At 49.4% G+C, this 57671-nt stretch carries 57 protein-coding genes, 1 pseudogene and 1 CRISPR repeat array (2 of these 59 only partly in view); of the genes and pseudogenes, 52 read left to right on the forward strand and 6 right to left on the reverse strand.

The window, feature by feature from the left end; genetic code table 11:
- From H8S75_RS02405 to H8S75_RS02540, 28 genes and pseudogenes are all read left to right on the forward strand, one after another.
- A protein-coding gene (locus tag H8S75_RS02405) for a homocysteine S-methyltransferase family protein (protein ID WP_187019046.1) crosses the window boundary here: on the forward strand, positions 1–848 show its final stretch. Its footprint begins 1603 nt before the window's first position; 848 of the gene's 2451 nt are visible here — the last part of the coding sequence; its start codon lies off the left edge, out of view; its stop codon occupies positions 846–848.
- A gap of 226 nt (positions 849–1074) precedes the next feature.
- Positions 1075–2601 (forward strand): annotated as a pseudogene (locus H8S75_RS33545) (AAA family ATPase); the annotation flags it as partial.
- A gap of 33 nt (positions 2602–2634) precedes the next feature.
- On the forward strand, positions 2635–4806 hold the full coding sequence (gene cas3, locus H8S75_RS33550; protein WP_243270170.1) for a CRISPR-associated helicase Cas3': 2172 nt from the start codon (positions 2635–2637) through the stop codon (positions 4804–4806).
- A 39-nt stretch (positions 4807–4845) separates the two neighbouring features.
- Positions 4846–5505 (forward strand): type I-C CRISPR-associated protein Cas5c, encoded by a 660-nt coding sequence (gene cas5c, locus H8S75_RS02415; protein WP_187019050.1) that lies wholly within the window; start codon positions 4846–4848, stop codon positions 5503–5505.
- The gene (gene cas8c, locus H8S75_RS02420) at positions 5502–7259 is read left to right on the forward strand and encodes a type I-C CRISPR-associated protein Cas8c/Csd1 (RefSeq protein ID WP_187019052.1); all 1758 of its coding nucleotides are present in this window, start codon (positions 5502–5504) and stop codon (positions 7257–7259) included. Before cas5c ends, cas8c begins: the two co-directional genes overlap by 4 nt.
- A gap of 1 nt (position 7260) precedes the next feature.
- Entirely contained in the window at positions 7261–8151 is an 891-nt protein-coding gene (gene cas7c / locus H8S75_RS02425; protein WP_187019053.1) for a type I-C CRISPR-associated protein Cas7/Csd2, read from the forward strand.
- Positions 8151–8819, forward strand: coding sequence for a CRISPR-associated protein Cas4 (gene cas4, locus H8S75_RS02430; protein ID WP_187019055.1), 669 nt, complete (start codon positions 8151–8153; stop codon positions 8817–8819). The genes cas7c and cas4 overlap by 1 nt, the downstream gene beginning before the upstream one ends.
- Positions 8816–9847: a type I-C CRISPR-associated endonuclease Cas1c gene (gene cas1c, locus H8S75_RS02435; protein ID WP_187019057.1), complete on the forward strand. Its 1032-nt coding sequence runs from the start codon at positions 8816–8818 to the stop codon at positions 9845–9847. The genes cas4 and cas1c overlap by 4 nt, the downstream gene beginning before the upstream one ends.
- A gap of 15 nt (positions 9848–9862) precedes the next feature.
- A complete protein-coding gene (gene cas2, locus H8S75_RS02440; RefSeq protein WP_187019059.1) occupies positions 9863–10153 on the forward strand; it encodes a CRISPR-associated endonuclease Cas2 in 291 nt (96 codons plus the stop codon).
- A gap of 174 nt (positions 10154–10327) precedes the next feature.
- Positions 10328–11768: a CRISPR direct-repeat array (repeat unit 33 nt; unit sequence GTCTCCGCTAGCGATAGCGGAGTGGATTGAAAT).
- 195 nt (positions 11769–11963) lie between these two features.
- Positions 11964–12587, forward strand: a complete 624-nt coding sequence (locus H8S75_RS02445) for an alpha/beta fold hydrolase (protein ID WP_187019061.1) — start codon at positions 11964–11966, stop codon at positions 12585–12587.
- A gap of 147 nt (positions 12588–12734) precedes the next feature.
- The gene (locus tag H8S75_RS33260; protein WP_349768849.1) at positions 12735–13046 is read left to right on the forward strand and encodes an AraC family transcriptional regulator; all 312 of its coding nucleotides are present in this window, start codon (positions 12735–12737) and stop codon (positions 13044–13046) included.
- Positions 13047–13406: 360 nt separating this feature from the next.
- A complete protein-coding gene (locus H8S75_RS02460) occupies positions 13407–13775 on the forward strand; it encodes a GyrI-like domain-containing protein (RefSeq protein WP_187019651.1) in 369 nt (122 codons plus the stop codon).
- 107 nt (positions 13776–13882) lie between these two features.
- Positions 13883–14281: a hypothetical protein gene (locus tag H8S75_RS02465; protein ID WP_243270152.1), complete on the forward strand. Its 399-nt coding sequence runs from the start codon at positions 13883–13885 to the stop codon at positions 14279–14281.
- 326 nt (positions 14282–14607) lie between these two features.
- Complete coding sequence (locus H8S75_RS02470; protein ID WP_187019064.1) at positions 14608–16002, forward strand: ABC transporter substrate-binding protein; 1395 nt, start codon at positions 14608–14610, stop codon at positions 16000–16002.
- Positions 16003–16064: 62 nt separating this feature from the next.
- Positions 16065–16946, forward strand: a complete 882-nt coding sequence (locus H8S75_RS02475; RefSeq protein ID WP_187019066.1) for a carbohydrate ABC transporter permease — start codon at positions 16065–16067, stop codon at positions 16944–16946.
- Positions 16943–17761: a carbohydrate ABC transporter permease gene (locus H8S75_RS02480; RefSeq protein WP_187019068.1), complete on the forward strand. Its 819-nt coding sequence runs from the start codon at positions 16943–16945 to the stop codon at positions 17759–17761. The genes H8S75_RS02475 and H8S75_RS02480 overlap by 4 nt, the downstream gene beginning before the upstream one ends.
- 4 nt (positions 17762–17765) lie before the next feature.
- Positions 17766–19817, forward strand: a complete 2052-nt coding sequence (locus H8S75_RS02485; protein WP_187019070.1) for a DUF4838 domain-containing protein — start codon at positions 17766–17768, stop codon at positions 19815–19817.
- 19 nt (positions 19818–19836) lie between these two features.
- Positions 19837–21633: a sensor histidine kinase gene (locus H8S75_RS02490; RefSeq protein ID WP_187019071.1), complete on the forward strand. Its 1797-nt coding sequence runs from the start codon at positions 19837–19839 to the stop codon at positions 21631–21633.
- The gene (locus H8S75_RS02495; RefSeq protein ID WP_187019073.1) at positions 21608–22351 is read left to right on the forward strand and encodes a response regulator transcription factor; all 744 of its coding nucleotides are present in this window, start codon (positions 21608–21610) and stop codon (positions 22349–22351) included. Before H8S75_RS02490 ends, H8S75_RS02495 begins: the two co-directional genes overlap by 26 nt.
- Positions 22352–22462: 111 nt before the next feature.
- Positions 22463–23557 (forward strand): tryptophan--tRNA ligase, encoded by a 1095-nt coding sequence (trpS, locus tag H8S75_RS02500; protein ID WP_187019075.1) that lies wholly within the window; start codon positions 22463–22465, stop codon positions 23555–23557.
- Between the two features lie 88 nt (positions 23558–23645).
- Positions 23646–23897, forward strand: coding sequence for an RDAC family protein (locus tag H8S75_RS02505; protein ID WP_187019077.1), 252 nt, complete (start codon positions 23646–23648; stop codon positions 23895–23897).
- A 12-nt stretch (positions 23898–23909) separates the two neighbouring features.
- Positions 23910–24779 carry a DMT family transporter gene (locus tag H8S75_RS02510; RefSeq protein ID WP_187019078.1) on the forward strand — a complete coding sequence of 290 codons (870 nt, stop codon included), beginning with the start codon at positions 23910–23912 and terminating at the stop codon, positions 24777–24779.
- A gap of 150 nt (positions 24780–24929) precedes the next feature.
- Positions 24930–25148, forward strand: coding sequence for a hypothetical protein (locus H8S75_RS32575; RefSeq protein WP_432764172.1), 219 nt, complete (start codon positions 24930–24932; stop codon positions 25146–25148).
- Positions 25149–25362: 214 nt separating this feature from the next.
- Complete coding sequence (gene ahpC, locus H8S75_RS02520; protein ID WP_187019080.1) at positions 25363–25926, forward strand: alkyl hydroperoxide reductase subunit C; 564 nt, start codon at positions 25363–25365, stop codon at positions 25924–25926.
- 1 nt (position 25927) lies between these two features.
- Positions 25928–27571, forward strand: a complete 1644-nt coding sequence (locus H8S75_RS02525) for an FAD-dependent oxidoreductase (RefSeq protein ID WP_187019082.1) — start codon at positions 25928–25930, stop codon at positions 27569–27571.
- Between the two features lie 30 nt (positions 27572–27601).
- On the forward strand, positions 27602–28897 hold the full coding sequence (gene eno, locus H8S75_RS02530; protein ID WP_002603423.1) for a phosphopyruvate hydratase: 1296 nt from the start codon (positions 27602–27604) through the stop codon (positions 28895–28897).
- A 225-nt stretch (positions 28898–29122) separates the two neighbouring features.
- Complete coding sequence (locus H8S75_RS02535) at positions 29123–29719, forward strand: 4'-phosphopantetheinyl transferase family protein (protein WP_187019083.1); 597 nt, start codon at positions 29123–29125, stop codon at positions 29717–29719.
- Positions 29716–30285 (forward strand): TetR/AcrR family transcriptional regulator, encoded by a 570-nt coding sequence (locus tag H8S75_RS02540; RefSeq protein WP_187019085.1) that lies wholly within the window; start codon positions 29716–29718, stop codon positions 30283–30285. Before H8S75_RS02535 ends, H8S75_RS02540 begins: the two co-directional genes overlap by 4 nt.
- A gap of 73 nt (positions 30286–30358) precedes the next feature.
- On the opposite strand, the gene H8S75_RS02545 is transcribed toward H8S75_RS02540, so the two are convergent.
- From H8S75_RS02545 to H8S75_RS02560, 4 genes are all read right to left on the reverse strand, one after another.
- Positions 30359–30619, reverse strand: coding sequence for an acyl carrier protein (locus H8S75_RS02545; protein ID WP_187019087.1), 261 nt, complete (start codon positions 30617–30619; stop codon positions 30359–30361).
- Positions 30620–30822: 203 nt separating this feature from the next.
- A complete protein-coding gene (locus H8S75_RS02550) occupies positions 30823–31746 on the reverse strand; it encodes a hypothetical protein (RefSeq protein WP_187019089.1) in 924 nt (307 codons plus the stop codon).
- A gap of 61 nt (positions 31747–31807) precedes the next feature.
- The gene (locus H8S75_RS02555; RefSeq protein ID WP_187019090.1) at positions 31808–32743 is read right to left on the reverse strand and encodes a DMT family transporter; all 936 of its coding nucleotides are present in this window, start codon (positions 32741–32743) and stop codon (positions 31808–31810) included.
- A gap of 4 nt (positions 32744–32747) precedes the next feature.
- Positions 32748–33602, reverse strand: a complete 855-nt coding sequence (locus H8S75_RS02560; RefSeq protein WP_187019092.1) for an AraC family transcriptional regulator — start codon at positions 33600–33602, stop codon at positions 32748–32750.
- Between the two features lie 199 nt (positions 33603–33801).
- Here H8S75_RS02560 and H8S75_RS02565 point away from each other — a divergent pair, with 199 nt between their 5' ends.
- The 12 genes from H8S75_RS02565 to H8S75_RS02620 all read left to right on the forward strand — a co-directional run bounded on the left by H8S75_RS02565 (position 33802) and on the right by H8S75_RS02620 (position 44886).
- Positions 33802–34971, forward strand: a complete 1170-nt coding sequence (locus tag H8S75_RS02565; RefSeq protein WP_187019093.1) for an SAM-dependent methyltransferase — start codon at positions 33802–33804, stop codon at positions 34969–34971.
- 310 nt (positions 34972–35281) lie between these two features.
- Entirely contained in the window at positions 35282–35491 is a 210-nt protein-coding gene (locus H8S75_RS02570; RefSeq protein WP_349768850.1) for a hypothetical protein, read from the forward strand.
- A 234-nt stretch (positions 35492–35725) separates the two neighbouring features.
- Positions 35726–36067: a thioredoxin family protein gene (locus H8S75_RS02575; RefSeq protein WP_243270154.1), complete on the forward strand. Its 342-nt coding sequence runs from the start codon at positions 35726–35728 to the stop codon at positions 36065–36067.
- Positions 36068–36174: 107 nt separating this feature from the next.
- Positions 36175–37728 (forward strand): metallophosphoesterase, encoded by a 1554-nt coding sequence (locus H8S75_RS02580; protein WP_187019095.1) that lies wholly within the window; start codon positions 36175–36177, stop codon positions 37726–37728.
- Between the two features lie 84 nt (positions 37729–37812).
- Positions 37813–38670: a MurR/RpiR family transcriptional regulator gene (locus H8S75_RS02585; protein ID WP_025530610.1), complete on the forward strand. Its 858-nt coding sequence runs from the start codon at positions 37813–37815 to the stop codon at positions 38668–38670.
- 39 nt (positions 38671–38709) lie between these two features.
- Positions 38710–39108 (forward strand): GNAT family N-acetyltransferase, encoded by a 399-nt coding sequence (locus H8S75_RS02590; RefSeq protein WP_187019097.1) that lies wholly within the window; start codon positions 38710–38712, stop codon positions 39106–39108.
- 285 nt (positions 39109–39393) lie between these two features.
- On the forward strand, positions 39394–39531 hold the full coding sequence (locus tag H8S75_RS02595) for a hypothetical protein (RefSeq protein ID WP_187019099.1): 138 nt from the start codon (positions 39394–39396) through the stop codon (positions 39529–39531).
- Between the two features lie 74 nt (positions 39532–39605).
- A complete protein-coding gene (gene pfkB, locus H8S75_RS02600; protein ID WP_187019100.1) occupies positions 39606–40511 on the forward strand; it encodes a 1-phosphofructokinase in 906 nt (301 codons plus the stop codon).
- A gap of 13 nt (positions 40512–40524) precedes the next feature.
- A complete protein-coding gene (locus H8S75_RS02605; RefSeq protein WP_187019102.1) occupies positions 40525–42480 on the forward strand; it encodes a PTS fructose transporter subunit IIABC in 1956 nt (651 codons plus the stop codon).
- Between the two features lie 159 nt (positions 42481–42639).
- Entirely contained in the window at positions 42640–42807 is a 168-nt protein-coding gene (locus H8S75_RS02610; RefSeq protein ID WP_187019104.1) for a hypothetical protein, read from the forward strand.
- Between the two features lie 21 nt (positions 42808–42828).
- Positions 42829–43962: a metallophosphoesterase gene (locus H8S75_RS02615; protein WP_187019106.1), complete on the forward strand. Its 1134-nt coding sequence runs from the start codon at positions 42829–42831 to the stop codon at positions 43960–43962.
- An 18-nt stretch (positions 43963–43980) separates the two neighbouring features.
- On the forward strand, positions 43981–44886 hold the full coding sequence (locus H8S75_RS02620; protein WP_187019107.1) for a nucleotidyltransferase domain-containing protein: 906 nt from the start codon (positions 43981–43983) through the stop codon (positions 44884–44886).
- Positions 44887–44990: 104 nt separating this feature from the next.
- Here the strand turns inward: H8S75_RS02620 and H8S75_RS02625 are convergent, their stop codons facing one another.
- Complete coding sequence (locus H8S75_RS02625; RefSeq protein WP_187019109.1) at positions 44991–45749, reverse strand: DUF305 domain-containing protein; 759 nt, start codon at positions 45747–45749, stop codon at positions 44991–44993.
- A 134-nt stretch (positions 45750–45883) separates the two neighbouring features.
- On the opposite strand from H8S75_RS02625, the gene H8S75_RS02630 reads away from it, so the two are divergent.
- From H8S75_RS02630 to H8S75_RS02660, 7 genes are all read left to right on the forward strand, one after another.
- On the forward strand, positions 45884–46756 hold the full coding sequence (locus H8S75_RS02630; protein ID WP_187019111.1) for an aminoglycoside 6-adenylyltransferase: 873 nt from the start codon (positions 45884–45886) through the stop codon (positions 46754–46756).
- Between the two features lie 60 nt (positions 46757–46816).
- Positions 46817–47533: a transposase gene (locus tag H8S75_RS02635; protein WP_243270155.1), complete on the forward strand. Its 717-nt coding sequence runs from the start codon at positions 46817–46819 to the stop codon at positions 47531–47533.
- Between the two features lie 38 nt (positions 47534–47571).
- Positions 47572–48567, forward strand: coding sequence for a Gfo/Idh/MocA family protein (locus H8S75_RS02640; RefSeq protein WP_187019112.1), 996 nt, complete (start codon positions 47572–47574; stop codon positions 48565–48567).
- A 24-nt stretch (positions 48568–48591) separates the two neighbouring features.
- Positions 48592–49284 carry an HAD family hydrolase gene (locus tag H8S75_RS02645; protein WP_187019114.1) on the forward strand — a complete coding sequence of 231 codons (693 nt, stop codon included), beginning with the start codon at positions 48592–48594 and terminating at the stop codon, positions 49282–49284.
- 236 nt (positions 49285–49520) lie between these two features.
- A complete protein-coding gene (locus tag H8S75_RS02650) occupies positions 49521–50543 on the forward strand; it encodes an LCP family protein (RefSeq protein WP_187019116.1) in 1023 nt (340 codons plus the stop codon).
- A gap of 174 nt (positions 50544–50717) precedes the next feature.
- Positions 50718–51317: a DUF3793 family protein gene (locus H8S75_RS02655; RefSeq protein ID WP_055657052.1), complete on the forward strand. Its 600-nt coding sequence runs from the start codon at positions 50718–50720 to the stop codon at positions 51315–51317.
- 3 nt (positions 51318–51320) lie between these two features.
- The gene (locus tag H8S75_RS02660) at positions 51321–51761 is read left to right on the forward strand and encodes a flavodoxin (protein WP_002603445.1); all 441 of its coding nucleotides are present in this window, start codon (positions 51321–51323) and stop codon (positions 51759–51761) included.
- Positions 51762–51849: 88 nt separating this feature from the next.
- Here H8S75_RS02660 and H8S75_RS02665 read toward each other — a convergent pair whose 3' ends face one another.
- On the reverse strand, positions 51850–53394 hold the full coding sequence (locus H8S75_RS02665) for an alpha-amylase family glycosyl hydrolase (protein ID WP_187019117.1): 1545 nt from the start codon (positions 53392–53394) through the stop codon (positions 51850–51852).
- A 164-nt stretch (positions 53395–53558) separates the two neighbouring features.
- Here H8S75_RS02665 and H8S75_RS02670 point away from each other — a divergent pair, with 164 nt between their 5' ends.
- The 5 genes in view from H8S75_RS02670 to H8S75_RS02690 are tightly spaced (at most 38 nt apart) and all read left to right on the forward strand, a layout consistent with a single transcriptional unit that may run on beyond the window.
- Positions 53559–54503 carry a helix-turn-helix transcriptional regulator gene (locus H8S75_RS02670; RefSeq protein WP_243007847.1) on the forward strand — a complete coding sequence of 315 codons (945 nt, stop codon included), beginning with the start codon at positions 53559–53561 and terminating at the stop codon, positions 54501–54503.
- Positions 54504–54541: 38 nt separating this feature from the next.
- Positions 54542–55591, forward strand: coding sequence for a metal ABC transporter substrate-binding protein (locus H8S75_RS02675; protein ID WP_002603448.1), 1050 nt, complete (start codon positions 54542–54544; stop codon positions 55589–55591).
- On the forward strand, positions 55592–56299 hold the full coding sequence (locus H8S75_RS02680; protein ID WP_187019119.1) for a metal ABC transporter ATP-binding protein: 708 nt from the start codon (positions 55592–55594) through the stop codon (positions 56297–56299). It begins immediately after the preceding gene.
- Positions 56299–57168 carry a metal ABC transporter permease gene (locus H8S75_RS02685; RefSeq protein WP_187019120.1) on the forward strand — a complete coding sequence of 290 codons (870 nt, stop codon included), beginning with the start codon at positions 56299–56301 and terminating at the stop codon, positions 57166–57168. The genes H8S75_RS02680 and H8S75_RS02685 overlap by 1 nt, the downstream gene beginning before the upstream one ends.
- 7 nt (positions 57169–57175) lie before the next feature.
- Positions 57176–57671 carry the start of a TrkH family potassium uptake protein gene (locus H8S75_RS02690; protein ID WP_055657067.1) on the forward strand. It continues 860 nt past the right edge of the window, so 496 of the gene's 1356 nt are visible here — the first part of the coding sequence; it begins with the start codon at positions 57176–57178; the stop codon falls past the right edge of the window.

Genomic DNA, 57671 nt, shown 5'->3' on the forward strand with positions numbered 1-57671 from the left:
AGAATGGGCTGAACGCGGCGATTATCAATCCTAATTCTGAGGCTATGATGCGCTCGTATTACAGCTTCCGGGTGCTGGCGGATTTAGATCCGCAGTGCAGTGAGTATATAAGCGTCTACAGCGGGCAGGTGGCGACGCTGGGGCAGACGGTACGTCAGGGCAGCGGAGCCGGGAAAATGGATGGGAGCGGCACTGCACTGACGGCCTCCCTTGCTGAGAGCATTGAGAGAGGCTTGAAGGAGAGCGCGCACCAGGCGGTTACGGAGCGTTTGAAGACGTCGGAGCCCCTTGTTATTATCAATGATGAGATGATTCCGGCTTTAGACCGTGTTGGAAAAGGATTTGAGAAGGGCACGGTGTTCCTTCCGCAGCTTTTGATGAGCGCGGAGGCGGCTAAGGCGGCTTTTGAAGTCATCAAGGAGCAGATGGCGAAGTCGGGGAAGGAACAGGAAAAGAAAGAGCGGATTATCCTGGCTACGGTGAAGGGGGATATCCATGATATTGGAAAGAATATCGTTAAGGTGCTTCTGGAGAATTATGGGTATGATGTGATTGATTTAGGCAAGGATGTGCCTCCAGAGCTGGTGGTGGAGACGGCGGTTGAAAAAGAGGTAAAGCTGGTGGGACTCAGCGCGCTTATGACGACTACGGTGCCGAGTATGGAAGAGACCATCAGACAGCTCCGAGTGGCGGCTCCCTGGACGAAGGTGATGGTGGGAGGCGCTGTGCTGACGGAGGAGTACGCGAGGACGATCGGGGCGGACCGGTATTGCAGGGATGCGATGGCGTCGGTGAATTATGCGGAGGAGTTGTTTGTGGGGATGGTTGAAGGAGTATTGGATTTATAAAAACAGTTATTTTACGATATTGAATTCAGATTGTAGAATGGGGCTGTCGCACAAGTGATTGATAAATCATAGGTGTGACAGCCTTTATTTGCAACCTTATTGCCCTCAAATAGTTTATTAAAATATTTTTGCTATTGTACAAGTTGACTTGTAAAATGAGGTATAGTAAACTGATATTGTGCAAAGTGACGACCGCTATATGGATGAGCCTAAGTGGAGGTGATTTATGCAAAAATATTATCACTTTTTAAATCGTAGCGATATTACAGATGGCTTTGAAGATGTAAAAAGAGGCTCTTTTTTTGTAGACAAATCTTTGATCATTAAAGAAGTAAATAAAAAAATTTCCACAAAAGAAAAGTTTATTTGCGTGAGCAGACCCAGACGATTTGGAAAAACTACGGTACTGGAGATGTTGGCCTCCTACTATACGAAAGGGAGCGATTCGGACTACTTATTCATGAATCTCAAAATCATGGAAAAGAAATCGTACAAGGAGCATCTAAATAACCATAATGTTTTCTATATTAATTTCGCTGATTATTTTGAACAAGGTACAGTATTGGAAGGAATTGAAAGGTTCACACAAGATATACTCGAGGATATAAAAAATACATATTCTGAAATTTTATGTAATAATGAGAATGTAGAAGCTATTTTTGATAAAATAAGGCAACTATATGGGGATAAATTTATATTTTTGATAGATGAATGGGATTGTGTATTTAGGTTTCATAAAGGAGAAAGAGCAGAACAAGTTTTGTTTTTAAGCTTTCTTAAACATTTTTTTAAAGATAAAAATTATATTGAATTGGTATATATGACCGGAATACTGCCAATTAAAAAATATAATACAGGTTCAGCACTTAATATGTTTAAAGAATATACGATGGTAATGCCAGGTATGACGGCTCCTTATTTTGGTTTTACATATCAGGAGATGGCTTTGCTGTGTGAAAATACAGATATGGACGAGAATGAATTGGCGGAATGGTATGGAGGCTATTTATTATCTGAAACAGAAAAAATGTATAATCCCTGTTCTGTGAAAGAGGCTTTGGAAAGTAAGAAATGCAACGATTATTGGAATAGTACGGGAGGTTATACAGAGTTAGAAGAATATATTACTATGGATTTTGATGGACTCATAGAATCTGTGACAAAATTATTTGCGGGAGAAAGTGAAACTATAGATATTCCGAGCTTTTTTAACGATTTGGATAGCTTCAGCAATAAGGAGGAGATATTTACAGCCCTTATTCATATGGGGTATTTGACTTATAGTAATGGAAAGGTGAGTATTCCCAATAAAGAAATTAGAATTGAATTTTTTAAAACTATAAAAAAAATGTCATGGGCTACAGTCCCTAAGCTTTTAAAGCAATCCAAAGATCTGTTATCTGCCGTTTTAAAGCAGAAAGAAGATAAAGTAGCATATATGTTGGAAGTTCTTCATGACGAAATGCAAGAATTTAAAGAGTATAATAATGAACATACGTTAAAATGTGTTATCCATTTAGCATTTTATGCTGCGCAAGATGAATATGAGTTGAATTTTGAAGGAAAAACTGGCAAAGGATATGCAGATTGCATTATGTATCCAAAGCGTTTAGGGTATCCTGGTATTATTATAGAATTAAAATATAATGGGAGTGTAGCTGAGGCTATTGATCAAATAAAAGAAAGAGATTATGTCAGTAATTTAAAAGGTAGGGTAGATAGCGTTTATTTAGTGGGAATTAACTATAAAAAGGACAAGAAAAAACATGAATGCAGGATTGAAATTATGAACTTCTCCAAAGATAAATATGAAGATGATTATTATGCCCATATAAGCCAAGACAAGACTCGCAAACAATCTGTCAATGCCCACTGCCATGGAACCGCCAAGCTTGCAGGCGATTTCGCCTCCGCCTTTAATTGCAGAGAATGGGGATTTGGCTGTGGCCTGATCCACGATATCGGAAAATATTCCGACAAGTTCCAAAAACGTCTTCAAGGTGGAAGTATCACGGACCATGCGACTGCAGGGGCACAGGAACTATATAAAAGAAAGAATATCTATGCGGCATATTGCATTTCCGGCCATCACTCGGGGTTGTTAAATGGCGGCACCCGTGCGGACTGTGCTGGAGAAGCTACCCTCATGGGACGGCTGAAGAAAGGTCTTGAAGATTACCATGCTTTTGAGAAAGAGATAGAGATTCCGGCGTTTCCGGTGCCTGCCTTGCAGCCTTTAGGAGAATTTGGCTTTACCGCTTCATTTTTTATCCGTATGCTGTTTTCGTGTCTGGTGGATGGGGATTATCTGGATACAGAAAGCTTCATGGCTGAAAATCCAGTACCACGTGGGACGTATGATACCATGGCGGATTTATTCCAGCGTGTACAGGATTCTATATCGCCCTGGCTGACCAATACCGACAGAAATACGGTTAATGGAAGACGAACAGAGATATTGAAGGCATGTTTGGAAACGGGAAAGGAGCCATCAGGACTTTTTCAGTTAACCGTACCTACCGGCGGGGGCAAGACGGTTTCTTCCCTGGCATTTGCCCTTCAACATGCCATAAAGTATGAAAAACAGCATATCATATATGTGATTCCATACACGAGTATCATTGAGCAGAATGCGGCAGTCTTTAAACACATTCTGGGGCCTGATAATGTATTGGAAGATCATTGCAATGTGGTGTTTGAAAGTGAAGAGGAACTGATGCAGTCCCAGCTGGCTGCAGAAAATTGGGACAAGCCTGTGATTGTAACAACCAATGTTCAATTCTTTGAATCATTATTTTCAAATAAAACATCAAAATGCAGAAAGCTTCATAATATCGCCAACAGTGTGATTATTTTTGATGAGGCGCAGATGCTGCCGGTGAGATATTTGCAGCCGTGTATACGGGCGATTACAGAGCTGATTGTTAATTATCGTTGCAGTTCCGTGCTGTGTACCGCAACGCAGCCGTCGTTACAGCAATTTTTCCCGGAGACGATGAAATGCAAAGAGATTTGCCCGGATGTGAGAGGACAGTATGAGTTCTTTAAGCGAACGGATATTCAGGAAATAGGAAAAATTTCGGAAGAAGAGCTGGCATCTCTTTTGAGACAGGAAAATCAGGTGCTTTGTATATTAAACAGCAGGCGACAGGTGCAGCGCGTTTATGAGGCAGTAAAAGGAGAGGGGACGTATCATCTATCTACGCTGATGTATCCGGAGCATCGAAAAAAGCTTTTACAGGAAATAAGGGATCGCTTAATCGATGGAAAGGCGTGCAGGCTGATTGCTACCAGCCTTGTCGAAGCAGGAGTGGATTTTGATTTCCAAACGGTGTACAGGGAACTGGCTGGCATTGACTCTGTTATTCAGGCGGCGGGAAGATGCAACCGTGAGGGGAAAAGAAGCAGAGAAGAATGTCATACGATGGTGTTCACTCTGGGTAAGACAGAGGGGATTCATCTCCCGGCAGAATTAAAGCAGCCTATTGCCGCCGCGGAGCAGACGGCAGAGAAATATGATGACATTGCGTCACTGGAGGCAATTCATGAGTATTTCAAACGCCTGTATTATTATAAAGGCGACAGGGGATTAGATGTAAAGGGGATCGTGGATCAATTAGAAAAGGGCGGGCGTACCGGCCTGTTTCCTTTTGCAGATGTTGCAAAAGCGTTTTGCTTAATAGAAGATGGCAGCACAAAGACGATTTTGGTTGATAGGGAACCGGAAGCACAGGATATTGTTGCGCGAATACGCCGTGGGGAACATTCCCGCCAGCTTGTCCGGGAGGCGGGTCATTACTGTGTGAATGTATATGAACAGGATTTTGAAAAATTAAACGGCGCAGGTAAATTGGAAGCGCTTGATTTAAAGTTCTATCGTTTGAGAAATTCAGATCAGTATACAGAGGAAATGGGTCTGGTTCTGAATGTTGAAAGAGGGGAGGCGGTTTTCTTATAATTTTGAAAATAGGAGAACGCGATTGGAAGGAGGACAAACATGAGCCGTGGTGTACGGGTACGGGTTTGGGGAGATTTGGCCCTTTTTACCCGGCCGGAGATGAAAGTAGAACGATGCAGTTACGATGTGATCACGCCTTCGGCAGCGAGAGGGATATTGGAAGCAGTCTACTGGCATCCCGGAATGAAATGGGTCGTTGACAGGATTTATGTGAAAAATCTAATTCGGTTTACCAGCATACGCCGAAACGAGGTGAAAAGTAAGGTTTCAGCCAGCAGTGCTTTAACAGTAATGAACGGAGGAAATAAGCCGCTGTTTATCAGCAGCCGCCAGGAGATCGTACAGAGGGCAGCAATTTTGCTTCGGGATGTAGACTATGTTATCGAGGCACATTTTGACATGACAGAACATGCCAGCGATGAGGATAATCCGGGGAAATTCAAAGATATTATCATGCGGAGGCTGAGACGGGGAGAATGTTACCATACGCCGTACTTCGGCTGCCGGGAATTTCCTGCTAAATTTGAACTCTGTGAGGACGATACTGTGGCGACGGAATATCAGGGCGTGGAAAAGGATTTAGGTTATATGCTTTATGATTTTGATTATACCAATCCGGAAGATATACAGCCAATGTTTTTCCGGGCTGTATTAAAGGATGGAGTGTTGGAGGTTCGGGATCAGGAGGTGGTGCGATGATCCTACAGTCTTTGGTAACATATTATGAGAGTTTGGAGCAAAAGGGGAAAATAACCAGTCCGGGCTGGTGTTCGGCAAAGGTGTCTTTTGGTTTGGAGCTTTCGGAAGAAGGAGAGCTGATCCGTGTTATTCCTCTGAAAGAATCTGTTGAGAGGGGGAAGAAGATGGTCGAAGTGCCTGCGATCAGAAGGGTTCCGCAGATGGTAGCCCGTTCTTCTGGGGTTTCGGCCAACTTCCTCTGTGATAATTCCAGTTATCTGCTTGGAATTGATAATAAAGGAAAGCCGGAACGTTCTCTGGAGTGTTTTGAGGCGGCAAAAGAGAAACATCTGGAGATTCTGGAAGATGTGGACAGCAGGGCAGCCAGGGCGGTGACTCTATATTTTAAAACCTGGAAGCCGGAAAAAGCCATGGGACATGCTGCGCTGTCGGAGGTATTGGAAGAAATTCTGGCAGGGGGGAATTTGATTTTCTTTGTTGGAGACGAGTTTGTTCAGGAGGACCCTGCTATCAAAGCGGCCTGGGAAACATACAGCCAGCAGCCAGGAGAAGGAACGGAAGGAATCTGCCTTGTGACAGGAAAACAGGCAGAGATTGCGAGGATTCATGGAACAATAAAAGGCGTACCAGGCGCCCAGTCCAGCGGGGCCGCATTGGTATCGTTTAATGCACCGGCTTTTGAATCGTATGGAAAAGAGCAGAGTTATAATGCGCCGGTCAGTACGTATGCAGCTTATGCGTATACGACAGCTTTAAATTATCTTCTTTCGGATCGGGATCATATGACTTTGATTGGAGATACGGCGGTTGTCTATTGGGCGGAAGATGGAGAAGAGGCGTATAACCGGACATTTTCTTTTATGATGGAGCCGACGGCAGATAATCAGGAGATTGTAGACGGGGTGTTCAAAAACCTGGCGGCAGGCAAGGCGGTGGATGTAGATGATGTGGAAGAAAGCCTCTCCATGGACCAGAAATTCTATATACTGGGACTGTCTCCGAATGCGGCCAGGCTGTCGGTACGATTTTTCTATCAGGACAGCTTTGGAAATATTTTGCGGCATGTGAAAGATCATTACGACAGGCTGCGTATTGTGAGGCCGGCCGGCGACCGTATGGAGTATCTGGGAGTATGGAGACTGCTGTCTGAGACGGTGAACAAGAAGTCAAAGGATAAGAAACCGGCTCCCAATATGGCGGGAAGTCTGTATCGGGCTGTTATTTCGGGAAGCAATTACCCGGAAAGCATGTATCAGGCAGTGATCGGAAGAATACGGTCGGAACAGGATGACAGCGACAGCCACAGTTATAAAATTACGCGGGGAAGAGCCGCCATGATCAAGGCGTTTCTGTTAAAAAACAGAGGAGGCAGTGAGGAGGAAATTACCATGGAACTGAATGATAACAGCAATGATGTTGCATATATACTGGGTCAGGAATTTGCTGTGCTGGAGGCCATACAGGAGGATGCCAATCCAGGAATTAATGCGACCATTAAAGATAAGTACTTTAATTCTGCGTGTGCAACTCCGGCATCCATCTTTCCGATTTTGTTTAAACTGAAAAACAGTCATTTACGGAAGATGAATCAAAAAGGCAAGGAAATTTACTATGAAAAAATGCTTGGAGCCCTTCAGAGTAAGATAACGGAAGTACCGAAACGGTTGAATTTAGATGCCCAGGGCAGGTTTATATTGGGATATTATCATCAGACCCAGAAAAGATATGAGAAAAAGTCAAAGGAGGAAGTGTAAGATGGCAGATGTAATCAAAAACCGGTATGAGTTTGTAATCTTATTTGATGTAGAAAATGGGAATCCCAATGGTGACCCTGATGCGGGAAATCTTCCCAGAATTGATCCGGAAAGTGGTTATGGAATCGTGACGGATGTATGCTTAAAGCGCAAGATTCGCAATTACGTGGAGACCGTGAAGGAGGACAGCGAAGGCTATCAAATATACATTAAAGAAGATGTTCCCTTAAACAGAAGCGATAATACTGCCTATGAATACCTGGGGACTGATGATAAGGGAATAAAAGATTTAAAGAAGAAAGATCCGGAGGTGGATCGGAAGATTTGTGATTTCATGTGCCGTAATTTTTTTGATATCCGTACGTTTGGCGCGGTGATGACAACCTTTGTAAAGGCTGCGTTGAACTGCGGACAGGTTCGGGGACCGGTGCAGCTGGGATTTTCCAGAAGCATTGATCCGATTGTCAGTCAGGAAGTGACGATTACCAGAGTAGCGATTACCACGGAAAAAGATGCCGAAATGAAGAGTACGGAAATGGGACGAAAGAATATTGTACCCTATGCGTTGTATCGGACGGAAGGATACATATCGGCGAACTTAGCGAGAAAGGTCACCGGTTTTTCAGAAGAGGATCTGGAACTTCTGTGGGAAGCAATTATCAATATGTTTGAAATCGATCATTCTGCGGCCAGAGGAAAGATGGCTGTTCGGGAACTGATTGTCTTTAAACACAGCAAAGAGTTAGGCGACTGCCCGGCTTATAAGCTGTTTGATGCGATAGAGGTGAAGAAACATGACGATGTGGATTATCCCAGAAAATACAGCGATTATACGATTACCATCCATGAGGAGCAGATCCCGGAAACAGTAGAAGTCTTAAGGAAAATATAATGGACTATAAGGAAGAGGATTATCTGATGCTTTCAGGAATCCAGCATTTTGCATTTTGCAGGAGACAGTGGGCACTTATTCACATTGAACAGCAGTGGCAGGAGAATGAGAGAACGGTGGAAGGGGAACTGCTCCATGAACGTGCCCATGATACCTGGGCCACGGAGAAGCGGTCTGATGTGATTATCAGCCGGGGATTGCCGGTGCAGTCCAGAACGATGGGGATATCCGGGAGTTGTGATATTGTAGAGTTTCACAGAGCGGAGGAGGGCGTTCCGCTTTACGGGCACAGGGGACTATTTCGGGTTTACCCGATCGAGTATAAGAGAGGAAAGCCGAAAGATATTCCCATCGATATGTTACAGCTTACCGCGCAGGCCATGTGTCTGGAGGAAATGCTTTCTGCGGAAATAACGGAAGGCGCCATTTATTACGGTGAAATACGGCACAGAGAGAAGGTTTTGTTCACAGAGGATTTGAGAACTCAGGTAAGGAAGTATTTTCAGGAAATGCATCAGCTTTTTGATAAGCAATATACCCCTAAGGTAAAATGGTCCAAAAGCTGTAACGCCTGTTCTTTGAAGGATATTTGTATGCCGAAGCTGGGGAAAATTCCTTCTGTGAAAGAATATGTGCGTGAGAAAATTATGGAGGAGGAAACGCCTTGAAAAAACTGTTAAATACTTTGTACGTGACTTCTCCGGATAGTTATCTCTCATTGGATGGCGAAAATGTAGTGATTCTGGATAAAGAGCAGGAGTTGGGGCGGATTCCCCTGCATAATCTGGAATCGATTGTCTGCTTTGGCTACAAAGGGGTCAGCCCGGCCCTTATGGGCGGCTGCGCGATGCGTGATATTTCTCTGTGTTTTATGACACCTCAGGGGAAATTCCTGGCGAGAGTAACCGGCAGTGTCAGGGGAAATGTTGTTTTACGAAAGAAGCAGTACGAAGCTTCTGAAAATGCTGATTTTAGCCTGGGAGTGGCAAAGAATTGTATTCTTGGTAAGATTTATAATGGGAAATGGGTTCTGGAGCGCGCCACTCGGGATCATGGATTACAGGTCGATGTGGAGGCGCTTAAGCGTGCATCTGTATTTATGCAGCAGTCATTAAACTATGTTTTGGAGTGTACGGACATGGCTCAGCTTAGGGGATATGAAGGAGAAGCGGCCAGTGTTTACTTTAGAGTCTTTGACCAATTGATCTTACAGCAGAAAAAAGATTTTAAGTTCTCCGGGAGAAATAAACGGCCGCCGTTAGACAATGTAAATGCCATGCTGTCATTTGTATATACTCTTTTAACAAATATGGTGGCTTCTGCGCTGGAAACGGTTGGGCTTGATCCCTATGTGGGCTTCATGCATACGGATCGGCCAGGGAGGGCGTCGCTGGCTCTTGACCTGATCGAAGAACTCCGTCCAGTGCTCGCAGATCGTTTTGTATTAGGGCTGATCAATCGAAAAATGGTTAGCGGTAAAGATTTTTCTAAGAAGGAAGATGGCGCTGTTATTATGACGGACCAGGCCAGAAAGCAACTACTGACAGAGTGGCAAAACAGAAAAAAGGAAGTTATCACACATCCTTATTTAGGTGAAAAGGTGGAGTGGGGGATGATTCCGTTTGTTCAGGCAATGCTGCTGGCACGATATTTAAGAGGGGATTTGGATGAGTATCCGCCATTTTTCTGGAAGTAGGAGGCGTTTTTCAAGATGTTAGTGCTGATTACCTATGATGTAAATACCGAGACCGCTGAGGGGAAAACAAGGTTGCGTAAAGTTGCAAAGCAATGTGTAAACTATGGTACCAGGGTACAAAATTCAGTTTTTGAATGTATTGTGGATAATGCCCAGTGCGTGATGTTAAAAGCGGTGTTGAAAGATCTGATTGATGTGAATGTTTACAGTCTGAGGTTTTATTATTTGGGTAACAAACATGACACGAAGGTGGAACATTTTGGTGTAGAGAAGGGAGTAAATGTAGAAAAACCTCTTATCTTTTAGAAGCGAATTTATGGTGCGAACCGGAAGTGATCATAAATTCCCTGAGAGGTTCGCACCGGAAATTTTGCAGTTATGCAGGGAGTATTGGGAAATTGGATATATTGATTTAATGAAAAGTATGCAAAATGCATATAATTATTGCTGGTTGTATGGTATAATATATGCGAATTTGCTGTCTCCGCTAGCGATAGCGGAGTGGATTGAAATTTCTTCCTCGAACCTCATTTCGCAATCTACTGGCGTCTCCGCTAGCGATAGCGGAGTGGATTGAAATGATGAATCAGCAGAAACAACTATATCAATCAGGTGTCTCCGCTAGCGATAGCGGAGTGGATTGAAATTTAATGATCGTAGTATTAGCGGCAGTAGTCTGACCGTCTCCGCTAGCGATAGCGGAGTGGATTGAAATTTTACGGTATCGGTTACTAAATGACCATCTTTTGTCTCCGCTAGCGATAGCGGAGTGGATTGAAATCCGGTCACCGGATCCCGGGCACGGCGCTGCATTCCGTCTCCGCTAGCGATAGCGGAGTGGATTGAAATTCGAATCTCACCGCCGTTGCTGCATTTTTTGTAGTCTCCGCTAGCGATAGCGGAGTGGATTGAAATCTCTCAGGATATATCACAGGAACAGCTAGATGCGGTCTCCGCTAGCGATAGCGGAGTGGATTGAAATATTAATGCACGAACTGGGGCACTTTATTATGGATGTCTCCGCTAGCGATAGCGGAGTGGATTGAAATTTTAAATCCGGATCCACGATCCCTGCGGCTGCAATGTCTCCGCTAGCGATAGCGGAGTGGATTGAAATGGCTCCAATCCGGTAATTTTCTGCCCGTCAATGAGTCTCCGCTAGCGATAGCGGAGTGGATTGAAATCCTAAATAACTATCCTGCGCCGTTTTGGTAATAGTCTCCGCTAGCGATAGCGGAGTGGATTGAAATTGGAAACAGTACTTCGCCCATGTATGCTTCCGTTGTCTCCGCTAGCGATAGCGGAGTGGATTGAAATTTTCACAAACGTAGTCTATCAGTTTCATTCTCCTGTCTCCGCTAGCGATAGCGGAGTGGATTGAAATACGGATACGGTTTATGCACATCCAGCAACAGCCGGTCTCCGCTAGCGATAGCGGAGTGGATTGAAATTCATTATGACGGAGTTGCCGCCTCCTGCATTTGGTCTCCGCTAGCGATAGCGGAGTGGATTGAAATCTTTGACGTCGAAAATGACGCCAGTGCCGTGAACGTCTCCGCTAGCGATAGCGGAGTGGATTGAAATTGTACGCTGTATCATACATATTTGCTTTGCCATAGTCTCCGCTAGCGATAGCGGAGTGGATTGAAATTCATACCATTTTACCCGGCGCTCCATCTTCTCCGGGTCTCCGCTAGCGATAGCGGAGTGGATTGAAATTTACAGTTTGGCGCACAGAAAATATAACGTACTCGGTCTCCGCTAGCGATAGCGGAGTGGATTGAAATTGCACTAACATAATCGGCATACATTAATGTCTGGGTCTCCGCTAGCGATAGCGGAGTGGATTGAAATACGGATCCGCCAAAGCTGTCAATCCGACTGGAAGGTCTCCGCTAGCGATAGCGGAGTGGATTGAAATACACCCGCAGCTATGAACATCTCAGCTTTGTAGACGCTTCCGCCATCGCTAGCTGTGTGTTTTAAAATCGTAAGATTATTGCAGAAATAAATCGTTGAGGGGACTCCATTCAGTAATAGCAGAGTATATTAAATTTATGCAAAAAATCAGTTTATAAACGATAAAAGTAAATAGATAGGTTAAGGAGAGCAAAGAGTGAAGTACATTTTTATACATGGACTTGGACAGGGGCCAGATAGTTGGAATAAAACAGTTTCCTGCATGAGAGAACAGGAAGAGATTCAATGTCTGAACGTATTTGCATTTAAAGAGGGATCAGAGATTTCATACAGAAAAGTATATAAGGCTTTTTCGACGTATTGTGAGTCTATAAAAACGGAGTTTGGACTTTGTGGTCTTTCTTTGGGCGCTGTGATTGCGTTAAATTATGTGGTGGAGCATCCGGGAAGGGTAAAGTCGCTGGTCTTGATAGGGGGACAGTGCGTGATGCCGAAGGGGCTTTTAAGATTGCAGAATATGATATTTCGGTTGATGCCGAATGGTATTTTTAAGAAAATGGGGGTAGGTAAGAGAGAACTGATTCAGTTGACAAAATCTATGATGGCATTGGATTTCAAAGAAGATTTGGATAAAGTGGATTGCAGGACGCTGATCGTTTGCGGGGAGAAGGATCGGGCGAACAGAGGGGCGGCTGAAATGATGGCAGAGAAGATTCATGGGGCGAGAATAGAGATATTGGAAGGCTGCGGGCACGAAGTGAATGTGGAGGCGCCGGAAAAACTGGCTGAAATTCTTGAGGCGTTTTACGAAGAAAAGTAGGATGGGAACCTGACAGGAACCGTGGTGTATGGACAACAACGAGCAGGTGGTGAAAGACCGTGGTATACTGACATCCGGGAGCATAAAAAGTCAGGATGAATCTGCGATGACAGGATAGAATAGGGCTATACGGAAGGAGATGAGAGGATGAACTGGATCAGCGGCTTGAAGAAGGCGATTGACTATATTGAGAGTCATCTGACAGAAGAACTGGAAGCGGCGGATATTGCGGCACAGGCAAATTATTCACCGTACCATTTTCAGCGGGTATTTGGAATTTTGTGCGGATACTCTCTGGGGGAATATATCAGGATGAGGCGGCTCACACTTGCCGGTAGTGAACCAGTACAGCGTTGCATAAGTTCCAGTGAATTCTGCACTCGCTATTCACGTCAGGATCACGCCCACGAAGCTAGACGTAGGGTCCACTACGCCGTCGCTTCGCGGACGCGCTCCTGACGCAAATATCAAGCACATAATTCACCGAAACTTACGCAATGCTGTACTGGCGTCTACTGATATAAAGGTGATTGATGCGGCTTTTAAGTATGGCTATGATTCGCCGGAGAGTTTTGGAAGAGCGTTTTCGCGTTTTCATGGGATAACGCCAGTACAGGCCAAATCGGGCAGAGCAAAGTTAAAATCCTTTTCACGCCTTTCTGTAAAACTTATTTTAGACGGAGGCAGTACCATGAAGTACAGAATTGAAAAGATGGGTGAGTTAGAGGTTATCGTAAAAAAGATAAATTTTCCTGTGATTTGGAGACCAGCAACAGGCAGCTGCCAGAGTTTTGGGGAGAGTGCTGGAGAGATAAGACTATGCTTGAGCTGTTTGAACGGAATCCGAAGGAAGGGATCTTTGGAGATGCACTGCTTGGGCTTTGCCTGAGTGAAAATCCGCAAGCGAACGAATTTGTCTATGCGATCGGCATGATGTATGATGGAGCAACGGTTGCGGAAGAATTAAGCGTGGAGAAGATTCCGGCACACACCTGGGCGGTCTTTGAATGTGTTGGTCCTATTCCCGGCGCTTTTCAGGAAATGCAGCATACGGTCTATTCTGAAATCTTCCCCAGCAGCGAATACCAACCCTGCAGCGGACTTGATATTCAGGTTTATCCGGCGGGAGATAAGCAGTCGGATAAGTATGTGTGCCAGCTATGGATTCCAATTGAGAAGAATTCATAAAATGGCTGTAATTTTGGTAAACAGTGGAAGCCAACGGAAATTAGGAGAAAAACAGAATTAGGGCGCTATATCTCTCAAAGGAACTGGTTGAAACAGAACTTTTGCGAATGGGGGAGCGACTGTCCGCGGCGAGTTGTGAAGAGACGAGGAAATGCGAAGAGACGGGGAAATACGAAGAGACTAGGAAATACGAAGAGACTAGGAAATACGAAGCACTGGACAATTGCGAAATATTGGGAGAAAGCTCTTTAATGGAGGAACTGAAATCAACGGTTCCTCCAATTGTTTCCATCATCAGTAAATGTGAGAAGGCCCAGTCGAAATACGAGAAGGGGACGGCACAGTTTAGGCGGTACGCAAAGATAATCCATGCAATGAAGATCTCAAAGGCTTTATTGGAGGACCGGCTGGAGACTTCAGCCGTGTCGGAGACTTCAGCCATGCCGGAGACTTCAGCCATGCCGGAGACTTCAGCCATGCCGAAGAATTCAGCCGAGCGAAAGTAAAAAATTTACAGGTTTTATAAAATTATCTCCGTTGAAGATTGTCCCTCCTCTTACTTATAATAGACTTATCAGGCAGTAAGAAGTTTTGACATAAGGAAGCTATGAAAGCTGGAGTGTGTTTGAAAATTCATATCCGCCATCTGCAGGCACCACTTCGCGGTTTATTTGGCCCCAATTTGGTCAGCGTAGCCCACTACGCTTCCTTCATGGGGACCAAATCTCCCACAAAGTGTAACGCAAAGCTGACGATAAGAAATTCTCAAACACGCTCCAGGGTAAGGGGACAAGCAACAGATCAAGAGGACAAACGAGAGGGAGGTTTTACAATGAAGAAGAGATGGATTACTCTGACGCTGACAGCGGCCGTCATGGCGGGACTTTGCGGTTGTGCGGGGAACAGCGGCACTTCCGGAGCGGGTGACACGGCCGGAGCGAAAACGGAGGCGGAGACGACTACCGCGAAAGCAGAGACCGTGGCACAGACAGCCAAAGAGGAGAAGAAGGACGAGATAACGCTGCAGTTCTGGGAGATGAACTACGGAAGCGACGACGCCTACTTAGAGACCTGCGAAAAACTGATTGCACAGTATGAGAGCGAGAATCCAGGCGTGAATATCGAGGTTACGGTACAGCCGTGGGATAATTATTACCAGCTGTTTTTAACCGCAGTCAGCTCTAATGCGGCGCCGGACGTGGCCAGTGTGGCTCTGGATCTTCCGGATATGTACGCCAGAATGGGCGAGGCTCTGGAACTTAATGACGTAGTGGCGGAGTGGAAACAGGATGGAACCATTGATGACTATGGGGAAGCCACAATGAAATCATTTACTTACGACGGAGATCAGATCGCAGTTCCTTATATGGTGGGATACAGAGGAATCTTTTACCGCAGCGATTATTTAAAGGAGTGCGGAATCGAAAAGGTTCCGGAGACCTGGGATGAACTGCTGGCGGCGTGTGAGAAGATCAAAGAGGTTCGCCCGGATCTGACTCCTCTGGATTTCGCGGGAGCCGACATGGGACTGTGGCACTATTTCATGTGCTTCGCCATGAGCAATGACGCCGGAATCGTGAAGGAGGACGGTACGCCGGGAAGTACGGATGACAGATATAAGGCGGCCATCGATCTGTTTAAAACATTCAAGGAAAAAGGCTATGTGGCTGATGGTGTTCTGGGACATAAATCGGCGGATGCGGAGAAACTGTATTACAGCGGCAAGTCCGTGTTCTGGTTTACCAGCTTCCCGGCTTCCATTTTTGACTATCCGGAGATTCTGGAAAATACCGAGGTTTACAGCGCATTTAAGGGACCGGACGGAACCGCGGTCAGAACCTCCAGCTTTAGTGATGCTCTGATGGCATTCTCACAGACAAAGCACCCGGAGGAAGCGAAGAAGTTTGTAAAATGGTGGGCAGAGAACAGCAGCGCTTTATATACCGAAGGCGGATGCTGGGCGTATCCGGCGAAGAAATCCTTCTTCAGCGGTGAGACCTTTAACAACAAGGTTGCCCAGGGCGTGTTAAATAAGATCGTGCCGACCGCAGTACCGTGTACATGGCCGATCGAGAACATTTTCCCGGGATTCTCTCAGGTAAATGGAGAGCAGACGATGAATTACAGCGCACAGGAGGCGCTTAACGGTAAAGTGGATACCGATGAGATCGCCAGAATTCAGGCAGAAAAGATCCAGGAAGCAATCGACATCGCAACAGAAGAGTAGTGACCAGAGAGGTCCGGCTTTTATAAAAGGCCGGACCTTCATTAAAAAAGGAGGGACTGCTGATGGAGAAAAACCGAAGAAGGTTTGGCCTTAAAATGCTGGTCATGCCGACGATCATTCTGTTGCTGGTCAGCTTTTATCCGCTGTTTAACAGCATTTATTTAAGTGTTACCAATACGAATATTTTAAAGAAAGGACAGACGGTCCGGTTTACGGGCGCTGCCAATTTTATCAAGCTGTTTTCGGACGGGACCATGGGGCCGTCCCTGGTGTATTCCCTGGAATATGCGTTTATCTGTGTGGCCGCCAGCTACGTGCTGGGACTCTTTCTGGCCGTTCTGCTGAATCAGAAGATTAAGGGAAGAGCGCTGTTTCGCGGTCTGATTCTGATTCCATGGGCGATACCGACCGTAGTGGCTACGGCGAACTGGCTGTGGATCTTAAATGACCAGTCGGGAATCGTGAACGTGATTCTGCAGAGACTGCATCTGACGGATGGGCCGATTCTGTTCTTTGCGGATCAGAGGATGGCGCGGATCACATGCATCGTGGTGGGAACGTGGAAATCGTATCCGTTTATGTGTATGTCGCTGCTGGCCGGGCTCCAGGGCGTTCCGGAGGATGTCTACGAATCGGCCAGGATGGATGGGGCCACGGGAATCAAGACATTTTTCTATATTACACTGCCGATGATCCGGAACGTGAGCATGGTGGTCGTGACTCTGATGTTCATCTGGGGCTTTAACAATTTTGATATTATCTATCTTCTGACGCAGGGCGGGCCGCTGGAGGCGACCTTTACGCTTCCGATCTATACATATAATACCGCGTTCTACCGGGGACAGATGGGGTATGCATCCGCCATTTCCATGATGACTCTTGTGATTCTTCTGTTCTTCTGCGCAGTTTACATGAAAATGCAGAAGGGAAAGGATGACGTATGAAAAATAAAAAGGGGATCATCTATGCGCTTCTGATCTTTTTCTGCGCGGCCGCCAATTTACCGGTTCTGTCCATGATTGGAACCGCGCTAAAACCGAGATCCGAGACGCTGTCAACCGTTTCGCTGTTCACGCTGCATCCCACGCTGGATAACTTTATCCATGTGCTTACCAGGACCTCTTTTGCACAGTCTCTCGTCAACACGATCTTCGTGGCGCTGATCGTGACGGCGCTGTGTGTGGCATTTTCTACGATGGCCGGTTTCGGACTGTCACGGTGCCGCGGCGTGTTTTTTGACGGGTATACAATGTTTCTAATTATCCTTCAGATGCTGCCGGCCATGCTGATTATGATTCCGCTGTATGTGACTCTCAGCCGGTTTCATCTGGTGGATACCCATTTCAGCCTTATCCTCATCTATACGGCCATCAATCTGCCGTTCGGTATCTGGACCCTGAAAGGGTTTTTCGATGATATTCCGACGGAGCTGGATGAGGCTGCCATGATCGACGGATGCAGCCGCTTTCAGGCGTATTGGAGGATCATCCTCCCGTTTTCCCTGCCTGGAGTGGCGTCGGTGGGAGTGTTTACTCTGATGAATGTGTGGAATGAGTATACGATCGCCAGTATTTTTATCCAGGATAAGAATCTGCGGACGCTGTCAGTGGGAATCCGGCAGTTTATGATGCAGAATACGACAGACTGGGCTTCCATGAGCGCGGCGGCAACCATCGCGGTTCTTCCGGCGTTCGTCATGATTATATTTGCACAAAAGTATTTGGTGGGCGGATTGACTTCCGGTTCCGTGAAAGGATGAGCAGATGAGAGAAAGTGTACTGATTTTGTGCCGCAATGAACGGGAAACGATCCTCTACGCGGCGGAGGAACTAAAACGTTACTTAAGCCTGGCCGGCGTGTCCGCCTGGACCTCGGTGCAGGAGACGCACAGCCCGTATATGAAGATACTGGAGCTGGCAGTGACACCGGAGGAGTTTTGGGGAAAGGAAGGGCAGTGTCTGGAGCGTTCTCCTCATTCCTGCCAGCGGGATACAGCGGAAAGTTCCTCTCACTCCGTTCGGCGGAATACAGCGGAAAGTTCCTCTCACTCCGTTCGGCGGAATGCAGCGGAGAGTCCCTCTCATTCCGTTCGGCGGAATGTAGACGCCTACGCCATCACAGTAACGGATCTCGGGGGATCCATAAAGGGGTCCAATAACCGCAGCGTGCTGCTGGGGGCCTACCGGTATTTAAAAGAGCTGGGCTTTGCATTTCTGAGGCCGGACCGGGAGGGGGAACGGATTCCGGCATCGGTGGGGCCCCACACGGTAAATATCAGGGAGGAGGCTTCCAGCCGGTACCGCGGAATCTGTATTGAGGGCGCTGTGTCATTTGAAAATATTATGCGCTTTGTGACCTGGCTTCCGAAGGCGGGCTTTAACACGTATTTCACACAATTTAAGATTCCCTATGAGTTTTTCAAGACGTGGTACCTCCATACAAATAATCCGTATTACGAGAAGGAACCGGTTCCCTCGGAAGAAGAGGTGGACGCATTTGTGAAAGAAATTCTCGTGCCCCATATAAAGAAGCTGGGGCTGATCTGGCAGGCGGGAGGCCACGGCTTTACGACGGGAGCGGCGGGGCTGCCCGGTACGGGATGGGATCCTATGGGGGAGGAGAAGGTGCCGGAGGAGCGCAGGGAGTATCTGGCGATGATAGACGGGAAGAGGGGACTGTTTCATGGCGTTCCCCTGAACACCAGCCTATGCTGCTCCAACCCGCTGGTGAGAGAATTGCTGGTTCGGGAGATCCTTCATTACATTCACGGGAATCCTCAGCTGGACATGGTCCATGTGTGGCTTGCCGATGACGGAAACAACAGCTGTGAATGCGGGGCGTGCGCTGCGAAACGGCCTTCTGACTGGTATATTGAGATTTTAAATCAGGTGGATGAGGCACTTTCAAAGGAAGGCAGTCCGGTTAAGGTGGTATTTCTGGCGTACTTTGATCTGTTGTGGCCGCCTGTCAGCGCGAAGCTTCTAAATCCGGAGCGATTTGTGTTCATGTTTGCGCCGATTACCCGATCCTACCGGGCACCGCTTCCGGTGGAAGAGACGCCGCTGATTCCGCCTTATAAACGGAATCAGTGCAGATTTCCGGTAAATGCGGGGGAAAATATGCATTACTGCAGTGCATGGAAACAGTTTTTTCCGGGGGACAGCTTTCTATATGATTATCACTATATGTGGAATCAGTTCCGGGACTGGGGAGATTACGGATCGGCGGAAATCCTGTGGGAGGACCTGGTGAACCTGGAAGAGGCGGGCTTTGAAGGGTATGTGAGCTGTCAGCAAACCAGGGTATTTGCGCCTACGGGCTTTGGAATGTATGTGATGGCTGAAACGCTATGGAACAGGAGCTGTACCTTTGAAATGCTGGCGCGGAAGTATTTCCGCATGATTTACGGTGATCAGGCCGAGGCGGTGCTTTCCTACTGTAAGGAGCTCTCTGCACTATCGTATATGGAGCAGCCGGAGAACGATAATCCGGGAGTGTGCGCGGAGGCTGTGGAAAAGCTGAAAGCGGCGGCCGATTTAATCAGAACTTACCGGCCTCTTTTTGAGAAGAATTTTGGGGATGAGAAGATACAGGACCGGCTGGCCTGGAAATATCTGTTATATTCCGGCAGAGCTGCCGAAATGTACATAAGTATGCTAAAATACAGGAGACTGGGAGCAGAGGATCGGGTTTCGGAGGAATACCGGAAGCTGAAAGAGTATCTGTGCAGGACGGAGGAAGAATGGCAGGAAGGCTTTGACGTCTACTGGTTTGTGAAGGACAGAGACAAAAAGTTCCTGGCCTCTGATACGTAAGAAAAGGGAGGGATCGTGCTTGGGGGATAGGAGAAAGCGAATCCCCGCGCTTCTCAGAAGAATTGGCTTGAAGAGAAGGCTGTTTATCGGTTTTGTGATCGTTTCACTTCTGCCGATGGCGGTGCTGGGGGTCATCATGGGCGTCAGGCTTTACCATACGATTATGGACAATTACGAGGAACAGTCCATACAGGCGCTGGGGACGATCCAGTACCGGATCGGAATCGTGACCGGAGCCAAGGAGGAGAGAATCAATGCGTTTGCCTCTGACGCCGATGTGGTCAAAAGTGTGCGCAAGCTGAATATGGATATCAGCCTTCTCGACCGGACTGCTCTGACAAGAGATCTGCAGGGCAGGCTGCTGGCTGAATTAAGCCAGATTAAGGGCGGTGTGCGCGCGGAAATCCTGGACCGGAACGGGGAGTACGTTACAGGGATTTTCGACGACCGCTACACGGCGCTCTCCGGCGAGGCGAGAGCCAGGGCGAAGGAGAGTCCGGACCGGCTGCATCTGTGGCACGGAACGGAGCAGGAGGGGGAAGAGATTATCGTTTTCTCCAGGCAGATTATTAATTATTTCAATGGAAGGACCACGGGATGGGTGCTTCTCTATGTGGGGACGGATGAGCTGAAGGAAGAGATGAAGACGGTGCAGACCGATGCGGTTATCGCCGTTTACGATGAGGAGGGCGGTCTGATCTGTTCCGGAGCGGGAAATGGGAGTATTGCCGATATTGCGGATGGAGATTTAAATGAGGCCGGATTCCGGGTATCGGGCTACCGGGATTCCGAGGATATGTGGAAGGCGGACTGGAAGCTGGAATCGGGCCGGTATCAGGTGCTTTTTCAGAATATGGCCGGTACCGGATGGGAGATTGCCATTTTTAAGGATTACCATGAACTGGTCCGGTCATTTGCCGGAATCGGGATTCTGGCTGCCGTTATCTGTCTGGTGAGCATGGGCATCATTATCTATCTGTCGCTTTTGATCACCAGGACCGTGGCGGAACCGGTACAGAACATCGCCGAGAGCATGAAGATCTTCAGCCAGGGAAACTTAAGCGTCAGGGTGACGGACGACGCGGCGGATGAGATTGGGAGGCTGGGAAATGAGTTCAATTCCATGAGCAATAACATCGAGCGTCTGACTCACGAGGTTTATGAGGCCCGCATCAAGGAGAAGGAGGCGGGCCTAAGAGCCCTCGAAGCGCAGATCAATCCCCATTTCCTGTACAATACCCTCGATATGATTAACTGGATGTCATACCGCTCATCCAATCAGGATATCTGTAAGATTGTGAAGTCACTTTCCGACTTTTTTAAGCTGAGCTTAAACCATGGGAAGGAGCTTTATACAGTGGGGGACGAGGTTCGCCATATACAGAGCTATGTCACCATTGAACAGTATAAGAAGGCGGAAATTGATTTTGAGATTCATGTGGACGAGGAATTGAAGCCGTGCGTCTGCCCGAAGCTGATCGTACAGCCGCTGGTGGAAAACGCCATCCTTCACGGGATCGAGCCGAAACGGGGGCCGGGAACGATCATCATTTCCTTTGTCCGCCGGGAAAATGACATCGTGATCACGGTGGAAGACGACGGCGTGGGGCTGTGCGTGAAGCAGAGAGAAGGCGCCCGCTATCACCACGGCGGATATGGGCTGCAGAATATTAATGAACGGCTCGCCATGCTATACGGAAAGAAGTACTATGTGACAGTGAAAGAGAGAAAGGGAGGCGGCGTGATTTCCAGTGTCGTCATTCCCCTGATCGGATTGGAAGGTTTGGACGATGTATCTGATGATTGTAGAGGATGAAAAATTTATCCGTGATGGTATTCTGTATCTCTTATCCGAGGTACCGGGCATTACGGAAATCGACACGGCCTGCGACGGGGAGGATGCCTGGAGTATGATAACGGATTCAAGGCGGTTTCCCGATATCGTTCTGACGGATATCCGTATGCCTGGCATGGATGGGCTGGAGCTGAGCGATAAGATCCGGGAGCATTCCTCCGCCTCCAAAATCATTTTTATCAGCGGATATGAGGATTTTGCCTATGCGAAAAAGGCCATTTCCCTTGGGGCCAGCGGGTATGTGACGAAGCCGGTCGCCCAGGATGAGCTGCTGGAGCTGATTAACCGCGTGATGATACAGATCAGAAAGGAAGAGCAGTTTGACAGGCAGCAGGAGATATCGTGTTTTCATGAGAAACAGTCGGATGCGCTGCTGGGAGATATCTTAAGCCAGATAAGAGATAACCCGGGCGGCGTGTCCTTAAAGGCGCTGTCGGAGAGCTGGGGCGTGTCCCCGTCCTATATCAGCATTCTCTTCAAGGATAAGACCGGCCATAACTTTAAGGATTATCTGCTGGACTGCAGAATGAAGCGGGCGAAGGAGCTTTTGGCGGCGGGAAGCCAGGCTGCTGAGATCTGCGAGAACTTAGGATACAGCGATTACGATTATTTCAGCAAAAGCTATAAGAAGTATTATGGCGAGTCGCCGGCGGAATACCGGAAAAGGATTCATTTATAGGCTGCATTTTCCGTGCCTCTGCGAAGATAACCGCAGGGGCATTTAAACTTGCAACAGACAGACATGTTGTGCTATAATGGGGAAAGCTTAATACATTGGAGGTATTACAACATGAAAAAGATTATTTTGACGGGGGACCGGCCAACGGGTAAACTTCATATAGGCCATTATGTGGGCTCCTTAAAACGCAGGGTGGAGCTGCAGAATTCCGGTGAGTTTGATGAGATATTTATCATGATCGCCGACGCGCAGGCTTTGACTGATAATGCGGACAACCCGGAGAAGGTGCGTCAGAATATTATTGAGGTGGCTCTGGATTATCTATCCTGCGGCCTTGACCCTGCAAAATCGACTCTGTTTATACAGTCACAGATTCCGGAACTGACGGAGCTGTCCTTTTATTATATGAATCTGGTTACCGTTGCCAGGCTTCAGAGAAACCCGACTGTGAAGTCGGAGATCGCCATGAGGAATTTTGAAGCCAGCATCCCGGTAGGCTTTTTTACGTATCCCATCAGCCAGGCGGCGGATATCACGGCATTTAAAGCGACTACCGTGCCGGTAGGCGAGGACCAGGAGCCGATGATCGAACAGACGAGAGAGATCGTCAGAAAGTTTAACTCTGTCTATGGGGACGCTCTGGTGGAGCCGGAAATTCTGCTTCCTGACAACCAGGCCTGCTTAAGACTTCCGGGAACCGACGGAAAGGCGAAGATGAGCAAGTCTCTGGGCAACTGCATCTATTTATCCGATACCGAGGCCGATGTGAAGAAGAAGGTCATGAGCATGTATACCGATCCGAACCACATTCAGGTTTCCGATCCGGGACAGATCGAGGGCAATACGGTCTTTACGTATCTGGATGCTTTCTGTAAGGCAGATGCGTTTGAGAAGTATCTTCCGGATTACAAGAACCTGGATGAGCTGAAGGATCACTACAAACGCGGCGGACTGGGCGACGTGAAGGTGAAGAAGTTCTTAAACAGCGTTCTTCAGGAGGAGCTGACCCCGATCCGTGCCAGAAGAAAAGAGTACGAGGCCAACATTCCTTTTGTCTATCAGATATTAAAGGAAGGCAGCGAGAAGGCGGAGCGCGTGGCGGCGGATACGCTGGCCGGCGTGAAAAGGGCCATGAAGATCAACTATTTTGATGATATGGAACTGATTGCCGCACAGGCGGAGAAGTATAAGAATCAGGAGTCATAATGTGGGAAGAAGTTCAACCGTTTTATAAAATGCGGCAGCGTTTTTATAAGGCGGTTGAATTATTTTAGGAAAGAAAGGAAGTAAAACAATGAAAAATGTGATATCGCTTCGTGAGGTAGTGGACTGTGATGCGTTTTTGAAGGAGAAGTGCTTAAATTTCAGGATTCATCTGCGGGATGCGTGCGGAAAACAGTCCTGTTGGATTGAGCCTTTGAGTGAGTGTGGATGTGACGGACAGTACGAGGAGCTGTACGCGGCTTTGGAGGAATTCTTTGGAAAACTGCGTTACAAGCTGGAGTACAGCGACGATAAGCTTAATTTCTGGCTTTTCAATGAATAGGAGCAGCAGGCCATGAAATCGCGTTATAAGGGAATTGTGTTTATCGTATGCTCGGCGTTCTGCTTCGCGCTGATGAATTTGTTTGTCAGGCTGTCGGGAGATCTGCCGTCCATTCAGAAAAGTTTTTTCCGGAATCTGGTGGCATTTTTCTTTGCACTCATTCTGATGAAACGGGATCACGTGGGCTTTTCCGGTAAGAAGGAGAATCTGTGGCAGCTGATTCTGCGTTCCACGTTCGGTACCATCGGAATTCTCTGTAATTTTTATGCGGTGGATCATCTGGTGCTGGCAGACGCCTCCATGCTTAACAAGATGTCGCCGTTTTTTGCGATTCTGTTCAGCTTTCTGATTTTACAGGAAAAGGTAAAGCCGGCTCAGGCAGTCATCGTGGCGGGCGCATTTGCCGGAAGCCTCTTTATCATCAAGCCGTCTCCTCTCAACATGGAGCTTGTACCGGCTCTGATCGGGCTGCTGGGAGGCATGAGTGCGGGAGCCGCCTATACCTTTGTGCGGTCGCTGGGGATCCGTGGGGAGAAGGGGCCGTTTATCGTCTGTTTCTTCTCCGGATTCTCCTGTCTGGTGACGCTTCCCTACCTTCTGGTGCGGTTCCATGGGATGACGTGGGCACAGCTGGGATTTCTGCTGCTGGCAGGCCTTGCGGCGGCGGGCGGCCAGTTTGCGATCACCGCGGCGTACTGTCATGCCCCGGCCAGGGAGATCTCGGTCTACGATTATTCCCAGATTATCTTTTCCGCCGTACTGGGCTTTGTTATATTCGGCCAGGTACCGGACCGGTTCAGCGTGTTGGGGTATGTGATGATCTGCGTGATGGCGGTGGTGATGTTTCTTTATAACAACAGACGGACGCAGGCGCACACCTGACGCAGATATCAAGCTTCCGCATTGCCATAGCTTTATTCGGCACTGCGAATGAGGGGAGCGTACACGGCAAAGATTCAGGATGAGGTAAACCGGATTTTCCCCAATCTCTTCCACCGCGTTTTCAACGTCACTCTTCAGGCTGTCCAGGTAATCTGCTTTAGGGACAACTCCAAAGAGCGTATCCGCCGTTTCTCCGTAAAGGGTGATGCCAGCCTTCCTGATTATGGTGAAATGAATATCCTTTATCCCTATGTGTTCGCGCTGCAGAATGGGACGGAATTGGATTATGGAGCTGTTCAGGCAAGGCAATTCGATGCGAAGTGTCCGGATGGCGGAAGAGTGTGCGTTCATGGAGAGGTAGTGGAGTAAGGCGGTATAGGAAGCTCATCATTGATTTTACAATAGAAAATATATCCAAATTTCAGCATAATAAAACGATAATAATAATCAATACTGATTATTGACTTTTCCAATCCCTGGATGCTATAATGTTTTTGCAAGTTAGATGCAACTAACTTATAATTTCCCTATAAATGAACCATATTACTTATGGATAAATTGGCAGAAAGGAGACATAAAAATTATGTCATTAATTGGAAAAGAAATCGGAGAGTTTAAAGTACAGAGTTTTGTAAATAATGAATTTAAAGAGGTAACGAAGGAGGGTGTGCTGGGAAAATGGGCTGTATTTTTCTTCTATCCTGCGGATTTTACCTTTGTGTGCCCGACGGAGCTTGAGGATCTGGCGGACAAGTATGAGGACTTCAAGAAGATCGGATGCGAGATTTACAGCGTCTCCTGCGATACTCATTTCGTGCATAAGGCATGGCATGACGTTTCGAAGACCATTAAGAAGATTCAGTATCCGATGCTGGCGGATCCGACCGGCACACTGGCCCGTGACTTCGATGTGATGATCGAAGAGAATGGCCTGGCGGAGCGCGGTTCCTTTATTATCAATCCGGAAGGCAAAATCGTGGCCTATGAAGTGATCGCCGGAAATGTGGGCAGAAATGCCGATGAGCTCTTCCGCAGAGTGCAGGCTTCCCAGTTTGTGGCGGAGCATGGCGACGAGGTTTGCCCGGCTAAATGGAAACCGGGTGCTGAGACGTTAAAGCCAAGCCTGAACCTGGTTGGGCTTCTGTAATATGACTGGGCAGTATGACGTCATCGTCGTGGGAGCGGGGCCGGCCGGATTATCGGCCGCCCTCTACGCGGCGAGGGCAAAATACCGGGTCCTCGTCCTGGAAAAGGAGAAAATGGGAGGACAGATTACCATTACATCGGAGATCGTCAATTATCCCGGCGTGGAGAAGACGAACGGCACCGAGCTGACGGAACAGATGAGAAGACAGGCGGAAGCCTTTGGCGCGGAATTTGCCATGGCGGAGGTTAAGGGGATCGATCTGGCCGGGGAGATCAAGACGGTGAAGACTGACAAGAGAGATTATCAGGCTCCCGGCATCGTTCTGGCGGTGGGAGCCAATCCCAGAAAGCTGGGTTTTGCGGGCGAACGGGAATATCAGGGGCGCGGCGTTGCCTACTGTGCTACCTGTGACGGTGAATTTTTTACGGGAATGGATGTCTTCGTCATCGGCGGAGGATTTGCGGCGGCGGAAGAGGCTGTATTCCTGACGAAGTACGCGAGAAAGGTTACGATCATCGTCCGTGAGGAGGATTTCACCTGTGCGAAGGCCGTAGCGGACAAGGCGAAAAATCATGAGAAGATCGAGGTACACTACGAAACGGAGATTTTAGAGGCGGCTGGAGACGGACTGCTTCGGCGCGCTCGTTTTAAGGACAACGCATCCGGGAAGGAGTGGAGCTACGAAGCACCGGAAGGAACCTCCTTCGGGATTTTTGTATTTGCCGGATACGTCCCGGATACGAAATGGCTGAAGGGTTTGGTGGAGCTGGATGGACAGGGCTATATCATCACCGACCGGGACCAGAAGACGAGTGTGGATGGCGTCTACGCGGCCGGGGATGTCTGCGTAAAGAATTTGCGTCAGGTGGTGACCGCTGTCTCGGATGGAGCCGTGGCCGCGACTTCCCTGGAACGGTACGTTTCGGAGATATACGAAAAAACGGAGCTGGCCGGATGGAAAGCGGATATAGAAGAAAAGCGGACAAAGAATGTGGAACATGCCTCGGTTTCTGGCTTGAACGATGGTGTATTGATTACCGGGGAGATGAAATCCCAGCTTGCGGACTTATTTTCCGGGCTTCAGAATAGAATAGTCGTTGAGGGTGTCCTCGACGGCAGTCCCATGGCGGATGAAATGGAGCAGTTTCTTGAAGAACTCGGCGATATTTCGGATATGGTGGAATGCAGATCCCGCCGTGAATCGGATAAGGGCAAAGAGGATGAAGAGTATCCGGTGCTCCGCATCATAAAGGAGAACGGAGATGAGACCGGGATTCGCTTCTATGCGGTTCCGGGCGGCCATGAGTTCAATTCCTTTGTTCTCGCAATCTATAACGCGGCCGGGCCGGGGCAGCCGATTACGGACGAAGAGAGAACCCGGATCGGGAAGCTGAAGGGACCGGTGAATATAAAGATTGCGGTCTCCCTGTCCTGTACCATGTGTCCGGCTACGGTTATGGCGGCGGGCAGAATCGCCGCGGAACATGGTGGTGTGGAGGCGTGGGCCTACGATCTGGCCCATTATCCGGAGATGAAAGAAAAGTATCAGATTATGAGTGTGCCGTGTACGATCATCAATGACAGGAAGGTGGTATTCGGCAGAAAAACAGTGGATGATCTGCTGACGGTTCTGGAGGAATCCTAAAAGGAACGGGCAGATGAAAGGAGAATGAATATGGACTATCTGGAAATAGAAAAGGTTATCGGACGGGAAATCATTGACTCAAGGGGAAATCCGACCGTGGAGGCAGAGGTATGGCTCGCTGACGGAACCATCGGAAGAGGCGCGGCGCCGAGCGGTGCGTCTACCGGTGAATTTGAGGCTCTGGAGCTGAGAGATAAAGATAAGAAACGTTTTGGCGGAAAAGGCGTCAGGAAGGCTGTCGAAAATATCAATACGGTCATATCCGGTGTCCTGACAGGCATGGATGCGTCGGATATTTACGCGGTCGATCACGCCATGATCCAGGCGGACGGAACGAAGGACAAATCAAAGCTGGGCGCCAACAGCATTCTGGCGGTCTCCATCGCCTGCGCGCGGGCCGCGTCCATATCCATGGGAATCCCGTTATACCGTTTTCTGGGCGGAATCTCAGGAAACAGGCTTCCGGTGCCGATGATGAATATCTTAAACGGCGGCGCTCATGCGGCGAATACCGTTGATGTACAGGAATTCATGATTATGCCGGTCGGCGCTCCCACATTCCGTGAGGGACTCCGCTGGTGTACCGAGGTATTCCACTGTCTGGCGTCTATTTTAAAAGAGAAAGGCCTGGCTACCTCTGTCGGTGACGAGGGTGGTTTCGCTCCGGACTTAGGAAGCGACGAGGAAGCCATCGAGCTGATCTTAGAGGCGGTAAAACGCGCCGGATATGAACCGGGACATGATTTCGTTCTGGCTATGGATGCGGCTTCCAGTGAGTGGAAGAGCGGAAAAAAGGGCGAGTACCTGCTTCCGAAATGCAAGAAGCATTTTACTTCGGAGGAACTGATCGGACACTGGAAACAGCTCTGTGAGAAGTACCCGATCTGGTCCATCGAGGACGCTCTCGACGAGGAGGACTGGGAAGGCTGGAAGAAGCTGACGGCCTCTCTGGGCAGCAAAGTACAGCTGGTCGGCGACGACCTCTTTGTAACCAATACAGAGAGACTGAAGAAGGGAATCGATTCCGGATGCGGCAATTCCATTCTGATCAAGTTAAATCAGATCGGCTCCGTGTCGGAGACGTTAGAGGCCATCAAGATGGCTCACAAGGCCGGATATACGGCGATCGCTTCCCATCGTTCGGGTGAGACGGAGGACACGACCATTGCAGACCTTGCGGTGGCTCTTAATACGTGCCAGATTAAGACAGGCGCGCCCAGCAGAAGTGAGCGTGTGGCGAAGTATAACCAGCTTCTCAGAATTGAGGAAGAGCTGGGCGAGACGGCTGTTTACCCTGGAAGAAATGCATTCTGCATCAAGCGGTAAAATGCGGTCAGTAAATTAGAAAATAAAGAGAACGGCTGACAGAAGACATCTCCTGATTCCGATAAGACGGAATGGAAGAGGCGGCTTCTGCCTGCCGTTCTTTTTATGGATCGTCCTGATGAATGCGGCTGAGTGAAGGCTGCATCTGCATTTCAATGTGACATTTGCCGCAGACTATGGTAAAATGAAAGGAAAATTGGTTGAAATACAGAAGTTGGAGGCACTATGGTCTGGATTTATCGCGCTTTTTTTGAACCGGGGACAGGGGGCAATAAGAGGGAGACTGAGCATGAGCAGGGACTTTTGCTCCTGCGGAGAGCCTTAAGGGAACAGTATGGGATTGATTGTGGTGATAGCCGGAAACCGGATCTGAAGGAGGGAGCGCACGGAAAGCCATACTTAAGGGAGTATCCGCAGATTCAGTTCAATATCAGCCACTGTATGGGACTGGCCGTGCTTGCCGTCGGGGATTGCTCCGTGGGAATCGACGTGGAATATGTGCGGCCGTACCGGGAGCCGCTTTTAAAGAGAGTGCTTTCTGAGGCGGAGCTCCGACAGATGGAGGCAGTGGGAGAAGCCGGGCGGGAGGAGCTGTTCTTCCGGTTCTGGACTCTGAAGGAAAGCTACGTGAAGGCGGTGGGATGCGGTATTACTGTGCCTCTGCAGGACATTTCCTTTCAACTTGGTGATGACGGGGGAATTACATGTGAAAAGACCGGATGGAAGTTCCGTCAGTGGATTCTGGCAGGGGGGTATGTGTTATCGGCCTGTGTATCGGGGGATGTGGAAATTCGTCTGGCAGAACAGGAGGAACGGCCTTGAACGGTGAGAAAAAGGACTTGCGTTACAGCAGAACGGACAGGCTCCTGCAGGAGGCATTTTTAGAGCTTTTGAAGGTCAAATCCGTCGATCGGATTACGATCAGGGATTTGACGGAACGGGCGGGGATCAACCGCTGTACGTTCTACCACCATTACCAGGATGTCTATGATCTGCTGGAACAGATCGAGGATGGGGTCATGGAGCACGTGCTGGAAATGATGCGGGGCTTCCATCCGAACCGGGAAGAGGATGTCAGCCGCCGTTATTTTGAGTGTTTCTGTCAGTATATCTATGAAAACCGGACCGTATACTGCGTGCTGACCAATGGCCAGGAGAGCCGGTTCATCAAAAAGCTCCTGAAAATGATTTCGGAATACATGGCGGGATTATCCGGGAAGGAGAATGACGGCGACAAGCTGAGCCGTGAGTATGCGGTTGCCTATTCCATCGGAGGTGTGGTGGGCGTCCTGCATAAGTGGATGAAAGAGGATTTTGAAAGCCCTCCCGAGGTGGTGGCCGGATTTATCAGCAGCGTATTTCTAAATGGGATGAAGGGTATTCTGTGAGAATAGTAGAAGTCAGGAAAGAAGAGGTTTCGGGAATGATACTCCCGAAACCTCTTCTTTCAAGTATCTGCATTCACTCATACGCTGCAGAAGCGTTTGTCTTTTGTGACACGGCGTAATGTTCGATATAGTGCAGTGCATCTCCTACCGTTGTAATCTCAAGTAAGTCACTGATGTCCATCTCAATCTGAAAGTGTTCTTCGATGTCTCCGATCATCGCTATAAAATCCAGAGAGTCAAATTCTAAGTCTTCAACGAAGCGGGAATCTCTGGTGATGGATTCCGGGCTGACATCCACATACTGGGTGACGAGTTCCTTTAACTGCTTATACATATTCATTCCTCCCTGATCCGCCGCCGGAAACTGTCCGATGGTTTGAATTTGAGTCCAAGTTTAAGCAGATTTCCTTCAAATATCAAGCAACAGATTGGAAAAACTGTTGCTTAAACAACAGTTTTTGGAAAGTGTTGCATATTGTCTCCCCAGAAAATGATCCTGACGTAGAATAAAGAGTCCGGTTCCCCTGTGTTTCATTCCTATTGACTGAGTACCTCTGCGTTGATGCCCATAATTCTCAGATGTCCGTCTTCCGCTAAGGAAAAGAAGAGACCGGGTGATCCGGATTCGCTGCCTACGAAGATGCCTGCCTGTGACGGTGTCAGACGATCGGGATCGGCACCGGCGACCGCCTGAAGCATGGCGTCTGTAAAAATGTCGTCCTTCTGGGCCTTCAGACCGGCGGCATCCATGACATCCAGCCCCTCCGTGTTGGCTTCTGTCGTCACGTAAACGGGATAGGCGCAGAGCCGGGTCAGCGCTTCGATATCGCGCTCTGAGAAAATATGCTGAATCTGTTTGGCAAAGCCTTTATAGTCCGATTCTTCCAGGGACGCGGCCTGTCTGCCGGGGACTTCGGTATTTGCGTCTGCTTGGCGGGGGCTGTCGGAGTCTATGCTGTCGGAGTCATCGCTGCTGGAACTGCCGCTGCCAGAGCTGCCGCCGCCGGAGCTGCCGCCGCCGGAGCTGCCGCTGTCGGACTCTCCGGACCTCTCCTCGGACTGATTCTCCGCAGACATGCGCTGAGTCATCAGCTGTATCTTTTCGGCGGAAGCACTGCCGTTTCCGGCCTTCTTCACTTCCGACTCCCTTAGATCGATCGTCACCTCATCTCCGGCCAGCAGATCTCCCAGTTTTATTTCCGTCAGTTCTTCTGTGTCGACGCCGTAATAGTATAACTGGGCGTGGGAGCAGTCGATAAAGCAGCGTTCCCCGAACAGGGAATCGCCGCTTGCGCCGCCATTATCCGCATCCTTCACGTAAAGTCCGTTCCGGCCTTCGTCGGTTTCCAGAACAATGGCATTATTGCCGAGATGGAGCGGGTCTTCTTTAGGCTGGCAGCCCGTCAGGCACAGCAGGGCAACAGCGGCCGCAGCGGCAGTCAGTAAGCGGATATTTATCATGGGGCAGATTCTCCTTTGTAATGACAGGTTTGATCAGTTTATCTGATCCGTTACCTTCATTTTAAGGTCTGTCCATACCGATGTCAACCGAAGGTTTTCGGGAGGACTGTTTTAATGGGAACCGGCTCTCTGAGATCATGAGTCCGGCCAGCGTCAGCACGATTCCGCATATGGACTGCCAGGTGATGACCTCGTGCAGGAAGATTAAGGAAGTGATCACCGTAATCACCGGAACCGCGTAAATGTAGACGCTTGTCTTTACGGAGCCCAGTGCCCGTACCGCGAAGTTCCAGGTGACAAAGCAGAGCGCGGAAGCGCCGAATCCCAGGAAGAGAATATTGAGCGCGTTCTGCATCAGCATGAAACGGGCCGGAGCGATCCGGAAAGGCAGGAAGAACAGCGCCGGGACCATGAAGAGGAGGCCGTAGAAAAAGGTTCTGCGGGTGCTCTCGATGGTTCCGTACCCATAGCTTCCGATCTTTTTCGTGAGTATGGAGTAGGCCGCCCAGGTGATGGCCGCCGCCAGGGCCAGGAAATCTCCTTTGGGGCTCAGCTGTACGCCGGTATCCTTTTGGAAGCTTAAGAGGGAGATTCCAAGCATGGCCGCCGCGAAGCCGGTTAAGAAACGGCGCCCGGGCTTTTCTCCCTTCATGAACAGCCAGTCGAAGAGGCTGGTGAAGAACGGGGCCACGGAGATGATAATGCTTACGTTGGCTGCCTGGGTCAGGGTCAGCGCGAAATTTTCCATGAGGAAATAGAGGGTGACGCCGCAGAGGCCGGCCGCTGCGAAGAGCAGCTCCACTTTTCTGTCTCCGGTATGGAGGAGGCGGGGGGCTGCGATCCACAGCGCTGCGTATCCGATAAAAAAACGGAAAAACAGGATTTCCAGCGGTGTAAAGGATACGAGCAGAACCTTGGTTGAGATAAAGGTGGTTCCCCAGATGAAGATGGTGACGGCGGCCGCAAGATGGCCCGTCATGTTAGACTTTTCTGACATTTGTTTATTCCTCCGTGCCGGCGGTGGTGTCCCTGCCGGATTCTGTAAATATTTTCTGATACTGCTTCGGAGTCAGCCCTGTGAAATCCTTAAAAAAACGGGTGAAATGACTCTGATCGGTGAAACCGGCCCTGGCGGCCGCGTCGATGGGAGGTACCGCCTGCTCTAACAGCTTCTTCGCCTCTTCTAAGCGGATGGACTGGAGATAGCGGTACGGGGATACTCCCGTCTGCTTTGTAAAGGTATGGAGCAGCCACGATTTGCTCAGATGAATCTGTTCGGTCAGCTCTTCCAGCGTGATATTTTCGGAATAGTGTTCCTTTAGATATTCACACGTATCGGCGATGGCGCTGTCCAAAAAGACTCCGTTATGCTCTTCGTAAGGAGCGCTGTGCTCCTTAAGGATCTGCTCCAGCAGGAAAAAGAATGCTTCCTCTTTTTCAAAGGGGGACGCGTCGGTTACAATGGCATTGTAGACGTCGGCCAGCGATGTGGTGATATCGCTGTGATAGACTACATTTACGGTGAATTGTGGGACAAATTCTTTTCCCGTGATGTCGGCGGCCGCTTTTTTCATGACAGGCACGGGTATGTTTAACGCCCTGTAGTCCAGCAGCTCTCCGTTCATGGGAGAACAGAAGTGGTTGTCTTTGGGATTAAAGAGAATTAAATCCCCCCTCGACAGATCGTACTCGGATTCGCGGCACCACAGATGGCGGCAGCCGCCTTCTATAAAGCCGATGACGTAGCATTCGTGAAAATGATTGGGGAATTTCTGTACGATACCGCTTAGCTGGTATGCCTCGATACCGAGACAGCTGTCATAGAATATATGGCGTTGTTCCTGAGATGTTGTCATGGCGTGCTCCTTTCAAACTTTTTTGATTTTATCACAATAAAGTAAAAAAGTCTTGTATGATGTTGCAAATCGAGGAGCCAAAATTCCTTAACTTTACAGGTTTACTTATGAAATCCTGAAAAACTGGAAAGAATTCTTAGAAAGACAGTGACAAAAGATTGAAAATTTGAGAGTAAACGGTAATATGGAGGAACTGCACATGAAGACCATGACAGATAATTTTATGATTTCTTTTTTACAGCGATTTGACGAGCACCCGTTTGATGTGAAGCTCCATGGGAAAACCCATCATATCGGAAATGGAAATCCGACCTTTGTGGTGGATTTAAAAGAGGATATCGAGGGGAAAGAGCTTTTGACGAGCACTTCCCTGGCGCTGGGCGAGGCTTATATGAAGGGAAATTTAGAGGTGGAGGGGGATTTGTTCGAGGCTCTGGACTCATTTTTGGGACAGATGGACCGATTTTCCACAGACCGGTCCAAATTAAAGAAGCTGATGTTTACATCCCAGTCAAAGAAGAATCAGGAGAAGGAAGTCACCTCCCATTATGACATCGGCAATGATTTTTACAGCCTGTGGCTGGATGAGACCATGAGCTATTCCTGCGGTTACTTTAAACATGAGAGCGACACCTTATACGAGGCGCAGTGCAATAAAGTGGAGCGTATCCTGGAAAAACTCTGTTTAAAGAAGGACATGACCCTGCTCGATATCGGATGCGGCTGGGGGTATCTGCTGATCCGGGCTGCAAAGGAGTACGGTGTAAAGGGGCTTGGAATTACCTTAAGCCACGAACAGCAGAAGGAATTCGAAGAGCGGATCGAAAAAGAGGGATTGACGGGACAGATTGAAGTAGCGCGGATGGATTACCGCGAGCTTGAGAAGAGCGGCAGACAGTTCGACCGGGTGGTCAGCGTCGGGATGCTGGAGCACGTGGGGCGGGCTAATTACGAGCTGTTCGTAAAAAATGTGGATTCCGTGTTAAAGCCGGGCGGGCTCCTTCTGCTTCATTATATCAGCGCGCTCAAAGAGTATCCTGGGGACCCGTGGATCAAGAAATATATCTTTCCGGGCGGCATGGTGCCGAGCCTTCGGGAAATAATCCATTTATTCGGTGACTACCGGTTCTACACCCTGGATGTGGAAAGCTTAAGACGCCACTACTATAAGACCCTGCGCTGCTGGGAACAAAACTTCAGCGGCCACAGGCAGGAGGTGGAGGAGAAGATGGGGACTGAGTTCGCGAGAATGTGGGAACTCTATTTAAGCTCCTGTGCCGCGACCTTCCACAACGGTATCATTGACCTTCATCAGATCCTTGTCTCCAAGGGTGTAAACAACGAGTTGCCCATGACGAGATGGTATTAACTGGAAATGAGGAATTCTCTCAAAAAAGTGGTTGCATTTTTAGTTGGCATATGCTAATATATATGCAGTTAGCAAACACTAACTACATGTGAATATTCTATACTGTGAGCACTTAGTGAGGTTTTTCACGAACTTAGTGCGAGCCATACCTGAGTACTTAACGAGGTTTTTCACGAGTTTAGTACGAACGTATACATTAACCCTCTGGGTTTTCCTTCATTGACCCGTGAAGGAATCATGACTCCTATGAGAACCGCCTCTGTTACCGCATGACAGAGGCGGTTTTTCATTTCGCGGGAAAGTTTGTACTATGAAACAAAAAGCCCTCACCAATGCTGTTAATAATATGGATTCCGCATATAAAAAGTTCTTTAAAGAACATACAGGATTGGATTTTGAGAGTGGGAAGGTCAAACTGCCTAAACTAAAGGAAGTAAAAGCAAAACTGCACAGGAGATTTTGGGGGGCAGATAAAATCAGCGACAGTTTCCCAGGTGCCGAGAGGCAAATAATATATTAGCGGAAGGGTTACGGCAAATAGCGTAAAACAAACAAAATAGGGCAGGAACTGCCCGAATTAAAGCTTGTGGAGATCGTAAGCTGCGAGAGTGCTGTGTGCCAGTGGCAAACATTTAGCACGGACCAAAACGGAGTGTAGATTAATGAGGCAAGAAGTCCATTAGCTTTAGACAATGGATAGTTCACTCTTGTGTATTGATATGCAGAAGAAATAATGATAAAATAGTGAATCAGTATGAGAAAGCAGGAATTGATTGCAGATATTCAGAAAGGAACGGCCAGAAAGGATAGAACCAGAAAGGATGGAATACAGATGAAAAAGGTACTGATGATGATTCAGGAATCGTGCCCTTACTGCCGGCAGGCATTGCGCATGATGGATGAACTGAAAGCGGAGCGGCCGGAGTTTAAGGCAGTCGAGGTGAAAATTGTGGATGAGAACAGGGAGAAGGCGTTTGCAGATTCCCTGGACTACTGGTATGTACCGACGTATTTCGTGGATGGAGTAAAGATGCATGAGGGTGTGCCGACCGTGGACAAAGTGCGGAAGGTTTATGAGAGGGCGCTTGACCTGTGAGAGGAGGCCGGGAAGCGGGGAAATTTGCTGCTGACTGAGCGATCGTATGGTATGATTCCCGTGGACATCGAGTGACTGGATAGAAAGGTACATAATTGTGACGTTATATGAGTAAAGGGAAGAAAAACTGGCTGATGATCCTGATTTACGCGGGACTCATTGCTATGTGCCTCGGCATCGTCTGGTTTGTGGGAAAGATATCCTCGCCGACAAAACCGGGCAGAGAAAGCAGCAGCGAGACGACGATGGTGCAGACCGAAGAATCGCAGGAAGAGGAACGTGAAGAGGAGGAGAGCGAGAGCGCGGAGGCGACGCCATCGGAGGCGGAGAAACAGGAAGAAAGCAGGCATCAGGAGGAAAACGGGAGATGGTACGGCGGCCGTACAGAGACGGACCGGCCGGAGATGGAGGAAGAATTGCCGGTGGAAGAGTATCGGCCGCCTTCCATAGTAACGGTCTCTGATATCCATTATTTCGCCCCATCCATGACCGATTACGGCGAGGCGTTCGACGAGATGGTGAAGCGGGACGATGGAAAGCTGGTTCCTTATATTTCCCAGCTGATGGATGTGTTTACGGAAGAGATGACGGAGACCCAGCCCGATGCCGTGATTCTGAGCGGTGATTTAACATTGAACGGTGAGAAGGGGGCTCATGAGGCGCTTGCGGAAAAGCTGAAAGTGCTTGCGGACCAGGGCGTGCGGGTCCTCGTGATTCCGGGAAATCACGATATCAATAATCCCAACGCTGCCTCCTATTTCGGAGCGGTGAGGGAGGCGGCGGAATCGGTCAGCGCGGAGGAATTCCTGGACATTTACCATGAATTCGGATACGACCAGGCGATCAGCAGAGATGGGACCTCCTTAAGCTATATCTGTGAACTTGACGAGAAAAACTGGCTGATGATGCTGGATTCCGCCCAGTATGAGCCGGTGAACCTGGTAGGAGGAAGAATACGGAGCACCACCGTCAAATGGATGGAGGAGCAGTTGGAAGCGGCGAAGGAACTGGGGATCTCAGTAATTCCCATTGCCCATCACAACCTGCTGAAGGAGAGTATTCTGTATCCTGTGGACTGCACCCTGGAAAACAGCGATGAGGTTATAAAACTGCTGGAACGATACCGTGTGCCGGTCTTTATCAGCGGACACCTGCATCTGCAGCGGACCAAGAAATACAAGCCTGAGCCGGGGGAACCGGAGGATGCCTACCATATCAGTGAGATCGTGGCGGACTCCTTTGCCATTCCGCCCTGCCAGTACGGAATCCTGTCATGGGGAGACGGCGGGCAGCTTCGCTATACGACGAAGGAAGCGGATGTGGAGCGTTACGCGGCGGCTCACGGCCTGACCGATGAAAACCTGCTGAATTTTAAGGAGTACGGAACCGATTTCCTGGTGGGTGTGATAAGCCAGCAGATCTATAAGAAGATGAGCAGTCTGCCGGAGGAGCATATGCGTAAGATGGCGGAGCTGTACGGCCAGCTGAACCGTGATTACTGCGCCGGGACGCCCATCGACGTGAAAGAGATAAAATCAGATGAGGCATTCCGCTTATGGGAGCGTAACCTTCCGGACAGCCGGATGTTCGAGGAGATCGACGATATCCTGCGCGATACCAGGAAGGACCACAATACGTGGGATTTCCCGGGAGAGTGGTAAAAACTTCCTTTACAAATTATTTCATATCGTGCTATAATGATGAAATAAAATTACATGCGTGACAGGAACGGAGGAAGAGGAACCATGCAGGATCATATCAACGTTTCAGGAGTCCTGTGTTCTTCTTACGATACCTTTTTTGAGGCGGAAAAGAAGATTGCAGATTATATACTGGAGCACAAAAGTGAAATCATCGATATGACTGTCGCGGAGCTGGCTTTGGCAAGTGGAACCAGCGACGCGACGGTATCGCGTTTTTGCAGGCGCTGCGGATTTAACGGTTTTCATCATTTAAAGATTACTCTGGCGAAGGAGGTGGCGGAGGAACGCGGGAAATCCGTGGAGGTATCCAACGATATCAGCCGCGATAATATTGCGCAGTCCCTCCAGAATATCCTGGCCAACAAGGCGGCGGAGCTGACACAGACGGTGTCCATGATGGACCCGGTTCAACTGGGAAAGATTCTGGAATTGATTGAACATGCCCGCACGGTGCAGCTGGTGGCTGTGGGGAATACGATTCCGGTTGCCTTAGACGGCGCCTTCAAGTTCAATCAGCTGGGCATTCAGGCGGTATCAGGTACGATCTGGGAGACACAGATGGCGTTTACCTGCAATATGGGGCCGGAAGATGTGGTGATCATCATATCCAACTCCGGTTTTTCCAAACGGCTGATGACGCTCACCGCGGTGGCGAAGGAGAATCACTGCAAGATGATTGCGATCACCAACAACGCCGCCTCGCCGCTGGGGCAGGCCAGCGATTACCACATCACAACGGCGACCAGGGAGAAGCTGCTTTTGGGTGAGTTCTGCTTCTCACGGGTATCGGCCACTATGGTGGTCGAGATTCTCTATCTGTTCCTGGCTGTGAGCAAGAAGGATTCATACGACCATATCCGACGCCATGAGATCGCGATTTCCGAGGACAAGAATAACTGATCCGGCGGAAGCTGCGGGGAAGAGTATAGGAAAATGAATATGGAAATAAAAGAGTTTTACAGCTTGGAGGATAAAGCGTACTGGTTAAGCCAGATCAGGAAAAGCGACTGGCGGGCAGGACAATATCTGCATGATTTGTTGAGCGAAGATCGGTTAAAGGAGCTGTGCGGGGAGACGACGAGAGTATTTCTTTTGACGGATAACCGGCAGCTGATATCATTCTGTACGCTGGCGGAGGTGGACGATGTGAGAAACACGGACCTTAGTCCATGGATCGGTTTCGTATATACGTTTCCTCAATACAGAGGACACCGGTATATGGGAATTCTGCTGGAGTATGCATGTGAAGCAGCAAAAATGATGGAGCGGGTCAGATTTATATTTCTACCGGCGAAACGGGATTATACGAAAAATATGGATATACCTTCTATCAGCTGATGAAGGACGAGATTGAAGAGGATTCCAGGGTATATAAAAGAGAGACTAAGTGAGAATTTCTCTTTCCAGCAAGCATTAAAAACAGGAGTGAGTGTCAGGGAGTATACGGTGAACATGCCGTACCGGACATTGGTTCCTGTTTTTTTGTGTGGCTCTCTTTACTTGCCTTCCCTGTAATTAAGGAAAATAGTTTTCGTGGAAGGAAAATATTATTTTTATGAAAGGAAAATATCGTTCTCATGAAAGGAAAATATCGTCCTCATAAAATGAAACAAACGATGATGCATGAAATCAGCAATTATTGGAAAAATACATAGTAAAAAAGTACAAAAAACATGCGGGGAAACAGGGAAAATGGACTGGGGATTTATGGAAATTGACGAAACTCCACAAGAAAAAATATTTCTTGAAAAAATGTATTGACGAAAATAATAAATCATAATATAGTATAGCAGAGGGAAGAAATAAAATTTTATAATAATGAGGAGAGGTGACATATGATTTACACAGTGACATTTAATCCGGCTTTGGATTATGTAGTAAAAGTAAATCACTTCACGCTGGGAATGGTCAACAGAACCGTGCAGGAAGACATTTATTATGGGGGCAAGGGCATTAATGTATCGGCGGTACTGAAGACACTGGGCTTTGGGAGTACCGCGCTCGGGTTTGTGGCCGGATTTACGGGAGACGAGATTGAACGGGGAGTGAAAAATCTGGGATTCCAGTCCGATTTTATCCGGGTGGAGAACGGTATGTCCAGAATCAACGTAAAGCTTAGATCGGAAGAGGAATCGGAGATCAACGGCACTGGTCCGGAGATTACCGGAGCGGATGTGGAAAAGCTTTTTGAAAAGCTTGAGAAGCTTAAGGCAGACGATGTCTTAGTCCTGTCGGGAAGCATCCCGCATTCCATCGACGACGGAATCTATGAGCGGATCATGGGGCGGTTAGACGGAAGGGGCATCCGCATCGTGGTGGATGCGACGAAGGATTTGCTGATGAATGTCCTTCCCTATCATCCATTTATGATTAAACCGAATAACCATGAGCTGGGAGAGATGTTCGGTACGGTGCCAAAGGATGAGGAGGAAATCATATATTACGCCAGACAGCTGCAGGAAAAGGGCGCGGTGAATGTGCTGGTCTCCATGGCGGGGGATGGAGCCGTCTTAATTGCTGAAAACGGAGCGGTATTTTCCATGGGAGTGCCAAAGGGAACGGTGAAGAATTCTGTGGGCGCCGGGGATTCCATGGTTGCGGGATTCATCGCCGGATATCTGGAAAATGGAAATTACGAGCACGCTTTAAGGCTTGGAAGTGCCTGCGGAAGCGCCAGCGCATTTTCCGAGGGGCTGGCCTGTAAGGAAGATATTATGAAACTTTATGAGGAATTACGATAGGAGGGGTTCTGAGATGAGAATAACGGAATTATTGAAAAAAGAAAGCATCGAGCTCGGTGTAAAAGTCTCTGGCAAGGAAGAGGCCATTGATAAGCTGATTGGTCTGATGGCGGCCGGCGGAAGGCTGAACGACAAAGCCGGCTATAAAGAAGGTATTCTGGCCCGCGAGGCGCTGGGAAGCACTGCGGTAGGGGAGGGGATCGCGATTCCTCACGCCAAGGTGGCCGCGGTTAAGGAACCGGGACTGGCAGCCATGGTGGTGCCTGATGGCGTGGATTACGAAGCGTTTGACGGTTCGCTGGCCAATTTAATCTTCATGATTGCGGCGCCTGAGGGCGAAGCGGATGTTCATCTGGAAGCGCTGTCCCGTCTGTCCACGCTTCTTATGGATCCCGACTTTAAGAATGATTTGATCCATGCGGAGTCAAAAGAAGAATTTTTACAGCTGATCGACGACAAGGAATCCGAGCGCTATGAGAAGAAAGTGCGGAAAGAGGAGAAAAAAGCGGAGTATGCGGCGCCTAAGGTCCAGGAGCCTTTAAAGAGCGCAGCCGGATACCGTGTCCTTGCAGTGACCGCGTGTCCTACCGGCATCGCCCACACCTTTATGGCGGCTGAGAATCTGGAGCAGCTGGGAAAGAAGCTTGGCATTCCTGTCAAATCGGAGACTAACGGAGCCGAGGGTGCGGCCAACGTTCTGACAAAGGAAGAGATCGCCGCTGCCGACGGAATTATCATCGCGGCAGACAAGAATGTGGATATGGCCCGTTTCGATGGTAAACACGTAGTGAAGGCCTCTGTCTCCGACGGAATTCAAAAAGGTGAGGAACTGATTAAAAAGGCTGTGAGCGGCGAAGCTCCTGTCTACCACCATACAGGTGCCGCTGCTTCAGAGGAGGGCGGAGAGAGCGAGGGTATCGGCCACACCATTTATAAGCATCTGATGAATGGCGTCTCTCATATGCTTCCGTTCGTGATCGGCGGCGGACTTTTAATCGCTCTGGCCTTCCTGTTCGATGATTATTCCATCAATCCGGCTAATTTCGGTAAAAATACACCGATAGCGGCCTATTTAAAGACGATAGGCGAGCAGGCATTTGGTATGATGCTTCCGGTTTTGGCCGGTTATATCGCCATGAGTATCGCGGACCGTCCCGGTCTGGCGGTCGGTTTCGTAGGTGGTATGGTGGCAAAGATGGGAGCCACGTTTATGAATCCCGCAGGCGGGGACGTGAACTCAGGATTTTTAGGCGCGCTTCTGGCTGGTTTTATCGGCGGTTATATTGTTGTCCTGTTAAAGAAAGTATTTAAAAAGCTTCCGAAATCTCTGGAAGGCATCAAACCGGTTCTCTTATATCCGCTGCTGGGCATTTTCCTGGTCGCGGTGGCAACAACATTTATCAATCCGTTCGTCGGTGCGATCAATGACGGTCTGACCCATTTCTTAAACGGCATGGGCGGCACCAGCAAGGTGATCCTCGGAGCCGTTGTCGGCGGCATGATGTCCGTAGATATGGGCGGCCCGGTCAATAAGGCGGCATACGTGTTCGGCACGGCGCAGCTGGCGGAAGGAAACTTCGATATTATGGCCGCAGTTATGGCGGGCGGCATGGTTCCTCCCATTGCGATCGCATTGTGCAGCACATTCTTTAAAAAGAAATTTACGGAGAAGGAACGCCAGTCCGGTCTGGTAAACTATATCATGGGCCTGTCCTTTATATCCGAGGGCGCCATACCGTTTGCGGCATCAGATCCGCTGCGCGTGATTCCGTCCTGTATCATCGGTTCGGCCGTGGCAGGCGGGCTTTCCATGGCACTGAACTGTACGCTGCGCGCACCTCACGGCGGTATCTTTGTACTTCCGACGATCGGAAATCCGTTCGGCTATCTTGCCGCGGTTGTGATCGGATCGGTGGTCGGCTGTGTGATACTGGCGGCGCTTAAGAAGAATAAGGCTGGAGAAGAATAAGCCTGGTAAAAAATCGAAAAGGGAAAGATCAGTTGGGAAAAATACTGGTTTTTCCCTTTTCCCGTGCCATTTTGCCGGCAGGATGGTATAATTGACAGAAAAAGAGAGAAAACGGTTCTTTCACATCAGGAGGGAATCGTGTGGGAAGGCAGGAGGAAGATGGCTGAATTCGAAGAAAACGGAAGCATAATCAGATATGCGGGGCTGGAATGCCTTATGGTCGGAGGAACGGGATCAGAGGTGATGAAGCAGTACGGGAGCGGGTCCATTTGCAGCTTAAAGCAGTCCATCACAGGCAGTCCTTACTGGTTTTTCTGGTGGGATTAGGCGGAGAAAGGAAATGAGAGAATGCTAACAATAAAGCGAGTGAGCCTGGATATCCCGAGGGGACGCCGGATTCTGGCGGTCAGCGATATCCACGGCCATGTTCATTTTTTGAAAAAGGTGCTGGAAAGGGCGGGGTTCTGTAAGGATGACGAGCTGATAATCGATGGTGATATCATTGAAAAGGGACCGTATTCCTTAGAAACGCTCCGTTATGTCATGGAGCTTGATAAAAAGCCTAATGTCCATGTGATTTCGGGGAATGTGGATTCATGGCAGCTGGAGCTGATTGGAAGCTGCGAACCAGAGCGGACAAGGGCACTGGCGGAATTTATCCGAACGGCAAAGAAACGATGGGGAGGAAGTCTTTTTCTGGATTTCTGTGAGGAAATGGGGATCGGGCATCCGCAGTCGGAAGCGGAGACAGCTGCTGCCAGGGAAAAGGTGATAGTCCACGGGCAGGCGGAACTGAAATTTTTATCAGAGCTGCCTTCCATTGTGGAAGCGGGCAATTTTATTTTTGTTCACAGCGGCCTTCCTGAGCGGTGGGAGGAGATGGATGGGCAGGAGGCCACTCCGGTTCTGAAGTTCGATGACTTTCGAAACAGGAGCGGAAGCTTCGACCGGTGCGTGGTGGCAGGCCATTGGCCCGTCTGTCTCTACCGCCATGAGGTGGCGGAATTCAACCCGTTTTTTGACCGGAACAAGAATATCATCAGCATCGACGGGGGCTGCGGACTGAAGCGGGATGGACAGCTTAACTGCCTGATCATTCCGGATGCAGAGGGGACCATGGAAGAAGTCAGCTGGACCTCCTACGGGGGATTTCCGGAAATGACGGCTGTCGACAGCCAGCAGGAGAGGAAGGCCCGGATATCGGTCCAGTACACGGACAACCGTGTGGAACTTCTGCCGGGGCAGAGTCCGGGTGCGGGGCTGGTGCGCCTTCGCCACCTGACCACGGATACCGTGCTTGTCGTACCGGAAGACTATTTATATGAGCGGGATGGGACGCTCCGGTGTGACGATTTCTGCGACTATCATATGGAAGTAAAGGCAGGAGAGCGGGTGGAACTGGTGGAAACCGGCGCCATGGGAAGCCTCATTAAGAAGAACGGGGTCAGCAGCTGGTACCACGGAAGGCTGAAGCCGGTATAGAATAGGGGAGTAAACAATATGAGAGAAGCTGGTAAGAATCAAAGGGAAGGCGAAACCACGATCGATGAAACCACGATCAACGAAAACAGGGTACTGTCCGGCGCTCCTGTGATGGAAAGGGAGGTAACCGCACTTCTGGAAGAGATATCCTCGTGCCCGGAAACGGCAGCGGTGGCGGTGGGCGGCTCCAGGGCCACGGGAAAGGCCGACAAGAAGTCGGATTACGATATCTATGTGTATGTGGAAATGGAGATATCAAAAGAGCGGCGCAAGAGTATACTGGAAAAGTACTGCGGCGTCATGGAGATTGGGAATCACTATTGGGAGTCAGAGGACAACTGCACGCTGAACAATGGTGTGGACATCGATATTATTTATCGGAAGCTTCAGGATTTCGAGGGAGATGTGGCAGCGGTTGTGGAGCAGAACCGGGCTTCCAACGGCTATACTACCTGTATGTGGCATAATCTTGCCACGTGCAGGATCCTGTATGACAGGGGCGGAGCACTGGAAGCTATGAAGAAGCGCTTTGATGTCCCTTATCCGGAGGCGTTGAGGGCTGAAATCATTCGGAAGAACAGAGCCCTGCTAAGCGGCGTACTCCCGTCTTACGATGCACAGATACGGAAGGCTGCGTCCAGGAGAGACCTTGTCAGCATCAATCACAGGACAACGGAATTTCTGGCCAGCTATTTCGATATTATTTTCGCCATGAACAGGCAGACCCATCCGGGGGAGAAACGGCTCGTGAGTCTCTGCAAAGACAGATGCGAAAATTTGCCGGACCGGTTTGAGGAAAATCTGAACCATTTATTTTCCGTTATGTACGATCCTGATGGGGCTGTCAATGATGTGATCGCCTGTGTGTTGATAGAACTGGACCAGGCTTTGCTGAAAGCAGAAAATGGCAAGTCGTATATATAGACCACAGACGAATTCGGGAAATTTAAAAATCCCGGGCGGCGCTGAATGCATGCCCGGGATTATACGTTCCTGTGTTCTTTCTGGTGTGTTCCATCTATTTTTAATTAAGAGGTGAATTCCTTCATTTCTTCGATCTCTTTTTCCTGAGCATCGATGATGTTCTGGGCGAGAGTCCTGATCTCCTCGTAATTGGTGTACTCGAGGATGGATTTGGCCATGTCAACCGCCATCTGGTGATGCATGATCATGCCCTCGGCAAACGCATGATCGAGGCTGTCGGTGCCTGACTTACTCATGGAATGGTCATGCTCCAGCATCTTGTCGTATTCGTCTAAATAGGCGCTTTCCTGGTCTGCATCGTTGTGGCCTTCCGCCTCATACTTTTTGATCAGATCCTTCATCTGCTGAATCTCTTCTGTCTGAGTGGTTTTGATGTTTTCGGTCAGTTTTTTCAGCTTTTCATTGCTTCCGCCGTATTCGAGGTAGCTGTCGGCCATTTCGATGGCGGACTCATGATGAGGAATCATGCCGTTTAAAAAGTCGATGGATGCATTTCCTGTCTTGGGAATGTTCTCCATGTCATGCATCATGTCCATCATGATCTCATCCTGGCGCTGTAAGTAGCGGTTGGTGTCGTCGTCAGAGGCTGCGTCACTGCCGCCGTGACCGCTATGGTCCATACTGTTTTTACTTTCCGCCGAACCGGACGATTGTTCCGCGGTCTGGCTGCTGCTTTCCATCTCCGCCGGTGCGGGCGGAATCGGCGCCTTTTTTCTGCTTCCGGCCGCGGCAAAGGCGGCTATTGCAAGGATAACGATGGCGGCAATGATTCCAGTCGCCCAGTATTTCATATTTTTGTTCATAATCCCATTTCCTCCATTTCTTATCGGTAATCTTAGTATGAGGTAGTGATGGAAGGTTTATGCACGATGGAAAATCTAATCTTGTGCAGGAATGGATGGTCTGGTAAAATAAGGATAAAAAGGAGGCGTCTTCTATGCGGACCGAACAGGAAATGTATACAATGATAATCGATACGGCAAAGGCGGACGGCCGCATTCTCGCCGTTTATATGAATGGATCCCGGGTGAATCCGGAGGCGGAAAGGGATATTTTTCAGGATTATGATATCGCTTTCGTCGTGAAGGAGACGGAAAGCTTTCGGAAGGACAGAACGTGGATCGACCGGTTTGGAGACCGCCTTTACATGCAGTATCCGGAGGAGAACGACGAGTTTCCCTCGGATGTGGAAAACTGCTACGGCTGGCTCATGCAGTTTGCCGATGGAAACCGCCTCGACCTTCATGTACAGACGCTTTCCTACTCCCTGCAGATGATGGAGGAGGACCGGATGTTCCGGATTTTGTATGATAAGGCGGGCTGTCTGGCTGAAGCCCCGGAACCGACGGCGGAGCAATACCGGGTGAAACGGCCGGAGGAGAGCCAGTTTCTCTTTGTATGCAATGAATTCTGGTGGTGCCTGAACAATGCAGCGAAGGGACTGTGGAGAAAAGAGGTGCCGTATGCGCAGGACATTGTGAATCTCCATGTGCGCCCCCAGCTCATTACGCTTCTGTCCTGGAAGGCCGGGATTCAGACGAATTTTACCTGCAGTGCGGGGAAATCCGGAAAGTATCTGAACCGCAGCTTATCACAGGAGGACTGGGACCGGCTGATCCGGACGTACGCGGGCGGCAGGCTGGACGAGATGTGGGAGGCAGCCGATGCCATGTGCGTGCTGTTTCATGAGACAGCCCTGGCGGTGGCAGAACAGCTGGGATTTCGGTACGATGTGAAGGAAGCAGAGGCGAGCCTGGGTTTTTTCCGCCATGTTAAGGGACTGCCGGAGGATGCGAAAGAGGTTTTGTGAGTTTGTAAGTTTTATAGGATTACAAGTGATTTTTCCGCTGCTGAATAGATTCACTACAGTATGCCAGTGCGTGTAATGCTTGAGGACGCAGCCGGATATGATGAGCAGATGAGGAGAATCCAGAAGAAGAACCAAAAGGTTAAGGGACTGGATAAGGGGGAGTTTCTTGGCAGTTTCAGGAAGGAAGACAGGTTAAACGCTGTTTTTACCATTGTTCTGTACTATGGTGAGAAAACATGGGATGGTGCAAAGGACCTTTATTCGCTTATTAATTTCGATGAAGTTCCGGAAATGCTGAAAGATCTGTTTAACAATTATCGTCTTCATATTCTGGAGGTCAGACGTTTTAAAGATATCGACCAGTTTAACACTGATTTGAGGGAAGTATTCGGATTTATTGGCTTTTCCGGAGATAAAACTGCGGTACGTAATTATGTCGCAGAAAATCAGGACAGCTTTGAACAGCTGAGCGAAGATGCCTATGATGTAATTGCTGTCATGGCTCATTCGAAAGAACTGGAAGACGTAAAGGAAAGGTACAGAGAGAAAGGCGGGAAGATTAATATGTGTGAAGCCATACGGGGAATGATTGAAGACGGCAGACTTGAGGGTAAACTTGAGGGAAGGCGTGAAGGTGAATTAAAGGCAAAGCAGATTGTTGCCAGAAATATGTATTTACGTGGAATGTCAGAGGAGGATACAGCCGGCCTGTGTGAGGAAGATATAGAATTGGTAAGACAATGGTTCCGTAAGTGGAGAAAACAGGACACGCGGTAACGCAGAGGATTAAATTTGTCATTAAGGAGACATAAATTATGAAAACATATAATTGGGGAATCATAGGAACAGGATTAATTGCGCGGGAGATGGCGTCGGCCCTGACTGCGTGCCGCGGCGCCGTCTATGGTGTCTGCGGAACGAGCAGAGAGAAGGCGGAGCACTTTGCGGCGGAGAACAGGGTTTTTCACGCGTTCGCGGACGCAGATGCACTGCTTTCGGATGAAAATGTGGATATTGTATACATAGCAACGCCTCACAACATGCATTTTGAATTCATCAGGCGGTCGGTCCTGGCTGGAAAACATGTTCTCTGTGAGAAGGCCATTACGGTGTCGTCCGCGGAGATGGAGCAAGCGGCTGCACTGGCTGAGGAAAAGGGCGTGGTGGTTATGGAGGCCATGACGATTTTCCATATGCCTCTCTATAAAAAGCTTAAGGAGATCGTAGCTTCGGGGGCGATCGGGCCGGTGAAGACGATTTCCGTCAATTTTGGAAGCTGTAAGCCTTACGATGTGACCAGCCGGTTCTTTTGTAAAGACCTGGCTGGGGGAGCGCTTCTCGATATCGGAACGTACGCCGTGTCCTTTGCCAGGTATTTTCTGGATGAGAGACCGGATACCGTTATGTCTGCCGTGAAGCGATTCGAGACCGGAGTAGACGAACAGTCCGGAATCGTTTTCATGGGCGAGAACGGACAGATGGCGGTTATCGCGCTCTCCATGAGGGCCAAGCAGCCAAAACGCGGCGTGGTAGCCGGAGAACGGGGATATATCGAGGTCGCGGAGTATCCGAGGGCGGACCAGGCTGTCATCGTCTATACGGCAGACGGACGGAGAGAGGAGATCGCCTGCGGCGACAGCAGGAAAGCGCTGGAATACGAGGTGGAGGATATGGAAAAAGCCGTGTCAGAGCACCTTGTGTCAGAGAGCATGGCCCTTTCCAGGGATGTTATGTGGCTTTTAAGCGGTGTGCAGAAGCAGTGGGAAGACCAGGACGAACAGCAGGACGAACAGGCTGGAACTCAGAAGTAAGGACAGAATATGGAGGACAAAATCATGTATCAGTGCTGTATTTTTGATTTGGATGGAACGATTATCAATACACTGCATTCTTTAAAGAAGACGGTGAATGAGACGATAAAACAGTTTGGCTACGGCCCTATTGATGAGTATCACGTCAGGTATTTCGTAGGAGACGGTTATAAGAAGCTGGTGGAACGGACGCTGGTTTACTGTGGGGACACAGAGCTTACGCATTACGAGGAGGCGCTGACAGTCTACGACGAGATGTTCAAGAAATACTGCTTATATCAGATGGAACCGTATGCAGGGATGCCGGATTTTTTAAAGATGCTGAAGGAAAAGGGAATCAGGATCGCGGTGGTGACAAACAAAGCACATGACCGTGCTGTCGAGTGTGTGGAGACCGTCTATGGCCCTGGCTTTTTCGATAAGATAACCGGGGAGGGAAAGGGCATGAAGTGTAAGCCGGACCCCGAGGGCGCCCTTAAGACGGCGGAGGAATTCCATGTGAAGCCGTCGGAATGCCTCTACTTTGGAGATACGAACACCGACATGAAGACGGGAATCAACGCAGGCATGGACACCGTGGGTGTTCTGTGGGGATTCCGGGACAGGGCAGAGCTGGAAGCATTTAAGCCGAAATACATCATCAGCCATCCGGATGAAATCATATCCCTGTTTAACGAAACAAACGAGAATTCCCCCGCCTTTGCAGGGGAAAAATGAAACAAATAAACAATGAATAAATTTGAAAAAAGACAGGAAACTAAAGAGAGATGCTCTGAGCTGAAAGGGAGGTCTCTCTTTTTTGCTGCATATGGAAGCTTTTTCTGTGCATCAAAAAAAGTCTCCGGGGACGGTGTGTTGCGTTTTACCGGGCATCTTGCTCCGGTGCAGGACGCCTGGCCAGCCGGCTCAGAAACGATATTTTACGGGATAACTCATCAATCCAAGGAGGAAACATGGCAAAGCACTGGAAATGGGGATTTGTGATACTGGCCGCTGTATGGGCCGCACTTTTCGGAAACATGCTGGGGTATGCCTGGAATGTGACGCATCAGGAGGAGCCAATACCTGAGGTGCCAATGGAACAGATCCAGAATACGAATATAAGCGAGGTGGCCCAGGAGACGATGGACCGGTTCTGGACGGTGGCCGTGTTTGGGGTGGATTCCAGGGAGGGAAAGCTTGGAAAAGGCACGCGGTCCGATATGGAGATGGTATTAAATATCAATCTGGAGACCGGAGAAATCCGAATGGTGTCGGTTTACCGGGACACCTACGTAAAGATTGATGAAAAGAATAAATACGATAAGATCAATCAGGCCTATTTTGAAGGCGGTCCGGCTCAGGCTATTTGGGCGCTGAGCGAAAATATGGACTTAAATATCGACGATTACGTTTCCTTCAGCTGGAAGGCCGTTGCAGATGCGATTAACCTGTTAGGAGGGATCGACGTGGAGATCAGTCCGGAGGAGTTTAAGGTCATCAATGGCTTTATTACAGAGACCGTGGAGTCCACAGGAGTCGGTTCCCACCATTTGAAGAAGCCGGGAATGAACCATTTGGATGGGGTGCAGGCCGTAGCGTATGCAAGGCTGCGGAAGATGGATACGGATTTTATGAGGACAAAACGGCAGCGGCTGGTGGCGGAGCTGGTGCTGGAGAAGTTAAAGCAGGCCGATTTGGGAACAGTGCGTCAGCTGGCATTTTCCATACTCCCTTCCGTGTCTTCCAGCGTGGGGATGAAGGATATTCTCTCCCTGGCGGGCACTGTGTCGAAATTCCATTTAACGGAGACCGAGGGCTTCCCATTTGAACTGAAGGATGCACTGGTGGGAAAGAAGGACTGCGTCATACCGGTCACTCTGAGAGACAATGTAATCCGTCTTCATCAGTTTTTATTTGACGAGGAGGACTATGTGCCGTCGAAACAGGTGGAGGAGATCAGTGAGCAGATCGAGCTTCACACCAGAAAAAGGTAAGTGCTCAGCCTCCGCTTCCGCAAAACCATAAAAAGTAAAAAAACACTTGAAAAAACAGTTAGCATATGCTAATCTATATGAAGTTAGCAATAACTAACTTGCGGCTTTCAAAAATCTGGATAGATAAAATAAGTTTACTCCGGGGATAATGAGAAAGCGGAAGGAGTGAAACGGATGTCAACAGACGCAATTATGTCATATATTTCAGAGTGCAGCCACGCAGGAAGGCTGGAGTTTCAGGTTTCCATCCAGTGCGCCCCCGTATTAAAGGGAATTAAGGCGTCTAATCTTGTGACCATGGCAAAGGGATCACTGCAAACCGTAAGAAGCGCCCTTGCAGGCACAGAAATTACTGCGGTCATGCTGGCAGCCGGCGACAGGACAGAGGTTCTGTTTCTGTACCGCTTCCCCATGCTGAAAGCACTTCTGGCAAATAAGGAAATCAGAAAATTTTTAAAATCCTGCGGATATGTACAGTTTGATTTGGCTTCCATTCTCATGGGATTAAAACGCAAATATACCGCGTATCTGGCCGGCAGCGGAGAATTTCCGCACGAACTGGGCGTTCTGCTGGAATATCCGGTCGAGGATGTCAAGGATTTTATCCGTTACAACGGAGAGAAATTCCTGTTTACCGGTTACTGGAAAGTATATCACAATCCTGCGCAGGCCAGGCTTAAATTTACCCGGTATGACCGGGCGAGAGAGGCCGCCATGCAGCAGATCATAAATGGAAGCCGCCTGTATGAAGTGGCGGTAAGAAAAGGAGAATAAAACATGAGCGATATTTATGTAGTATATTTTAGTTCAACAGGAAATACAGAGGAAATGGCAAAGCACGTTGCAGACGGAATCGAGAGAAAGGGTGGAAACCCGATACTTACAGAGATTGGAAGCGCAGATCCGGATCACTTAAAGGAGGCTTCCGCCTTTGCACTCGGCTGTCCTGCCTGCGGCGCAGAGGAGTTAGATGAGAGCATGGAGTCCTTAATCGAGGAGATATCCGGTTCTCTGGAAGGCAAGCACGTCGGGCTGTTCGGCTCCTACGGATGGGGCGGCGGCGACTGGATGCGCGAGTGGGAGAAGCGCATGGCGGAGCGCGGCGCGAAGATCGTCGGCGGTGAGGGCGTCATCGCTCTGGAATCCCCGGACGGAGACGCGGAGAAGCAGCTTAAGAACCTGGGAGAAGCGCTGGCGGAGCTTGGCGCTCAGGCTTAACCTGAGATTAAGATTAATAGTTGGCCGGCAGGAATCGTTTCATATAATTCCTGTCGGCCATTCTTTTAGGAGCATTTGGCAGTGCTTCCTACGGTGTATTTGGCTCCAGCACTACGAATGACTGCGGTTCCAGAACGATTTGTCCGTTCTCCCATCTGCCGCTGCCGATGGAGTAGATGGCAGACTTCTGACCGTCAGAAGGTACCGTGACCGTCTCGCCGGACGGATTGACCGCAACGGTCAGTGCGCCGCGGCGGTATACGAAGGGCATCGCTCCCTTTTTGGCATAGAGCGGCTCGAATACCGCGTCGGCCTGTAAATCTGCCTGATCATGGCGCAGGGCCAGCAGGGCTTTAACGGTGTGGAGCAGGGAATCCGGATTGGATTCCTGATTTTCCACGGTGGGCGCGTCGGAGGCTTCATCAACTGGGAGATAGAGGCTGTCTTTATCCGCATCGGAGAAGCCCGCATTTTTTCCGCTGTTCCACTGCATCGGTGTGCGGGAACCGGTTCGGAAGTAGCCGCCTTCCTTTGTCGCCAGCTCTAAATAGCGCATTCCGATCTCATCGCCGTAATAGAGATAGGGAACGCCCGGCATGGTAAAAATGAACGCAAAGGCCAGCTTCAGCTCGGTCTCATCCAGATTATAGCGGGGACGGAGTGTGTCGTGATTGCAGGTCAAAAGACAGAAGTAACCGTCCTCTTTCGAAGCTTCATATTTGGGCAGGTAATCGTCTAAGAACCTTGTAATATCTCCGTGGCTGTCCTTTTTGAAGAAGCTGTGGTCCTCCTGGCTCTCATAGTCGCGCATCAGGGTGCTGTAACCATTGCCGCGTCCATTTAAGAAGAAATCCATGTGGAAGCCTGCCTTCAGCGCGAGCCGTGGATTGCCCCATTCGGAAACCATGGCGGCTTCCGGATAGTCGCTGTCCAGCATTTCCCTGACATCTCGCCAGATGGCACAGGTGCCGGTCTTTTCCTCATCGTCGTTCTTCACCAGGGAGGCAGCCATGTCCACACGGAAACCGTCACACCCCCGGTCGAGCCAGAAACGCATGACATCCTTCATGGCCTCTCTGGTGGCGGCACAGTCCGGATGATCGGTGGGGAGCTGCCACGGCTCCTTCGGATCTAAGAAGCCGTAGTTTAAGGCCGGCTGGCATTTGAAAAAGTTGAGTACATAGACGCCGCTGCGTTCACTCTCTCCGCCGATATACGGAAAGCCCTTGGCGCCCTCGAAACAGTGATTGGTCCAGATGTAGCGGTTGGAGTATTCGTTGGTCTCCGCCTTCTGGCTCATGGTAAACCACTCGTGTTCCTCGGAGGTGTGGCCGGGAACGAGGTCCAGCAGCACGCGTATCCCCCTTTTGTGGGCCTCCTCAAACAGATGGTACAGATCTTCGTTGGTTCCGTAGCGGGGGGCTGTCTTCTTATAATCCCGTACATCGTAGCCCGCGTCCTTAAAGGGGGAGTCGAAACAGGGATTGATCCAAAGGGCATTGCAGCCCAAGTCCCTTATGTAGTCCAGCTTCCCGGTGATTCCCTGAAAATCACCGATCCCATCCCCGTTGGTATCCTGAAATGACTGGGGATAAATTTCGTAAAATACTGCGTCTTTTAACCATTGCGGCATGACCATTTCCTCCTTTTAATGTAACAGTTCAGATGGCTCATTCATAATTCCTGTCAACGATGCTATTGACATCTGCTATATTAATAATATACTATAAAAAAGAAAGAAAATCTTGCAAAATAATACCGGATAGTAACACAATTCTATGATAATGGGGAGGATAAATGGAAATGGAGAGAACGGGGCTTAAGACTGGGAGCACAGGCGGGCGGATGCCGGACTATAAAGAGAAGACAAATCACGGGGATGCGCTGATGCCGGTCCGCTATTACCACTGTTCCGTGCCGAATTCGTACAGAAATCTCTCCCTGCACTGGCATGAGGAGATGGAGATCACCCTGATCCGGTCGGGGGCCATCTATTACGATATCGATTTTGAGACATTTTCGGTAGAGGAAGGGGATCTGCTTCTGATTTCTCCTCACATGCTCCATTCTGCCCATGAGATGCCGGGGAAGGACATGGTGTCGGACAGCCTCGTGTTTCATCTCGACTTCCTGGGCTACCAGGTTCCGGATGCCTGTACCCTGAAGTTCTTAAACCCGGTCCAGTCCGGGAAGCTGCGTTTCCTTCCGGTCGTGAAGCCGGGGACAGCTGGCTATGAGGAGATGAAGGCGTGTTTTGTCCTTCTTTTAAAATGCTTTAATGAGAAGCAGTATGGGTACGAGCTGTACACGAAGGAACTGCTCATGCGGTTTTTCCGCCTGCTGTACCAGTACGGATGTGCGGCGAAGCACGAGGGAAGTAACGGAGAATCCGGCGCCGAGGAGAAGTTAAAAGAGGTTCTTTCGTATATTCAGTCAAATTACAGGGAAACGTTATCCATAGAGGAGCTGGCATCGGTCTGCCATTTCAGCCAGACTCATTTTATGAATTTCTTTAAGCGGTATGCAGGCATGACCTGCATAGAGTATATCAACCATTACCGGATCACCAGGGCGGCGGCCGATTTGGTGGAGACGGAACGGCAGGTGATGGATATTGCGCTGGAAAATGGCTTCCGGAACATTTCTTATTTTAATAAGGTATTTAAGGAACGGTTCGGAGTGACGCCGGGGAGCTACCGGAAAAACAGCCTGGAAAACCTTTCCCTGTCCTGTAAAATGTGATATACTATGCAGATGGAATCAGATTGGAGACGTAATGAATGAAGAAAAATAGAAGAATCCCGCGGAAGTTCTGCATCGGAACCGTGATTCTGGCTATGATTTTAACGGGATGTGCCGGGCGGCAGATTCCCTCAGCGGAGCCGGAAGCAGAGGGCGGGAAGCTGAATGTGGTGACAACGCTGTTTCCTTACTACGATTTTACCAGGCAGATTGCCGGTGAGCATATTAACCTGACCATGGTGGTTCCGGCAGGCATGGACAGCCATTCCTTCGAGCCGACGCCGGCCGACATGATCACGATTCAGAACGCCGATGTGCTGATCTGCAACGGCGGAGCCATGGAACACTGGCTGGAGCGGGTCCTATCGGCGGTCGATACCTCCCACATGGCGGTCATGACGGGGATGGATTACGTGGATACCGTTCAGGAGGAGATTGTGGAAGGCATGGAAGAGGAGGCGCATGGCCACGACCACGACCATAGCGTTGACCACGACCACAGCCACGATGACCTTTACAGCCATGATCTGTATGACGACGACGGCCATGGAGAAGAGATCGAATACGACGAACATATCTGGACCTCGCCTGTGAACGCCATGAAGCTGGTGAAGGGCATCGAAGAGACCCTGGCTTTAGCAGATCCCGGGAACCGGGCGGCCTATGAAGCGAATGCGGAGAGCTATCTGTTGAAGCTTGAGAAGCTGGATCAGGAGTTTCGTGACGTGACAGCCAATGAAAAGAGGAACATGATAATCGTGGGGGATAAGTTCCCTTACCGTTATTTTGCGGATGAGTATGGTTTGCGCTACAGGGCTGCATTTTCCGGATGCAGTACGGATACGGAGCCAAGCGCCAAAACCATCGCTTACCTCATCGATAAGATGAAGACAGAACAGATTCCGGTCATCTACTATCCGGAGCTGACCAGCCACCGGGTGGCGGAGATCATCTCCGAGGAAACGGGCGCAGAACCGCTCTTACTGCATTCCTGTCACAATGTGACCAGGAGGGAATTTGACAGCGGCGTGACCTATTTAGACTTAATGGAACAGAATGTGATTAATTTGAAAAAAGGACTGGAATAAATGAATTCATTGATACAATGCAGCCATGCGGATTTCGGCTATGAAAACCAGGATGCCGTGGTGGACGTTACCATGGAGGTGAATCCCGGTGATTACGTCTGCATCGTCGGAGAGAACGGTTCCGGAAAGAGCACCCTGATGAAGGGAATGCTGGGACTCTTAAAGCCGACGAAAGGCACCATATCCGTGTCGGATGAACTGAAAAAGAGCGGGATCGGTTATCTCCCGCAGCAGACGGCGGCGCAGAAGGATTTCCCGGCTACGGTCGGGGAGGTCGTACTGTCCGGCTGTTTGAGCAGGCGCGGAAACAAGCCTTTCTATTCAGGAAAGGAAAAGGCGCTGGCGGAAAAGAACATGGAACGGCTGGGAATCGCAGAGCTGGCAGGCCAGTGCTACCGCGACTTATCGGGCGGACAGCAGCAGCGGACCCTGATTGCCCGGGCCCTGTGCGCCACGGACAAGCTGCTGATCCTGGATGAGCCGATTACGGGCCTGGACCCTTCGGCAATCCTGGAATTTTACGAGATTATCCGAAAATTGAATCAAAAAGAGGGCGTGGCGATCTTAATGGTATCCCACGATATTACAAATGTGGTGAAGCAGGCGAAAAAGATTCTTCATTTAAAGAGAGAGGTGCTGTTCTACGGCGCGACGGAGGAGTATTTAAAGAGCAGCGCGGGCCACATTTATCTGGGAGGTGAGCTTTGATGGAAATGGTGAGTGAGATGCTTTCATACCCGTTCCTCGTCAGGGCCTTAGTGGGCGGAATTCTCGTTTCGCTCTGCGCGTCCCTTCTGGGTGTGAGCCTTGTGCTGAAACGGTATTCCATGATTGGGGACGGTCTGTCCCACGTGTCCTTCGGCGCGCTCTCCATCGCGGTAGCGGCCGGATGGTCCCCCTTAAAGGTATCCATCCCCGTGGTGGTTCTGGCGGCGTTCTTCCTTTTAAGGATCACGGAGCACGGGAAGATCAAGAGTGACGCGGCCATCGCCATGATATCGGCGGCGGCCCTTGCCATCGGTATTATCGTCACCTCCATGACGACCGGTATGACGACCGATGTGAGCAGCTACATGTTCGGAAGCATTCTGGCCATGAGCAGGACGGATGTCAGCTTAAGCGTGATCTTAAGCGTCGTGGTTCTGGGGCTGTTTCTGATCTGTTACAATAAGATTTTTGCAGTGACCTTTGATGAGAATTTCGCCAGAGCCACGGGCGTGAACGTCTCGTGGTACAATGTGCTCATTGCGATTCTGACGGCGATCACCATCGTCCTTGGAATGCGGATGATGGGAGCGATGCTGATTTCCAGCCTGATTATCTTTCCGGCGCTCACCTCCATGCGGCTCTTTAAGAGCTTCCGCGGCGTGGTGCTGTCCTCCGGCGTGCTGGGCGTGGTGTGCTTCTGTATCGGCATGGTGATGTCCTACCGGTTCTCCACACCGGCGGGAGCCAGCGTCGTTGTCGTCAATCTGGCGGCATTTCTGCTCTTTACAGGGGCAGAGTGGGCGCTCAAATTCCGAACCGGCGGAAAAAAGCCGGAATTAAGTGAAAATACGGAAGCAGAAAGGCAGTAGCAGCAAGATGGATGAGAAAAAATTAATTCATGCCCGGCGCCATGTGAGCCAGACACAGTTTATTGCATATGGATTTTTCTGCATTATCATAACGGGAACACTTCTTCTCATGCTTCCCTTTGCCAGCCGCGACGGACAGTCGGAGCCATTTTTAAACTGTCTGTTTACGGCTACCAGCGCGTCCTGCGTGACGGGCCTTGTGGTGGCGGATACCTGGAGCCAGTGGTCCTTATTTGGCCAGCTTGTCATACTGACCATGATTCAGATCGGCGGTCTGGGTTTTATCACGGTGGGCGTCTTCATCTCCATCGTTCTCCGCCGTAAGATCGGCCTGAAGGAGCGCGGACTCATGATGGAGAGCGTCAATACCCTGCAGATCGGCGGGGTGGTGCGCCTGGCGAAGAAGATTATCATCGGCACTTGTATCTTTGAGGGAACGGGCGCGGTGCTTCTGGCAATCCGCTTTATCCCCCAGTTTGGTTTCTTACGGGGACTGTTCTACG

The organism is Hungatella hominis (assembly GCF_014288005.1).
GTDB lineage: Bacteria > Bacillota > Clostridia > Lachnospirales > Lachnospiraceae > Hungatella > Hungatella effluvii.

What these genes read in the sequence shown, in the direction of transcription:
- H8S75_RS02685 (WP_187019120.1), top strand. Translation starts at nt 56,299, where the DNA reads ATGGAAATGGTGAGTGAGATGCTTTCATACCCGTTCCTCGTCAGGGCC.
- pfkB (WP_187019100.1), top strand. Translation starts at nt 39,606, where the DNA reads ATGATTTACACAGTGACATTTAATCCGGCTTTGGATTATGTAGTAAAA.
- H8S75_RS02525 (WP_187019082.1), top strand. Translation starts at nt 25,928, where the DNA reads ATGACTGGGCAGTATGACGTCATCGTCGTGGGAGCGGGGCCGGCCGGA.
- cas2 (WP_187019059.1), top strand. Translation starts at nt 9,863, where the DNA reads ATGTTAGTGCTGATTACCTATGATGTAAATACCGAGACCGCTGAGGGG.
- H8S75_RS02595 (WP_187019099.1), top strand. Translation starts at nt 39,394, where the DNA reads ATGAAATCAGCAATTATTGGAAAAATACATAGTAAAAAAGTACAAAAA.
- H8S75_RS02535 (WP_187019083.1), top strand. Translation starts at nt 29,123, where the DNA reads ATGGTCTGGATTTATCGCGCTTTTTTTGAACCGGGGACAGGGGGCAAT.
- H8S75_RS02670 (WP_243007847.1), top strand. Translation starts at nt 53,559, where the DNA reads ATGGAAATGGAGAGAACGGGGCTTAAGACTGGGAGCACAGGCGGGCGG.
- H8S75_RS02620 (WP_187019107.1), top strand. Translation starts at nt 43,981, where the DNA reads ATGAGAGAAGCTGGTAAGAATCAAAGGGAAGGCGAAACCACGATCGAT.
- H8S75_RS02625 (WP_187019109.1), bottom strand. Translation starts at nt 45,749, where the DNA reads ATGAACAAAAATATGAAATACTGGGCGACTGGAATCATTGCCGCCATC.
- H8S75_RS02495 (WP_187019073.1), top strand. Translation starts at nt 21,608, where the DNA reads ATGTATCTGATGATTGTAGAGGATGAAAAATTTATCCGTGATGGTATT.
- H8S75_RS02460 (WP_187019651.1), top strand. Translation starts at nt 13,407, where the DNA reads ATGCTTGAGCTGTTTGAACGGAATCCGAAGGAAGGGATCTTTGGAGAT.
- H8S75_RS02650 (WP_187019116.1), top strand. Translation starts at nt 49,521, where the DNA reads ATGGCAAAGCACTGGAAATGGGGATTTGTGATACTGGCCGCTGTATGG.
- H8S75_RS02555 (WP_187019090.1), bottom strand. Translation starts at nt 32,743, where the DNA reads ATGTCAGAAAAGTCTAACATGACGGGCCATCTTGCGGCCGCCGTCACC.
- H8S75_RS02635 (WP_243270155.1), top strand. Translation starts at nt 46,817, where the DNA reads ATGCCAGTGCGTGTAATGCTTGAGGACGCAGCCGGATATGATGAGCAG.
- H8S75_RS02485 (WP_187019070.1), top strand. Translation starts at nt 17,766, where the DNA reads ATGAGAGAAAGTGTACTGATTTTGTGCCGCAATGAACGGGAAACGATC.
- H8S75_RS02550 (WP_187019089.1), bottom strand. Translation starts at nt 31,746, where the DNA reads ATGATAAATATCCGCTTACTGACTGCCGCTGCGGCCGCTGTTGCCCTG.
- cas8c (WP_187019052.1), top strand. Translation starts at nt 5,502, where the DNA reads ATGATCCTACAGTCTTTGGTAACATATTATGAGAGTTTGGAGCAAAAG.
- H8S75_RS02640 (WP_187019112.1), top strand. Translation starts at nt 47,572, where the DNA reads ATGAAAACATATAATTGGGGAATCATAGGAACAGGATTAATTGCGCGG.
- H8S75_RS02615 (WP_187019106.1), top strand. Translation starts at nt 42,829, where the DNA reads ATGCTAACAATAAAGCGAGTGAGCCTGGATATCCCGAGGGGACGCCGG.
- trpS (WP_187019075.1), top strand. Translation starts at nt 22,463, where the DNA reads ATGAAAAAGATTATTTTGACGGGGGACCGGCCAACGGGTAAACTTCAT.
- H8S75_RS02660 (WP_002603445.1), top strand. Translation starts at nt 51,321, where the DNA reads ATGAGCGATATTTATGTAGTATATTTTAGTTCAACAGGAAATACAGAG.
- cas7c (WP_187019053.1), top strand. Translation starts at nt 7,261, where the DNA reads ATGGCAGATGTAATCAAAAACCGGTATGAGTTTGTAATCTTATTTGAT.
- H8S75_RS02505 (WP_187019077.1), top strand. Translation starts at nt 23,646, where the DNA reads ATGAAAAATGTGATATCGCTTCGTGAGGTAGTGGACTGTGATGCGTTT.
- H8S75_RS02465 (WP_243270152.1), top strand. Translation starts at nt 13,883, where the DNA reads ATGGGGGAGCGACTGTCCGCGGCGAGTTGTGAAGAGACGAGGAAATGC.
- H8S75_RS02480 (WP_187019068.1), top strand. Translation starts at nt 16,943, where the DNA reads ATGAAAAATAAAAAGGGGATCATCTATGCGCTTCTGATCTTTTTCTGC.
- H8S75_RS02570 (WP_349768850.1), top strand. Translation starts at nt 35,282, where the DNA reads ATGAAACAAAAAGCCCTCACCAATGCTGTTAATAATATGGATTCCGCA.
- H8S75_RS02645 (WP_187019114.1), top strand. Translation starts at nt 48,592, where the DNA reads ATGTATCAGTGCTGTATTTTTGATTTGGATGGAACGATTATCAATACA.
- H8S75_RS02565 (WP_187019093.1), top strand. Translation starts at nt 33,802, where the DNA reads ATGAAGACCATGACAGATAATTTTATGATTTCTTTTTTACAGCGATTT.
- cas4 (WP_187019055.1), top strand. Translation starts at nt 8,151, where the DNA reads ATGGACTATAAGGAAGAGGATTATCTGATGCTTTCAGGAATCCAGCAT.
- H8S75_RS02580 (WP_187019095.1), top strand. Translation starts at nt 36,175, where the DNA reads ATGAGTAAAGGGAAGAAAAACTGGCTGATGATCCTGATTTACGCGGGA.
- H8S75_RS02475 (WP_187019066.1), top strand. Translation starts at nt 16,065, where the DNA reads ATGGAGAAAAACCGAAGAAGGTTTGGCCTTAAAATGCTGGTCATGCCG.
- H8S75_RS02510 (WP_187019078.1), top strand. Translation starts at nt 23,910, where the DNA reads ATGAAATCGCGTTATAAGGGAATTGTGTTTATCGTATGCTCGGCGTTC.
- H8S75_RS02585 (WP_025530610.1), top strand. Translation starts at nt 37,813, where the DNA reads ATGCAGGATCATATCAACGTTTCAGGAGTCCTGTGTTCTTCTTACGAT.
- ahpC (WP_187019080.1), top strand. Translation starts at nt 25,363, where the DNA reads ATGTCATTAATTGGAAAAGAAATCGGAGAGTTTAAAGTACAGAGTTTT.
- H8S75_RS02590 (WP_187019097.1), top strand. Translation starts at nt 38,710, where the DNA reads ATGGAAATAAAAGAGTTTTACAGCTTGGAGGATAAAGCGTACTGGTTA.
- H8S75_RS02610 (WP_187019104.1), top strand. Translation starts at nt 42,640, where the DNA reads ATGGCTGAATTCGAAGAAAACGGAAGCATAATCAGATATGCGGGGCTG.
- cas5c (WP_187019050.1), top strand. Translation starts at nt 4,846, where the DNA reads ATGAGCCGTGGTGTACGGGTACGGGTTTGGGGAGATTTGGCCCTTTTT.
- H8S75_RS02665 (WP_187019117.1), bottom strand. Translation starts at nt 53,394, where the DNA reads ATGCCGCAATGGTTAAAAGACGCAGTATTTTACGAAATTTATCCCCAG.
- H8S75_RS02470 (WP_187019064.1), top strand. Translation starts at nt 14,608, where the DNA reads ATGAAGAAGAGATGGATTACTCTGACGCTGACAGCGGCCGTCATGGCG.
- H8S75_RS02680 (WP_187019119.1), top strand. Translation starts at nt 55,592, where the DNA reads ATGAATTCATTGATACAATGCAGCCATGCGGATTTCGGCTATGAAAAC.
- H8S75_RS02545 (WP_187019087.1), bottom strand. Translation starts at nt 30,619, where the DNA reads ATGTATAAGCAGTTAAAGGAACTCGTCACCCAGTATGTGGATGTCAGC.
- H8S75_RS02575 (WP_243270154.1), top strand. Translation starts at nt 35,726, where the DNA reads ATGAGAAAGCAGGAATTGATTGCAGATATTCAGAAAGGAACGGCCAGA.
- H8S75_RS02655 (WP_055657052.1), top strand. Translation starts at nt 50,718, where the DNA reads ATGTCAACAGACGCAATTATGTCATATATTTCAGAGTGCAGCCACGCA.
- H8S75_RS02560 (WP_187019092.1), bottom strand. Translation starts at nt 33,602, where the DNA reads ATGACAACATCTCAGGAACAACGCCATATATTCTATGACAGCTGTCTC.
- cas3 (WP_243270170.1), top strand. Translation starts at nt 2,635, where the DNA reads ATGAACTTCTCCAAAGATAAATATGAAGATGATTATTATGCCCATATA.
- H8S75_RS02675 (WP_002603448.1), top strand. Translation starts at nt 54,542, where the DNA reads ATGAAGAAAAATAGAAGAATCCCGCGGAAGTTCTGCATCGGAACCGTG.
- H8S75_RS02630 (WP_187019111.1), top strand. Translation starts at nt 45,884, where the DNA reads ATGCGGACCGAACAGGAAATGTATACAATGATAATCGATACGGCAAAG.
- H8S75_RS02605 (WP_187019102.1), top strand. Translation starts at nt 40,525, where the DNA reads ATGAGAATAACGGAATTATTGAAAAAAGAAAGCATCGAGCTCGGTGTA.
- H8S75_RS33260 (WP_349768849.1), top strand. Translation starts at nt 12,735, where the DNA reads ATGAACTGGATCAGCGGCTTGAAGAAGGCGATTGACTATATTGAGAGT.
- eno (WP_002603423.1), top strand. Translation starts at nt 27,602, where the DNA reads ATGGACTATCTGGAAATAGAAAAGGTTATCGGACGGGAAATCATTGAC.